Source organism: Pelagihabitans pacificus (genome assembly GCF_009371985.2).
Taxonomy (GTDB): Bacteria; Bacteroidota; Bacteroidia; order Flavobacteriales; family Flavobacteriaceae; genus Pelagihabitans; species Pelagihabitans pacificus.
On sequence record NZ_VIKU02000005.1, the window covers coordinates 115,344 to 173,014 of the forward strand.

Annotated in this window: 53 protein-coding genes and 1 tRNA gene (2 of these 54 cut by a window edge); 33 read left to right on the forward strand and 21 right to left on the reverse strand. The window is 45.2% G+C overall.

Features of this window, described 5'->3' with window-relative positions; genetic code table 11:
* Both FK220_RS15890 and FK220_RS15895 read left to right on the forward strand, forming a co-directional pair.
* Nucleotides 1–529, forward strand: partial view of a pyridoxal phosphate-dependent aminotransferase gene (locus FK220_RS15890; RefSeq protein WP_152575335.1) — the 3' portion only. The gene continues 677 nt to the left of window position 1, outside the view; 529 of the gene's 1,206 nt are visible here — the last part of the coding sequence; its start codon lies beyond the left edge, outside the window; the stop codon is at nt 527–529.
* A gap of 229 nt (nt 530–758) precedes the next feature.
* The gene (locus FK220_RS15895; RefSeq protein ID WP_152575336.1) at nt 759–998 is read left to right on the forward strand and encodes a DUF1059 domain-containing protein; all 240 of its coding nucleotides are present in this window, start codon (nt 759–761) and stop codon (nt 996–998) included.
* Between the two features lie 44 nt (nt 999–1,042).
* Here the strand turns inward: FK220_RS15895 and FK220_RS15900 are convergent, their stop codons facing one another.
* Nucleotides 1,043–2,533 carry a TrkH family potassium uptake protein gene (locus FK220_RS15900; protein WP_152575337.1) on the reverse strand — a complete coding sequence of 497 codons (1,491 nt, stop codon included), beginning with the start codon at nt 2,531–2,533 and terminating at the stop codon, nt 1,043–1,045.
* Entirely contained in the window at nt 2,534–3,883 is a 1,350-nt protein-coding gene (trkA, locus tag FK220_RS15905; protein ID WP_152575338.1) for a Trk system potassium transporter TrkA, read from the reverse strand.
* Between the two features lie 251 nt (nt 3,884–4,134).
* Between trkA and ubiE the strand changes: the two genes are divergently transcribed.
* Together ubiE and porT are read left to right on the forward strand one after the other, a co-directional pair.
* Nucleotides 4,135–4,863, forward strand: a complete 729-nt coding sequence (ubiE, locus tag FK220_RS15910; RefSeq protein WP_152575339.1) for a bifunctional demethylmenaquinone methyltransferase/2-methoxy-6-polyprenyl-1,4-benzoquinol methylase UbiE — start codon at nt 4,135–4,137, stop codon at nt 4,861–4,863.
* 4 nt (nt 4,864–4,867) lie between these two features.
* Nucleotides 4,868–5,584 (forward strand): type IX secretion/gliding motility protein PorT/SprT, encoded by a 717-nt coding sequence (gene porT, locus FK220_RS15915; RefSeq protein WP_152575340.1) that lies wholly within the window; start codon nt 4,868–4,870, stop codon nt 5,582–5,584.
* Nucleotides 5,585–5,590: 6 nt separating this feature from the next.
* Here porT and FK220_RS15920 read toward each other — a convergent pair whose 3' ends face one another.
* Nucleotides 5,591–6,316 carry a TrmH family RNA methyltransferase gene (locus FK220_RS15920; protein WP_152575341.1) on the reverse strand — a complete coding sequence of 242 codons (726 nt, stop codon included), beginning with the start codon at nt 6,314–6,316 and terminating at the stop codon, nt 5,591–5,593.
* A 185-nt stretch (nt 6,317–6,501) separates the two neighbouring features.
* On the opposite strand from FK220_RS15920, the gene tamL reads away from it, so the two are divergent.
* The 4 genes from tamL to FK220_RS20120 all read left to right on the forward strand — a co-directional run bounded on the left by tamL (nt 6,502) and on the right by FK220_RS20120 (nt 11,811).
* Complete coding sequence (gene tamL / locus FK220_RS15925) at nt 6,502–9,096, forward strand: translocation and assembly module lipoprotein TamL (RefSeq protein ID WP_152575342.1); 2,595 nt, start codon at nt 6,502–6,504, stop codon at nt 9,094–9,096.
* Between the two features lie 155 nt (nt 9,097–9,251).
* A complete protein-coding gene (fbaA, locus tag FK220_RS15930; RefSeq protein ID WP_152575343.1) occupies nt 9,252–10,319 on the forward strand; it encodes a class II fructose-bisphosphate aldolase in 1,068 nt (355 codons plus the stop codon).
* Between the two features lie 25 nt (nt 10,320–10,344).
* Nucleotides 10,345–11,229: an acetyl-CoA carboxylase, carboxyltransferase subunit beta gene (accD, locus tag FK220_RS15935; protein ID WP_152575344.1), complete on the forward strand. Its 885-nt coding sequence runs from the start codon at nt 10,345–10,347 to the stop codon at nt 11,227–11,229.
* A 75-nt stretch (nt 11,230–11,304) separates the two neighbouring features.
* Nucleotides 11,305–11,811 carry a hypothetical protein gene (locus FK220_RS20120; protein ID WP_238719066.1) on the forward strand — a complete coding sequence of 169 codons (507 nt, stop codon included), beginning with the start codon at nt 11,305–11,307 and terminating at the stop codon, nt 11,809–11,811.
* A gap of 87 nt (nt 11,812–11,898) precedes the next feature.
* Here the strand turns inward: FK220_RS20120 and FK220_RS15945 are convergent, their stop codons facing one another.
* On the reverse strand, nt 11,899–12,768 hold the full coding sequence (locus tag FK220_RS15945) for a hypothetical protein (protein ID WP_152575345.1): 870 nt from the start codon (nt 12,766–12,768) through the stop codon (nt 11,899–11,901).
* A 256-nt stretch (nt 12,769–13,024) separates the two neighbouring features.
* Between FK220_RS15945 and rpsO the strand changes: the two genes are divergently transcribed.
* From rpsO to rpe, 16 genes are all read left to right on the forward strand, one after another.
* Nucleotides 13,025–13,294 (forward strand): 30S ribosomal protein S15, encoded by a 270-nt coding sequence (rpsO, locus tag FK220_RS15950; RefSeq protein WP_152575346.1) that lies wholly within the window; start codon nt 13,025–13,027, stop codon nt 13,292–13,294.
* Nucleotides 13,295–13,491: 197 nt separating this feature from the next.
* Complete coding sequence (locus tag FK220_RS15955) at nt 13,492–15,708, forward strand: polyribonucleotide nucleotidyltransferase (RefSeq protein WP_152575347.1); 2,217 nt, start codon at nt 13,492–13,494, stop codon at nt 15,706–15,708.
* Between the two features lie 273 nt (nt 15,709–15,981).
* Nucleotides 15,982–16,845: a sigma-70 family RNA polymerase sigma factor gene (locus tag FK220_RS15960; protein ID WP_014033356.1), complete on the forward strand. Its 864-nt coding sequence runs from the start codon at nt 15,982–15,984 to the stop codon at nt 16,843–16,845.
* A 388-nt stretch (nt 16,846–17,233) separates the two neighbouring features.
* Nucleotides 17,234–19,195 carry a type I pullulanase gene (gene pulA / locus FK220_RS15965; protein ID WP_238719067.1) on the forward strand — a complete coding sequence of 654 codons (1,962 nt, stop codon included), beginning with the start codon at nt 17,234–17,236 and terminating at the stop codon, nt 19,193–19,195.
* Between the two features lie 48 nt (nt 19,196–19,243).
* Complete coding sequence (locus FK220_RS15970) at nt 19,244–19,474, forward strand: VF530 family protein (protein WP_152575349.1); 231 nt, start codon at nt 19,244–19,246, stop codon at nt 19,472–19,474.
* Nucleotides 19,475–19,496: 22 nt separating this feature from the next.
* Nucleotides 19,497–19,949 (forward strand): tRNA (cytidine(34)-2'-O)-methyltransferase, encoded by a 453-nt coding sequence (locus FK220_RS15975; RefSeq protein WP_152575350.1) that lies wholly within the window; start codon nt 19,497–19,499, stop codon nt 19,947–19,949.
* 52 nt (nt 19,950–20,001) lie between these two features.
* Entirely contained in the window at nt 20,002–22,647 is a 2,646-nt protein-coding gene (locus FK220_RS15980) for a c-type cytochrome (RefSeq protein WP_152575351.1), read from the forward strand.
* Nucleotides 22,616–23,476 carry a methyltransferase domain-containing protein gene (locus FK220_RS15985; RefSeq protein ID WP_166204957.1) on the forward strand — a complete coding sequence of 287 codons (861 nt, stop codon included), beginning with the start codon at nt 22,616–22,618 and terminating at the stop codon, nt 23,474–23,476. The genes FK220_RS15980 and FK220_RS15985 overlap by 32 nt, the downstream gene beginning before the upstream one ends.
* Nucleotides 23,477–23,738: 262 nt before the next feature.
* Nucleotides 23,739–24,197, forward strand: coding sequence for a YybH family protein (locus FK220_RS15990; RefSeq protein ID WP_152575353.1), 459 nt, complete (start codon nt 23,739–23,741; stop codon nt 24,195–24,197).
* A 24-nt stretch (nt 24,198–24,221) separates the two neighbouring features.
* Nucleotides 24,222–24,671: a VOC family protein gene (locus FK220_RS15995; RefSeq protein WP_152575354.1), complete on the forward strand. Its 450-nt coding sequence runs from the start codon at nt 24,222–24,224 to the stop codon at nt 24,669–24,671.
* Between the two features lie 10 nt (nt 24,672–24,681).
* Nucleotides 24,682–25,134, forward strand: a complete 453-nt coding sequence (locus tag FK220_RS16000; RefSeq protein WP_152575355.1) for a pyridoxamine 5'-phosphate oxidase family protein — start codon at nt 24,682–24,684, stop codon at nt 25,132–25,134.
* A 108-nt stretch (nt 25,135–25,242) separates the two neighbouring features.
* Nucleotides 25,243–25,623 carry a hypothetical protein gene (locus FK220_RS16005; RefSeq protein WP_152575356.1) on the forward strand — a complete coding sequence of 127 codons (381 nt, stop codon included), beginning with the start codon at nt 25,243–25,245 and terminating at the stop codon, nt 25,621–25,623.
* 135 nt (nt 25,624–25,758) lie between these two features.
* The gene (locus tag FK220_RS16010; RefSeq protein WP_152575357.1) at nt 25,759–26,388 is read left to right on the forward strand and encodes a GyrI-like domain-containing protein; all 630 of its coding nucleotides are present in this window, start codon (nt 25,759–25,761) and stop codon (nt 26,386–26,388) included.
* 96 nt (nt 26,389–26,484) lie between these two features.
* On the forward strand, nt 26,485–26,862 hold the full coding sequence (locus FK220_RS16015) for a VOC family protein (protein ID WP_152575358.1): 378 nt from the start codon (nt 26,485–26,487) through the stop codon (nt 26,860–26,862).
* Nucleotides 26,863–27,217: 355 nt separating this feature from the next.
* Nucleotides 27,218–28,195 (forward strand): tetratricopeptide repeat protein, encoded by a 978-nt coding sequence (locus FK220_RS16025; protein ID WP_152575359.1) that lies wholly within the window; start codon nt 27,218–27,220, stop codon nt 28,193–28,195.
* A gap of 74 nt (nt 28,196–28,269) precedes the next feature.
* Nucleotides 28,270–28,932 carry a ribulose-phosphate 3-epimerase gene (gene rpe, locus FK220_RS16030; RefSeq protein ID WP_152575360.1) on the forward strand — a complete coding sequence of 221 codons (663 nt, stop codon included), beginning with the start codon at nt 28,270–28,272 and terminating at the stop codon, nt 28,930–28,932.
* Here the strand turns inward: rpe and FK220_RS16035 are convergent.
* Entirely contained in the window at nt 28,929–29,360 is a 432-nt protein-coding gene (locus FK220_RS16035; protein ID WP_152575361.1) for a CBS domain-containing protein, read from the reverse strand. The two genes, rpe and FK220_RS16035, sit on opposite strands and share 4 nt — an antisense overlap.
* 181 nt (nt 29,361–29,541) lie before the next feature.
* On the opposite strand from FK220_RS16035, the gene FK220_RS16040 reads away from it, so the two are divergent.
* From FK220_RS16040 to FK220_RS16055, 4 genes are all read left to right on the forward strand, one after another.
* Nucleotides 29,542–30,525: a YpdA family putative bacillithiol disulfide reductase gene (locus FK220_RS16040; RefSeq protein ID WP_152575362.1), complete on the forward strand. Its 984-nt coding sequence runs from the start codon at nt 29,542–29,544 to the stop codon at nt 30,523–30,525.
* A gap of 97 nt (nt 30,526–30,622) precedes the next feature.
* The gene (locus FK220_RS16045; RefSeq protein WP_152575363.1) at nt 30,623–31,114 is read left to right on the forward strand and encodes a hypothetical protein; all 492 of its coding nucleotides are present in this window, start codon (nt 30,623–30,625) and stop codon (nt 31,112–31,114) included.
* A gap of 223 nt (nt 31,115–31,337) precedes the next feature.
* Nucleotides 31,338–33,260, forward strand: a complete 1,923-nt coding sequence (locus FK220_RS16050; RefSeq protein WP_166204959.1) for a tetratricopeptide repeat-containing sensor histidine kinase — start codon at nt 31,338–31,340, stop codon at nt 33,258–33,260.
* Nucleotides 33,257–33,901 carry a response regulator gene (locus FK220_RS16055; RefSeq protein WP_152575365.1) on the forward strand — a complete coding sequence of 215 codons (645 nt, stop codon included), beginning with the start codon at nt 33,257–33,259 and terminating at the stop codon, nt 33,899–33,901. Before FK220_RS16050 ends, FK220_RS16055 begins: the two co-directional genes overlap by 4 nt.
* 46 nt (nt 33,902–33,947) lie before the next feature.
* On the opposite strand, the gene FK220_RS16060 is transcribed toward FK220_RS16055, so the two are convergent.
* The 4 genes from FK220_RS16060 to FK220_RS16075 form a co-directional block, all read right to left on the reverse strand.
* Nucleotides 33,948–35,207, reverse strand: coding sequence for a serine hydrolase domain-containing protein (locus FK220_RS16060; RefSeq protein WP_152575366.1), 1,260 nt, complete (start codon nt 35,205–35,207; stop codon nt 33,948–33,950).
* 41 nt (nt 35,208–35,248) lie between these two features.
* Nucleotides 35,249–36,583: a DUF6624 domain-containing protein gene (locus tag FK220_RS16065; protein ID WP_152575367.1), complete on the reverse strand. Its 1,335-nt coding sequence runs from the start codon at nt 36,581–36,583 to the stop codon at nt 35,249–35,251.
* A 431-nt stretch (nt 36,584–37,014) separates the two neighbouring features.
* Nucleotides 37,015–37,956: an NHL repeat-containing protein gene (locus FK220_RS16070; protein ID WP_152575368.1), complete on the reverse strand. Its 942-nt coding sequence runs from the start codon at nt 37,954–37,956 to the stop codon at nt 37,015–37,017.
* A gap of 85 nt (nt 37,957–38,041) precedes the next feature.
* Complete coding sequence (locus FK220_RS16075; RefSeq protein WP_152575369.1) at nt 38,042–39,160, reverse strand: helix-turn-helix domain-containing protein; 1,119 nt, start codon at nt 39,158–39,160, stop codon at nt 38,042–38,044.
* Nucleotides 39,161–39,363: 203 nt separating this feature from the next.
* Here FK220_RS16075 and FK220_RS16080 point away from each other — a divergent pair, with 203 nt between their 5' ends.
* From FK220_RS16080 to FK220_RS16100, 5 genes are all read left to right on the forward strand, one after another.
* Entirely contained in the window at nt 39,364–39,561 is a 198-nt protein-coding gene (locus tag FK220_RS16080) for a hypothetical protein (protein ID WP_152575370.1), read from the forward strand.
* 152 nt (nt 39,562–39,713) lie between these two features.
* Complete coding sequence (locus tag FK220_RS16085; RefSeq protein ID WP_152575371.1) at nt 39,714–40,100, forward strand: hypothetical protein; 387 nt, start codon at nt 39,714–39,716, stop codon at nt 40,098–40,100.
* Nucleotides 40,101–40,111: 11 nt separating this feature from the next.
* Complete coding sequence (locus FK220_RS16090) at nt 40,112–40,462, forward strand: hypothetical protein (protein ID WP_152575372.1); 351 nt, start codon at nt 40,112–40,114, stop codon at nt 40,460–40,462.
* A gap of 320 nt (nt 40,463–40,782) precedes the next feature.
* A complete protein-coding gene (locus FK220_RS16095; protein ID WP_152575373.1) occupies nt 40,783–41,373 on the forward strand; it encodes a Crp/Fnr family transcriptional regulator in 591 nt (196 codons plus the stop codon).
* 74 nt (nt 41,374–41,447) lie between these two features.
* Entirely contained in the window at nt 41,448–42,749 is a 1,302-nt protein-coding gene (locus FK220_RS16100; protein ID WP_152575374.1) for a M20 metallopeptidase family protein, read from the forward strand.
* 479 nt (nt 42,750–43,228) lie between these two features.
* Here FK220_RS16100 and FK220_RS16105 read toward each other — a convergent pair.
* The 12 genes from FK220_RS16105 to FK220_RS16160 form a co-directional block, all read right to left on the reverse strand.
* Nucleotides 43,229–43,302: transfer RNA gene (locus tag FK220_RS16105), tRNA-Arg, on the reverse strand.
* 63 nt (nt 43,303–43,365) lie between these two features.
* Entirely contained in the window at nt 43,366–43,815 is a 450-nt protein-coding gene (locus FK220_RS16110; protein ID WP_152575375.1) for a GatB/YqeY domain-containing protein, read from the reverse strand.
* Between the two features lie 237 nt (nt 43,816–44,052).
* Nucleotides 44,053–45,993: a cell division protein FtsZ gene (ftsZ, locus tag FK220_RS16115; protein WP_152575376.1), complete on the reverse strand. Its 1,941-nt coding sequence runs from the start codon at nt 45,991–45,993 to the stop codon at nt 44,053–44,055.
* 66 nt (nt 45,994–46,059) lie between these two features.
* Nucleotides 46,060–47,391, reverse strand: coding sequence for a cell division protein FtsA (ftsA, locus tag FK220_RS16120; RefSeq protein ID WP_152575377.1), 1,332 nt, complete (start codon nt 47,389–47,391; stop codon nt 46,060–46,062).
* Nucleotides 47,392–47,394: 3 nt separating this feature from the next.
* Nucleotides 47,395–48,114 (reverse strand): cell division protein FtsQ/DivIB, encoded by a 720-nt coding sequence (locus FK220_RS16125; protein WP_152575378.1) that lies wholly within the window; start codon nt 48,112–48,114, stop codon nt 47,395–47,397.
* On the reverse strand, nt 48,104–49,456 hold the full coding sequence (gene murC / locus FK220_RS16130; protein WP_152575558.1) for a UDP-N-acetylmuramate--L-alanine ligase: 1,353 nt from the start codon (nt 49,454–49,456) through the stop codon (nt 48,104–48,106). Before murC ends, FK220_RS16125 begins: the two co-directional genes overlap by 11 nt.
* A gap of 55 nt (nt 49,457–49,511) precedes the next feature.
* The gene (gene murG, locus FK220_RS16135) at nt 49,512–50,606 is read right to left on the reverse strand and encodes an undecaprenyldiphospho-muramoylpentapeptide beta-N-acetylglucosaminyltransferase (protein ID WP_152575379.1); all 1,095 of its coding nucleotides are present in this window, start codon (nt 50,604–50,606) and stop codon (nt 49,512–49,514) included.
* Nucleotides 50,593–51,795: an FtsW/RodA/SpoVE family cell cycle protein gene (locus tag FK220_RS16140; RefSeq protein WP_152575380.1), complete on the reverse strand. Its 1,203-nt coding sequence runs from the start codon at nt 51,793–51,795 to the stop codon at nt 50,593–50,595. The genes murG and FK220_RS16140 overlap by 14 nt, the downstream gene beginning before the upstream one ends.
* A 3-nt stretch (nt 51,796–51,798) precedes the next feature.
* Nucleotides 51,799–53,133 carry a UDP-N-acetylmuramoyl-L-alanine--D-glutamate ligase gene (murD, locus tag FK220_RS16145; RefSeq protein ID WP_152575381.1) on the reverse strand — a complete coding sequence of 445 codons (1,335 nt, stop codon included), beginning with the start codon at nt 53,131–53,133 and terminating at the stop codon, nt 51,799–51,801.
* Nucleotide 53,134: 1 nt separating this feature from the next.
* Nucleotides 53,135–54,355 carry a phospho-N-acetylmuramoyl-pentapeptide-transferase gene (gene mraY, locus FK220_RS16150; protein WP_152575559.1) on the reverse strand — a complete coding sequence of 407 codons (1,221 nt, stop codon included), beginning with the start codon at nt 54,353–54,355 and terminating at the stop codon, nt 53,135–53,137.
* A gap of 83 nt (nt 54,356–54,438) precedes the next feature.
* A complete protein-coding gene (locus FK220_RS16155; RefSeq protein ID WP_152575382.1) occupies nt 54,439–55,902 on the reverse strand; it encodes a UDP-N-acetylmuramoyl-L-alanyl-D-glutamate--2,6-diaminopimelate ligase in 1,464 nt (487 codons plus the stop codon).
* Nucleotides 55,899–57,671 carry the 3' portion of a penicillin-binding protein gene (locus tag FK220_RS16160; protein WP_152575383.1) on the reverse strand. The gene runs 234 nt beyond the window's last position, so the window shows 1,773 of its 2,007 coding nt (coding positions 235–2,007); the start codon falls outside the window, past its right edge; the stop codon is at nt 55,899–55,901. The genes FK220_RS16155 and FK220_RS16160 overlap by 4 nt, the downstream gene beginning before the upstream one ends.

Genomic DNA, 57,671 nt, shown 5'->3' on the forward strand with positions numbered 1-57,671 from the left:
GGCGGCTTTTGAAGATATGTATGAACGCACCGTAACAGTCAACGGCGTGGCAAAAGCCTTTGCTATGACGGGTTGGCGTATCGGCTATATCGGTGCCCCGGCCTATATCGCACGTGCATGCAACAAGTTACAGGGGCAGGTTACGAGCGGTGCCAACTGCATCGCCCAACGAGCGGTAATCACTGCCCTGACCGAATCACCCGACCGGATCCAATATATGGTCGATGAGTTCAAGGGGAGACGAAAGCTCATCTTGGGCTTACTGGACGAAATTGATGGGTTCAAGTGCAATGAGCCCGAAGGTGCCTTTTACGTATACCCCGATGTAACGGCCTATTTTGGAAAAACCATGAATGGTGTCACCGTTAACAACGCATCGGATTTTGCGATGTACTTGTTGGAACACGCCAACGTAGCTACGGTAACCGGAGATGCCTTTGGCAATGGTAATTGTATCCGTATTTCCTATGCCGCTTCGGAAGCGGAAATTAAGGAAGCGGTATCCCGTATAAAAGCAGCATTGAATTGATAGTACATACAATACCTTGATTAAGCCCACTATGTAAAAATTAGGTGGGTTTTTGTGTTTTGGGCAACCCGGGTATTCCAAGAGACCTCTTAAAACATGCAAGAAATCGCCAAAATGAAGTCTAAAAAAACGGTTATCTTTATGGAGAACCGATACAGGGGAATCATTTGAATTACCACCAAACGATTGAGCCTATATTAGGTAGGCGAACATCCTAATACATACTACTATGAAAACAATGACCTGTAACCAATTGGGAGGTGCATGTGACCAAGCGTTCCATGCAGAGACTTTCGAAGAAATAGCCGAGCTCAGTAAAAAGCACGGTATGGAGATGTTTCAAAAAGGCGATGAAGCCCATCTAGCGGCCATGGGGAAAATGCAGGAACTGATGAAAACCCCCGAGGCAATGCAGACTTGGTTTGACAACAAAAGGAAGGAATTCGAGGCGTTGCCGGAAAACCAATAGGTCCAGGATACTATGAACGTCAGGAAAATAAAAACGGATCGAACTCAAGTTCGTTTCCAAAAGTAGGGTGTGAGAAGAATCAAAACGGTAAAGAGTTCCAGCCTCCCTGCCAACATCAAAAAGCAACACCACCATTTTCCCAGGTCGGGTAGTCCGTTAAAATTACTCAGAGGGTTGAGACTCCCAAAAGCAGGACCCACATTGCCCAATGAAGAAGCGGCACCCCCGATGGCCGAGACAAAGTCGAGCCCAAGGGCACCCAAAACCAATGCGCCAATAATGAACAATAGCATATACAGTACGAAAAAACCAATGATATTATAAACGATATGCTCTTTCACGGTCTTATTATTGTAACGCACTGGAATTACCGCATTGATATGTAGCGTGCGTTTAAACTCCAACAATCCGTTTTTAATGATCAACAAATGCCGCATCACCTTGATTCCTCCTGCGGTGGATCCCGCCGAACCGCCCATAAACATTAAACCAAAAAAGAAAACGGTTAAAAAAGGAGTCCATCCGGTAAAATCCGCCGTTACAAATCCCGTAGTGGTAATTACGGCAATCACCTGAAAGAGGGAATGCCTGAAGGAGCTCTCCCCTGCTCCCAGAGGCATGGGATGGTATTCGGTCACCGGCACGTTCGCCTGAAAGTAAACGACCAAGGCGGCAAGTATTGTAAACCCAACGATAAATGCCGAATAGAACTTGAACTCCTCGTCTTTGATAATTTTTTGCACTTTCCCTTTGAACGCAAAATAGCTCAACACAAAATTGCTGCCCGCCAGAAACATGAATAAGATAACAATATATTGAATCAAGGGCTGGTCGTTCCAGTAGGCTAGACTCAGGTTTTTGGTGGAAAACCCCCCGGTTGATAAAGTCGCCAACGAATGGTTAATAGCATCGAAAAAGGTCATCCCTGCCAGTTTAAGCAACAGGGTTTCGGCTGCGGTGTATCCCAAATAGATGAACCATAGTCGTTTGGCGGTATCGGTAATCCTAGGGTGTAATTTGTCCGTATTGGGGCCCGGGGCCTCCGCAGCAAACAATTGCATACCCCCGATACCCAATAATGGGAGAATGGCAATCGCTAACACGATGATTCCCATACCCCCGATCCAGTGTGTGAGGCTACGCCAGAGCAAAATACCTTCCGGAAGGCTTTCAATGTCATCGAGGATAGAGGCCCCCGTAGTGGTATAGCCAGACATGGTCTCAAAGAAGGCGTTGGTAATATCGGGAATGGCATTCGAAAAGATATAGGGCAACATTCCTGAAAGGGACATGACAATCCATCCGAAAGTAACAATAAGGTACCCCTCTTTGCGCTTTACTTCTTTTTTATGGCCCCGCGTAAAATACATGGCCGATATACCTATAAAAAGAGTGGTTATAGATGCGATGGCAATTCCGAGGGTAGCTCCGTCCGCGTAAATGCCGCTGACCAAGGCCGCTATTAACATGAACCCCCCGTTACAGAGCAACAAAAGGCCCATGATATGCAGTATGATCTTGGAATTCAGTGCCATTTACAAAAACAATCGTTCTATGGTCGGGATGACCTCCGGCAAGCAGCAGACAACCACGCGGTCACCTTCCATTATTTCAAAGCCTCCTAAGGGTATGTACCCTTTTCCATCCCTTACAACCCCCCCGATGGTAGCCGTTTTCGGAAAATCGAGCTCTCTTATAATAGTACCGGTAACCCTGGAATCGGCCTTCACTACAAACTCAAGGATTTCCGCATTTAGGTTGTTTAGACGCATCAAGGCCACGACCTCTCCCCTTCTAATGTGTCTAAAGATATTATTGGCCGCCAGCAGCTTTTTATTGATCAGCGTATCGATTCCGATAGATTGTGATAGCTGAAAATAATCCATGTTCTCAACGAGCGCAATGGCCTTTTTTATGTTTTTTGACTTTGCCACAAGACAAGACATGATGTTGGTCTCCGAATTCCCGGTGACAGCGATAAAGGCGTCCATCGACTCCAGGCTCTCCTCCTCTAACAGCTCTACGTTCCTACCATCACCGTTGATAATCAATGCATTGGGAAGATCATCGGCCAGATCAAAGGCCTTTTCTTTGTTCAGTTCGATCAATTTTACATTGAACCGATTGGCGCACAGGTCCCGTGCTGCCTTAAAACCAACTTGGCTTCCCCCTAAGATCATCACATTTTTAATATCCTGTTTCTTCTTCCCGGTCAGTTTATAAAGCTCGTCGACCCCTTCCTTCACCGTGATAAAGTAGACTTGGTCCCCTTCCTTAAAAACTGTGTCACCCCTGGGAATGACCGTAAATTGCGTACCGGTGCGCTGTAAGGCGATGGGCATAAAATGAAGTTCCGGAAATATCGTAGCGGCCTCCTTGACCATTTTTCCTACGAACGGGGCCGTTTTGGGAAGTGACACCCCGACCATTATCAATGTCCCATCCTCAAATTCGTAGGTCTCGTTAAAGGCGGACTTATTTAGTAACATCTGAATTTCCGCAGCTGCCAATTCTTCCGGGGAAATTAATTCATCAATACCCAATTCGGGAAACTTTACTACATCCTTGTTGTCGATGAACTCCGTATTGGATATACGCGCAATGGTACGGTTGCTACCCAACTGCTTGGCCAACATACATAAGGTGATGTTGGTCGTTTCGGAGGAGGTAACCCCGATAACAAGATCAGATCCTTCCACCCGGGCCTCCCGCAAAACTTCAATGGAAGTAGCGTCTCCCCTCAGTACACGAATGTCCAAATGACTATCTGCATAGGCCAGACTAGCTTTGTCAGTATCGATCAAAGTAATGTCTTGCGATTCGTAAGAGAGCAGTTTTGCCAAATGAAAACCCACTTCACCTGCCCCGGCAATTATAATCTTCATCTATTGAATAAATGGTGTATAAACAAGTGTTGTCCCCAATCGTCGATAAGAAAGAAATGCTTGGTTGGCCAGAAGGCTCTTATTGCAGTTCATCTGATGTAAGATTTGCATTGAATGCGGTACAAAATTACACAATTTATTGGGTCGACATTAAAATACATGTATTAAAAACATACTAAGGACATCTTTATTGTTCAAACAATGATATATATCCCAAATGTGAAATCGTATCTTTGCCGAAACTAGCGAAAATGCCCAAAAAAGTAACCCCATACGGCGATTCCAAACTTGGAAAAAAAGCCCAAGTAACAAAAATGTTCGATACCATCAGCACCGACTATGATGGTCTCAACCGAGTTATTTCCTTTGGTATCGATATTAAATGGCGAAAAAGGGTGGTCAATATCCTGAAACAAAGAAAACCAAAAAGTATCCTAGATATCGCCACCGGAACCGGGGATCTTGCCATCAACTTGATAGAGACCGGGGCGGACCGAATCGTCGGGCTAGACATTTCCCCTGGGATGCTCGAAGTAGGCAAAAGGAAAGTCAGACAAAAGAAAATGGACGATACCATCGAAATGGTGGTAGGGGATAGCGAGAACCTCCCCTACAAAGACAATAGTTTCGATGCGGTCACAGTTGCCTTTGGAGTACGAAACTTTGAAACCTTGGAAAAAGGGTTGGCAGAGATTTACCGCGTGCTCGATGAAAAAGGTACGTTCGTGGTCTTGGAAACGTCTGTACCGACAAAAGAACCTTACAAACAAGGGTATCGTTTCTACACAAAATACATACTTCCTGCAATAGGTCGATTATTTTCGAAAGACCGATCGGCCTATGCCTACCTGAGCGAATCGGCCTCCGTTTTTCCCCATGGTGAGGCCTTCAACAATATTTTACGCAAAATCGGGTTTATAGAGGTAGAAAACAAGCCCCAGACCTTTGGGGTCGCATCTATTTATGTTGCTACAAAGTAAACTTATGAGGAAAGCATTTTTTCTATTGCTTACAATACTCTTTTCCATATCTACAACCTTGGCACAGTTCAAGGAAAACCCCGTTTTGAACATAGAGAATAAAGATAAGAGATTTCTTAACTATGGCTACTTTCTGGGTTTCAACCAATACGATTTCAAGTTCGATTATAAAAATGACCTGGGCGAGGAAGACGAGGTATTGGTCGATAAGTCGATCGGTTTTAATGTAGGGCTTATCGGAGAAATGCGATTGAACGAATTTTTGGACCTTCGTTTTGAACCGGGACTTCACTACAATGCAAGGAATTTAGTATATACCAAATTTCCCGAACAGGAAAGCACGCCCGTTAATATCCTAAGGGAAGTTAAATCTACCTATATCAACTTTCCGCTATTGCTCAAGGTGAGTACCAAACGGTTCGGAAACTGGAAACCTTTTTTAATCGGAGGGCCGTCTGCTTCCTTGAACCTGGGCAGTAACGAAACCAATCTCGATGACAATAGCAGCGGCACCTTTCGAATGAAAAAATGGAACTACAATTACGAGCTTGGGTTTGGAATCGATTTTTATTTGGAATATTTTAAGTTTACCCCTTCGATTCGTGGGGTTTTCACGATAACGGACGAATTGGTACCGGATGTCGACCCAAACAGCCCGTGGACCGGAAACATCGATGCCATGCGCACCCGGGGACTGTTCATCAACTTCACATTTGAGTAGTCTTCATCACTCTTCCCTTCTAATTTCATTCAACAAAATGGAAGTGGCCATAGCTACATTGAGGCTTTCGGCAGCGCTGCCGCCAAACCTTGGGATACTCACTTTCTTCGAAACTATCGCCGACAGTTCCTCCGAAATGCCCTTGCCCTCATTGCCCATGAGCAGTATTCCGACTTTGGGAAATGCCTCTTGGTAAATCGATGACCCCTCCATAAAAGCTCCGTAGATGGGTACCTTGGCCTGTCCCAAAAACCGATGTAAATCGGTATATCCGATATTGACCCTGGTTATCGACCCCATGGTGGCTTGTAATACCTTTGGATTATAGCAATCGACCGTATGTTCCGAGCAGATAAGATGTTGAATGCCGAACCAATCGCACAAACGGATGATGGTACCCAAATTCCCGGGATCGCGTACGTCGTCTAACGCCAAAATCCAATCGTTGTACTCAATTTTTGAGGGTTTTGGAATGTGAAATACTCCCAGAGCAGTATTCGGATGTTGTAAACCGCTCATTTGTTTGAGTTCCCTTTCGGTAACCAGCTCAATATCCGACGGATTCCCTTCTAAAATTTCAGGGTCGGTCACATATACCTTTTCCACCATATAATCTGACCTCAACAGCTCACGGACCGATTTGATACCCTCCACTACAAACATCCCGGATTGATTTCGGTACTTTTTTTGCTGAAGACTTTTTACAAACTTTATTTGGTTCTTGACAACCATACAAATAATGAATTCATTTACATCTACTGATTACCTGCAAATATCCTATTTTACCTCGGCATTTCCTCATTTTTGAATACTGCCGTCCGACATACCACTATAATATGGCCTCACGCAAACGTAAAAGCCGATATTTTAGGTTTCAATTTAAAACTTTAAACGAATTCAATGTATTTTTGATTTCTATGAGGAGAATCTTGCGAACGAAAACAATCGGCACTAAGGTCAGCTTAGTTTTGCTAACGATCGCGATTACTTCCTGTAACAGCCTTAAACGCGTGGGTGAAAATGAATTGTTGGTCAAACGGAACACTATTTTCACCGATAGTATTAAAGTGAACGATGAGGACATCGAAAGCCTTATTCTTCAAAATCCCAACAGTACGATTTTAGGGTATCCCCTACGGCTCAATCTATACAACCTGGCAAAAAAAAATCCGGATTCCTCCTTTCAAGCTTGGTTGTATCGGAAGGAAAAGCGGGAGGAAAGGCTGATTAAATTACTTTCCAGGAAACAAGTGGTTCGGTTGGGAGAATCGTTTCTCGTCAAGGGCCTGAGTGAAACCCTTAAAAAAATTGGGGAAGCCCCGGTGATACTCGATACCACCGAAACCAAAAGAACCCTGGAACGCTTGAGCGCCTATTATCGGGGGCAGGGCTATCTGAATAACAATACTTCCTATACAATCGATAGTTTGGCCAAACGGCAACGTGCCGAGGTCATTTATCAAATTACATTGGGAAAGCCTTTTATTATCGATTCGGTAGGCCATAATATTGCTTCCCCGGCCATCGATTCCCTTTATCAGCTTAATAAGGCCGAGGCATTTATACAAAAGGGTGACCAATTCAATATTGGGGACTTCAGCAAGGAGCGGGAGCGATTGGCAGCCGTTTTTGGAAATAATGGGGTCTATAATTTCCAGGAAAGCTCAATCAAATTCGACATATTAAGTGACACCACCAAAATCGCCAATGACCAACAAATGGGGGTAATCCTTAACATTGACGATTTAAGGAAACGAGGGGAAGGTCTGGTCACCACCGAACCTTATAAGGTAAGTCGTTTCGAGAATATCAACATTTACACCGATTTCCTCTTTGACGAACGGGACAGCGAGCTTCAATTCATACGCTACGAAGGGTATACCATATTTTACAGGAATAAGCTGCGATTCAAACCTAAAACACTTGCCGATGCCATCTTTTTCGAAAAAGATAGTGTCTACAGCGATATCGATAAGGTGCGTACCTATCGACAAATTAGCAATCTGGGAGTGTTCAAATACCCGACCATCAACTTTGAGACAGATAGTACCGGTACCCGCCTTAGTTCCAATATCTATTTAGCTGCAAGGCCCAAGTATTCCTTTGGGGCGAATTTGGATGTCACCCATTCGAACATTCAGCAAATAGGTATGGCCTTGAGTCCGTCGTTACAGGCTAGAAATCTGTTCAAAGGAGCTGAAAACCTAAGCCTATCGGCAAGATTGAGCATAGGAAACTCCAGTGATCCCAATATCCAGGATAATCGTTTTTTCAACATTCAGGAATATGGTGCCGATCTAAGCCTTGATTTCCCTCGTATCTGGTTTCCCTTTTTCAAAACCAGCAGGTTGATTCCCAGTTATACACTCCCTAGAACCCGGATATCGCTCGGAACCAGCTTCCAACAAAATATTGGTCTCGATAAGCAGACGTTTAACTCCATCCTAGGGTACAGCTGGACCCCCTCCGAAAAAATCAATCATGGTGTTGAACTCCTCAATGTACAGTTTGTAAATAATGTGAGGCCCGAACAGTTTTTTCGATTTTACAGAAGTTCCTATGCCGATTTGGATGGTATCGCCGATAATTATCAGGATGACGCAACCTTGGTAGATTTGTTCGTAATACCGGAAGGCAGTGATGAACCGCAACTAAGCATACCCGATGGAACAGACGGGTTCATCGAGGCCGTTGAGACCAATGCCGTAAGCGGCATCACGAACGAAGACCGCGTCGATGTCTTGCGTATTGAGGAACGTCGGGAGCGCCTAACCGAAGACAACCTTATCTTTGCCAGTAACTACACCCTGAATTTAAACAACCGTACCGATATCACCGACAACAACTTTTTCCGATTTCGATTCAAGTTTGAAAGTGCGGGAAACCTACTTTCAGGGTTGTCGAATTTGATTCCCTTTGATGAAGAGGATGATAAATTGGAAGTATTGGATGTTCCTTTCTCCCAATACCTGAAGGGTGAGACCGAATTCGTCAAATACTGGGACCTGAGACGCTCGAACGTACTCGCTTTCCGGTCGTTCTTTGGTATTGCCGTGCCTTACGGAAATTCGAACAGCATCCCTTTTGTTCGTAGTTATTTTGCCGGAGGTGCTAATGATAACCGTGGATGGTTCCCTTACTCCCTTGGTCCAGGGAGAACCGATGCGATTAATGACTTTAACGAGGCCAATTTAAAGATTGCCCTTAACCTGGAATACCGTTTCCCCATAGCGGGTAATTTCAAGGGTGCGCTTTTTGCCGATGCCGGCAACATCTGGAATGTTTTTGATAATGTCGAAGATCCGGATGCCAAGTTTGTAGGAATCAGCTCTTTGGCCGATATCGCTTTAGGTTCCGGCTTTGGACTTCGTTATGACTTCACCTATTTCCTATTTCGGGTAGATCTTGGTTTCAAGACCTACAATCCGGCCGAAGAAATCTCCAAACGGTGGTTCAGGGACTATAATTTTGCCAATTCGGTACTGCAAATCGGTATCAACTATCCCTTTTAGACAACTTGTAAGGCAACGCTTGTGGCCCCAACCAGGCCCCTTCCTCAAAGACCCGATCGAGATGGAAGCGGCAATTGGAAAAAACCAAGAGTGCCCTACGACATATTTTATTACTTTTGTCCCATTCAACTATAAAATTAACAGACTATAAAGCTATGTCCCATACTATAAAACCAGGGGTCGCTACAGGCGATGAAGTACAGGAGATATTCAATTATGCCAAGGAGAAGGGTTTTGCCCTTCCGGCGGTCAATGTCATCGGATCGAATACGATGAACGCAGTGATGGAAACGGCCGCTGGTCTTAATGCACCGGTTATCATCCAATTTTCTAACGGTGGCGCCCAGTTCAATGCCGGAAAAGGTCTCTCGAACGAAAACCAACATGCTGCCATACAAGGTGCCATAGCAGGTGCGAAACACGTTCACCAATTGGCCGAATCGTACGGGGCCACGGTTATCTTGCATACCGATCACTGTGCCAAAAAGCTATTGCCTTGGATCGACGGGATGCTCGATGCTAGCGAACAACACTTTGCCGAAACCGGAAAATCGCTGTTCAGTTCCCATATGATCGACCTTTCGGAGGAACCGATCGAGGAAAATATCGAAATCTGCAAGGGCTACTTAGAACGCATGGCCAAGATGAATATGACCTTGGAAATTGAGTTGGGAATAACGGGAGGGGAAGAAGATGGTGTAGATAACTCGGACGTGGACGATAGTAAGCTGTATACCCAGCCCGAAGAAGTAGCTTACGCCTATGAGGAACTGTCCAAAGTAAGCCATCGATTTACGATTGCCGCCGCTTTTGGCAACGTTCATGGTGTATACAAGCCTGGCAATGTGAAGTTGACACCAAAAATCCTAAAGAATTCACAGGAATATATTAGTGAAAAATATGGAGTGGAGCACAACCACATCGATTTTGTCTTTCACGGAGGTTCAGGCTCGACCGTAGAAGAAATCCGCGAAGGCATTAGCTACGGAGTCATTAAAATGAATATCGATACCGACTTGCAATACGCCTTTCTTTCGGGAGTGCGTGATTATGTGCAGGGTAAGAAAGACTTTTTACAGTCCCAAATCGGCAACCCGAAAGGAGCGGACGAACCCAACAAGAAGTTCTATGATCCACGAGTATGGTTACGCGAAGGGGAAAAGAGTTTTGTCGAACGTTTGAAGAAGGCCTTCGAGGACCTTAACAACGTTAATACGCTTTAAATTCACCTAACTTAAAAAGGGAGATATGACGGCTTGGTTTAAGCGAAAGGAAAAAGGAATACAGACGGCAACGGAGGAAAAAAAAGACACTCCAAAAGGCCTTTGGTACAAATCGCCAACCGGTAAAATTGTTGAATCGGAAGTATTGGCCAAAAACTTCTATGTAAGCCCTGAAGACGATTACCATGTCCGAATCGGCAGCAAGGAATACTTCGAAATACTTTTCGATAATAACAAGTTTACCGAACTAGATCCAAAACTCACCTCAAAAGATCCGCTAAAGTTCGAGGACACCAAAAAGTATTCGGACCGATTGAAAGCGGCACAAAAAAAGACCGGACTAAAGGACGCGGTGCGCACGGCGGCAGGTAAATCAATGGGTAAGGATTTGGTGGTCGCCTGTATGGATTTCTCCTTTATCGGCGGTTCTATGGGAAGTGTCGTAGGGGAAAAAATTGCCCGTGCCATCGATTATTCCATCAAGAAGAAAATTCCTTTTCTCATGATTTCCAAATCGGGAGGTGCCCGAATGATGGAAGCCGCACTCTCCCTGATGCAATTGGCAAAGACCTCGGCAAAGCTAGCACAGCTCGCCGAGGCCAAAATTCCGTATATATCGCTTTGTACCGATCCTACGACAGGTGGAACCACTGCCTCTTATGCCATGTTGGGCGATATTAATATTGCGGAGCCTGGCGCCCTTATCGGTTTTGCCGGCCCCCGAGTGGTAAAGGAAGCCACTGGAAAAGATTTACCTAAAGGATTCCAAACTTCGGAATTCGTTTTGGAACACGGCTTTTTGGATTTTATCGTACATCGAAGCGAATTAAAGAAGAAAATCAATCTCTATATCGACCTAATTCAAAACAATCCCGTGAGAGTAGCGGAAACCTCCTCTAAGGTTTCTTGAACATTTAACAAAGGCCCATTTGGTTATTGAAGCAACGTCAATATATATGTTGACGAAAACCCTTAAATAGTACCGATGAGAACTTTTATCCCTTTTACATCCTTGCTTGTGGCATGTTTATTTCTCTGTTGTTCCACCGACAAATTGGCAACTGAAATGGAGGAAGCGGCTTCCGAGTTGGCCGACAAGGCTTCCCCTCAAGGATTGCCTCAGGTGACCGATGTTTCGGTTACGGGCAATGAAAATGCCTATACCTTTAGTGTTACGATTATCAGCCCGGATACAGGATGCGACCAGTATGCCGATTGGTGGGAAGTCGTTGATACGGACGGAAATCTGGTATACCGCAGAATTTTGACCCATAGCCACGTAGAAGAACAACCCTTTACCCGTTCAGGTGGCCCAGTGGATATTTCGGAAAACACCGCTGTGTACATTCGCGCCCATATGAACAACTCCGGTTACGGTACGGCCGTTTTTCAAGGGTCGGTAGCAGATGGTTTCACCGCTGGCCGATTAGGTACCGACTTTGCCGAGGAACTTGAAAGCACCGAGCCTTTGCCCGATGGATGTGCTTTCTAGCTTTCATTCGCTAAAAGATATGGGTTAAAAAAAGAGGCTGCCTGTTAAGACAACCTCTTTTAAAAACCGTTCCTTGTTCAAAACCTTTTAGTTATTGAAGAACCGTCGAAGGAATATTTCTTTCGAGGTACCATCGGGATACGTCAAGAGCCCTTTGGCATCGCAGCTTCCATCACCGAAATCAAGGCTGGCGGTAGCATCGTTTCTGGAAATATCCAAAACCCCGCTTACGATGAATCTACAAGACCATTCCCTACGTAAAGGAGTGGTAATTTCCTTGGTGAAAACATTCCCCAGTTTTCCGGTAAAAGTTCCCTTCCCGGTAATCAAAAATACATTGTCGCCCCAAAAGCCAGAGCCATATCCTTCAATCCACTCACGGGTTCTGTTCCCATTGAAACTAAAGGTATCCCCATCGGAATACGTACCATTGAACGTCCAGGCGGCATCGGACTGCGGATTTCCGCTACCATTATCCCGTACACGCTCTACCGACGCATTCCCTTCTACCGCTACCCCGTTGAACGTGAAGTTCTCCAAGGAAAGGTTGAGTGTTTTGGTAACTAGGTCCATATCCTTGGCATAGCTCAAATAGATAATTCCGCTCAAAACGTTCCCATTGGGCAGTTCACATCCTTCGCCAAAGTCGATGGTCTTTTCCTTGGAAGTATCCGTTACGACCGTAGTAATCGTCACGCAGTCCGGAAGGTAATCGGATCGGTAATTACTTTTGGAAGTGCTGGAAATTTCATCCGCAGCATATACATCCTCCACTACCCCTATGATGTCTTCCGAAATAAACTCCGCTTCATCGCTTGATTTCAGCTCGGTGGCGGTAATCACTTCCCCGTCACTAAAGTCGATCACAGCTTCCTCCTCCTTAGTACAGGAAGCCAATAGCGTTAGGACCATCATTGACAGTCCGGCAATATTCTTTTTTTTGAGGCACTTTTTCATAATTATACATTTTAATTGTTTGTCATTTGTACCATAAAAAGCATCCAACAAAATCTTGACTAGTATCGATCTTGATAAACGGACACATTTATCGTAACATTTTTTTAAGATTTGTGGAGGTATGACCCACGTAATTAAAAAAGGTTTAATCCACTATTTAAAAAAATGATGGCCGCCCATCGAAAAATTATATTTATCTTTGCGCCCTGATTGAAAACCAGTCAGATACATAAAAATCATTTAAAATAATATTGGAATGTATTTAACCAAGGAAATTAAGGCCGATATTTTTAAGAAACACGGCGGAGAAGAAAAGAATACTGGGTCTACCGAGGGTCAAATCGCCTTGTTCACCCACCGTATCAACCACTTGACCAAGCACCTTAAAAAAAACCACAAGGATTACAACACCGAGCGTTCCTTGGTGCGTTTGGTAGGTAAGCGAAGAAGTTTGCTGGATTATTTGAAAAAGAAGGATATTGTAAAATATCGTGAATTGATCAAAGAATTAGGTATTAGAAAATAAATCACGAAGGGGAAGCTTGTCTTCCCCTTTTTCATACTATTCCAAAGTCCCGGAATTACTCGAACATCTCGAGAGGGCACACACAAAAAGCTGCACACGGTTTTTCATTGGTCAACACAACACAACAACTCCGACCAGAAAGTCGGTAAGACCATTGTTTAACAGGTTCGCCATTGGGCGGATTTTAAATCAAATTTATGATTCCAAAAGTTTTTAAAGAGGTCATCGACCTTGGTGACGGTAGGGAAATCTCCATCGAAACCGGAAAGTTGGCAAAGCAGGCCCATGGGTCCGTTGTGGTACAATCAGGCAAATGTATGCTGTTATGTACCGTTGTTTCCAACTACAAACAAAGTGATGTGGATTTTCTTCCACTGACCGTAGACTATCGCGAAAAATTCGCCGCTTCGGGGCGTTACCCGGGCGGATTCTTCAAAAGGGAAGCGCGCCCCAGCGATGGAGAGGTACTGACCATGCGCTTGGTAGACCGCGTATTGCGTCCCTTGTTCCCAAAAGATTATCACTCCGAAACCCAGGTAATGATCCAGTTGATGTCGCATGATGAAGACGTGATGCCTGATGCAATGGCCGGTTTGGCCGCATCGGCAGCGATTCAGCTATCCGATTTCCCTTTCGAATGTGCCATTTCCGAATGTCGTGTAGGCCGTGTGAACGGGGAGTTTGTCATCAACCCTACCCGAGCGCAATTGGAAGAGTCCGATATCGATATGATTATCGGGGCCTCTGCTGATTCCGTTATGATGGTGGAAGGGGAAATGAAAGAGATTTCCGAAGAGGAAATGACCGAGGCCATTAAATTTGCGCACGAAGCGATCAAAGAACAGGTTGCCGCCCAGGAACGGTTGGCCACAGCCTTTGGCAAGAAGGAGGTACGTGAGTATGAAGGAGAAAACGAAGATGAGGAACTTGCCAAAAAAGTACATGACCTTACCTATGATAAAGTATATGAAGTAGCCAAAGCAGGTTCTGCCAAGCAGGAGAGAAGTGCTGCCTTCGATGCCATCAAAGAGGAGGTGAAAGCGACTTTTACCGAAGAGGAATTGGAAGAGTTTGGCGATTTGGTCTCCAAATATTTCTACAAGGCCGAAAAAGCTGCTGTTCGTGACCTTACCTTGAACGAAGGGTTGCGATTGGACGGTAGAAAAACCGACGAAATACGTCCTATCTGGTGCGAGGTCGATTATTTACCCTCAACCCACGGTTCCGCCATTTTTACCAGAGGGGAAACCCAGGCGTTGGCAACCGTTACCTTAGGAACGTCTAGGGAAGCGAATCAAATCGATATGCCTTCCTTTGAAGGTGAGGAAACATTCTACTTGCACTACAATTTCCCCCCATTCTCAACTGGTGAGGCCAGACCGATACGGGGTACTTCCCGAAGGGAAATCGGTCACGGGAACTTGGCCCAGCGCGCACTGAAAGGAATGGTCCCGGAAGACTGTCCGTATACGGTGCGGGTCGTTTCCGAAGTATTGGAATCGAACGGTTCTTCCTCCATGGCAACCGTATGTTCGGGCACTATGGCCTTGATGGATGCCGGGGTACAATTGAAAAAACCGGTATCCGGAATCGCGATGGGCTTGATCACCGATACCGAAACAGGTAAATACGCCGTCTTATCGGATATCCTGGGAGATGAAGACCATCTTGGGGATATGGACTTTAAAGTTACCGGTACCGCAGACGGAATCACAGCCTGTCAGATGGATATCAAGGTAAAGGGCCTCTCCTATGAAATTTTGGTAAAAGCCTTGAAACAAGCCAGGGATGGCCGCTTGCATATCTTGGAGAAATTGGTAGATACCATCGAGGCTCCAAGACCCGACGTGAAGCCACATGCACCAAAAATGGTTACAACCGTAATCCCGAACGAATTTATCGGCGCCTTGATCGGCCCCGGTGGAAAAGTCATCCAAGAGTTGCAGAAAGAAACAAAAACTACTATCGTAATCAACGAAGATCCAGTAACCGAAGAGGGCATCGTGGAGATTTTAGGTACCGATCAAAATGGTATCGATGCCGTTTTGGCCAAAATCGACTCATTGATGTTCAAGCCAGAAGTAGGTAGTGTGTACGAAGTGAAGGTCATTAAGATGCTCGATTTCGGCGCAGTAGTAGAGTACCAAGATGCTCCTGGTAACGAGGTATTGTTGCATGTATCGGAACTAGCCTGGGAACGCACCGAAAAAGTTTCCGATGTTGTGAACATGGACGATGTCTTCGATGTGAAGTACTTGGGTACCGACCCCAGAACCCGAAAGGATAAGGTATCTCGTAAGGCGTTGCTTCCCAAACCGGAAGGTTATAAGGAAAGACCCCCAAGGGATAACAATAGGCGAAGAGACGACCGTCGCGGACGTGACAATCGTGATCGAAAGCCCAGAAGGGACTAGATTCCGTCAACTCGAATTGAAAGCCTTCACCTCACGGTCGGAGGCTTTTTCTTTTTTGTCTGTTAACAAGTGAGTCGCCCTACCTTCCAAGCGATATATGTTGATTTATCGGTATTCGATAGCGCATGGTAAAGACCAAGAAATAGGTCTTTGCACTGCCAATTTGGTGCAGTTCAACCAAAAACCAGCATTTTTTTTACCATTTTGTAACATTTATCTTTTTTCTACGTATAAGTATATGCAGTCTATGCAATTGGAACTTAATTTACTTAGATGAGACAGCTTAAGATCACAAAACAGGTCACCAATAGGGAGACCGCATCTTTGGACAAGTACTTGCAGGAAATCGGCAAAGTGGACTTGATTACCGCTGATGAGGAAGTTGAATTGGCACAACGCATCAAGGCAGGCGACCAGATCGCTCTTGAAAAACTTACAAAGGCCAATCTCCGATTCGTGGTATCGGTTGCCAAGCAGTACCAAAACCAAGGCCTTACACTACCCGATTTGATCAACGAAGGAAACTTGGGATTGATCAAAGCGGCACAGCGTTTCGACGAAACCCGTGGATTTAAATTTATCTCCTACGCGGTTTGGTGGATTCGCCAGTCGATCCTTCAGGCGTTGGCCGAACAGTCCCGTATTGTTCGTTTGCCCTTGAACAAAATTGGATCGATCAATAAAATCAATAAGACCTTCGCCTTCTTGGAGCAGGCACATGAACGTCCGCCTTCCGCAGAGGAAATCGCGAAGGAATTGGATATGACCGTCGAAGACGTAAAACAATCCTTAAAGAACTCAGGGCGCCATGTTTCAATGGATGCGCCATTGATCGATGGGGAAGACTCCAACCTATACGATGTATTGCGCAGTGGGGAATCACCCAACCCGGATAAGGAGTTACTGCACGATTCGTTGCGTACCGAAATCGAACGCGCGTTGGAAACCTTGACCCCAAGGGAAGCCGATGTGATTCGTCTGTACTTTGGCTTGGCGGGTCAACATTCGATGACCTTGGAGGAAATCGGGGAGACCTTTGATTTAACCAGGGAACGGGTCCGCCAAATTAAGGAAAAGGCGATTCGAAGGCTAAAACATACTTCAAGAAGTAAGATTTTAAAGACCTATTTGGGTTAAACCCAATAATTTACATGTTAAAGATTCCATAAATTGGAAATTTGGCATATATATTGTAATTTTACAGATACAAGCAGTTATCATGACTGTTCGTTTTTTGATTGATGAATAAACTCCGGCTGATTACCGGAGTTTTTTCATGTATACCCACTTTCTTTTCACGGCCTGCCCATTTCATTACTGTATAAATCTTTTACACTTTGGGTGATTAGATTCCCTATTTCCGCCCAAAGCCCATGAGAAGTTGTCCCAATAAGTGCTCATGGTGACCTGAATACCGATTTGAAGGTAAGGACCATCGACTGCAACTCCCTTTTTAAAAGAATATGTATCTTTCCAAGAAATCACTGAGCATTCTATCGGGATGAAACCAACCATCGCTTTTCTTATGATTTCCCTCCTTCTACTTTCCTGCAAGACGGAAAAAAAATCCTTTACAAGTTTTGATCAATATCCCTCCCCTACCGAAGAGAATCTTTGGCTAAACTATACCAAAGAGTTCTCGGACTTCAAATTGTGGTCCCCTACGGCGGATGAAGTGCTACTTAATCTGTACGATAATGGCACGGATGGTCTGCCAATAGCCCGGTATGAATTGACCCGGTTTCGGGAAGGGGTTTGGAGTACACGTGTCCTAGGAGACCTTCATGGCACCTATTATACCTTCCAAATACTTATTGATGGGGAATGGTCGGAGGAAACTCCTGGAATTTATGCCCAAGCGGTCGGTGTCAACGGGGAACGGGCGATGGTACTGGATTTAAAGAGCACCGATCCCAACGGCTGGGAGAGCGATCAAAGTCCCATCCTTCGGCATCCCAATGAGGCAATCATCTACGAGTTACACATACGGGATATGACCATCCATTCACAATCGGGTTCCTCCCTGCCCGGAAAATATTTAGGTTTGGTAGAGGAAGGAACCAAAGGTCCCGAAGGACTCACCACCGGAATAGACCATCTGAAGGAACTAGGCATTACCCATGTGCATCTCTTACCCACCTTTGACCATTATTCCATCGATGAGACAAAACTGGATAGCGCCCAGTTCAATTGGGGCTACGACCCACAAAATTATAATGTACCCGAAGGCTCGTTCGCCAGCGATCCCTACCGGGCCGAGGTACGCATCAAGGAGTTTAAACAAATGGTGAAAAGCCTGCACGACCAAGGCATCGGTGTCATCTTGGATGTGGTGTACAACCATACAGGACGTACCGCGGAATCAAATTTCAACCAAGAAGTCCCTGGGTATTACTACCGCCAGTGGGAAGATGGCTCGCTCGCGGATGCGGCCGCTTGTGGTAACGAAACGGCTTCCGAACGCCCTATGATGCGAAAATTCATTTTGGAATCGGTTGCCTATTGGACCCGTGAATACCATCTCGACGGTTTTCGTTTCGACCTTATGGGCATCCATGATATCGATTTAATGAACGAGGTATCCAAAAAGGTGAAGGAGGTGAATCCGAATGCGTTCGTGTATGGTGAAGGCTGGACCGCTAAAGACTCCCCCTATCCCGCCGACAAACGGGCCTTAAAGAAAAATACAGTTCAAATGCCCCAGATCACTGCCTTTAGCGATGACCTTCGGGACGGTCTCAAAGGCTCGGTTTTTGAGGATAGCAGCACGGGCTTCGTCAGCGGGGGGGAAGACATGGAGGAATCGATCAAGTTCGGTATCGTAGGAGCCATAGCACACCCGCAGGTCGCATACCAGGAAGTCAACTATTCCGACGCGCCATGGACCAACAATCCTTGGCAGACCATCTCCTATGTTTCCTGTCATGACAACCACACCCTGTATGACAAGCTCAAAGTATCTAGAAAAGATGCCGGCGAACGGGAAATCATCGCCATGGCCAAACTGGCGAATGCCATTGTGCTGACCTCGCAAGGAACACCCTTTTTACATGCCGGGGTAGAGATGTTACGGACCAAAAATGGGGAACACAACTCGTATAACCTCCCGGATAGCATCAATCAAATTGATTGGTACCGGAAAAAGCAGTATTCGGAGGTATTCGATTATCATAAAAATTTGATTGCCTTAAGAAAGGCCCATCCCGCCTTTCGCATGTCGACCGGTGAATTGGTGCGTTCCAATTTGGAATTCCAAAAAACGGAGGACAGTTTCATTTCCTACCTCATGGAAACCAATGGCACGCAAGACCCTTGGAAAAAAATACTGGTGGCCTATAATGCGAGGACCACTCCTGTCAACTATCGTTTAGACGGAAGATGGCAAGTAGCGGTGATTGGAGATACCTTTGATTTTGATGGTAGTGCTATCGCAACGGGCAGCATAAGTGTACCGGCCATTTCGATGCTGGTTTGTTTTCAAAAGTGATGGGATTTGGTCTACTTCCATTACTTTTGAATGAAAAATATCCGGAAAATGAATAATAGTCCCGAGTTACAGCCCAATAATCCGTTACACGGTGTAAAACTAGTCGATATCCTAGAAAATCTGACCGAGAATTACAGTTGGGAAGAGCTGGCTGCCCGTATCAACATCAATTGCTTTAAAAGCAATCCTTCCATCAAGTCATCCTTAAAATTTTTACGCAGAACGCCCTGGGCCCGGGAAAAGGTGGAACGCTTATATCTCGAATCAATTAGGAAATAAATAAATATTCCGAGTCGGACCTATGCCCTTCAACATCGCCCTTATCGAGCCAGAGATACCCAATAACACGGGAAATATAGGTCGATTGGCACTGGCAACGGGCTCGCAGCTGCATTTGGTCAAACCGTTTGGCTTCGAATTGAGCGACAAACGCCTTAAAAGGGCAGGGCTCGATTATTGGCCCCATCTCTCCCTCTTTATCTATGAAGATATCCACGAATTCTTCGGGCGACAAAGCGACAAAAAAATGGTGTACCTCTCCAGCCATGGAAAACAAAACCATTGGGACATCGATTTTGAAGACGGGATGTTCCTAGTCTTCGGTAAGGAATCGGTGGGCCTTCCTACCGACATCACTTCCCAAAATAGCGACTCCTTGTTCAAGATTCCGATGTACAGCGAACACATTCGAAGTTTGAACCTTGCCAATGCTGTCAGCATCGTGGTGTACGAGGGGTTGAAACACCTGTGGTGAACATATCGAATTGTTCCCTATCTTTAGGTAGACACCAAACACTTTTTCCGATATGTACAGAATTAGTTCACTGATACTCCTTTGTTCCCTTTTCATCTCATGCCAAAACGAATCAAAAAACGATTTGGCGGAAAACGAAACGCCCATCGTTTTTAACATACGGGAAGGCTTCGAACTGGAAGAACTCTATCACCCAAGCGCCCAGGGACAGGGTTCGTGGGTAGCGCTGGCCCAAGGTCCTGACAACACCTTGTTTGCCTGCGACCAACGAGGGAAAATTTATACCATGAAAACGCCTGCTATTGGGTCGACCATCGCCCCTTCACAGGTAGACAGTCTCGACCTACGGATAGGGGAAGCCCACGGCCTCCTCTGGGCCCATAACAGTCTGTATGTAGCCGTCAATAAGAAATGGGATGATGACATTCCCGATTCCGAAGAAAATGGCAGTGGGGTCTACCGAATACAGGATAGCGATAACGACGGGGAGCTCGATCAGGTAACGATGCTTCTCAAACTCGAAGGACAAGGGGAACATGGCCCACACAGTTTTGCCTTGGCTCCGAATGGAGAGGATATCTATTTTATTGCCGGAAACCACACCATCATTCCCGACCCCCTGCTAGAAAACAGCAGGCTACCGACCAATTGGGGCGAAGATAATCTCATAAAGCCGTATCTCGACGCCCGGGGCCATGCCAACGATATCAAGGCACCCGGAGGATGGGTCTCCAAATTCAATCCGGAGGGGACCGAATGGGAATTGATTTCCGCCGGATATCGGAATCCGTTTGACCTGGCGTTCAACCAAGACGGGGAACTCTTCACTTATGATTCCGATATGGAGTGGGATATCGGTATGCCCTGGTACCGCCCCACCCGTATTTGTCATGTGACCAGTGGCAGCGAATATGGTTGGCGTACCGGATCCGGCAAATGGCCCGCCTATTATCCGGACAACCTTCCGGCCGTGCAGAATATGGAACAGGGATCCCCCACCGCGGTACTCTCCGGGGCAGCATTGAGCTTCCCCCCGAAATACCGGAACGGACTTTTGGTCATGGACTGGAGTTTTGGTACCGTATACTTTGTAAACCTGATTCCCGAAGGAAGCAGCTACCGTGGTCAAAAGGAAGAGTTTCTTTCAGGTACGCCCCTCCCCTTGACCGATATGATCAACGGGGCCGATGGGCATCTTTATTTTGCAACCGGCGGTCGTGGACTCGATTCGCACCTCTACCGACTCCATTATACCGGCACCGATAACGAAATGACGGAAGCGACCGCGGATACGAATTCCGAAGCGCTGCGGGAACTGCGCCATCGACTGGAACAATTCCATACCCGGAAAGATGCCGAAGCCATTCCCTTGGCGATGGAACACCTCAACCATCCCGATCGCTTTATCCGATATGCCGCTAGGGTCGCCTTGGAACAGCAACCCATCGACACTTGGAAAGACCTATTCCCACAAGAGACCGACTTTCAAAAAATCATCGAAATGGCCATTGCCATGGCCCATCAAGGGAATGATGGCCAACAATCGACCCTTTTGCGAAAATTGAATGGGATTCCGTTGGAACAGCTTTCCGATTATAACAAGACAGCCTTGCTGCGGGCCTATAGTCTCTCTTTTATCCGAATGGGAGCCCCTAGCGAGCAGGATAGAATGCGAACCGCAAGCAGATTGAAGTCGTACTTTCCCCACGCCAGCAATGCGGTTACCAGGGAGTTGGGGCAACTCTTATTGTACCTCAAAGCAGAAGGTATTACCGAAGGCTTGGTACAACAACTCGAAAAACACACCGAAAAAAAGACAGTGACAGAAGGAGTGGAACTACTCTCTGAGGAAACTACCCTGCGTAGTGAACAGTACGGCCCCGTCATCCGGGAGGTCCTGGCTAAAATGCCCCCGAGTGAATCGATTTACTACGGGATGCTGCTGAGCCGTGCGACCGAGGGCTGGACCAAGCCGCTCCGTGAAAAGTACTTTCTCTGGTTCTACGATGTGTTGGGAGCCAAAGGAGGAATGAGTTTTAAGGCCTATATGGAAAACGTACGGCAACAGGCCATAGTCCAGGTACCGGAAAACGAACGGGAGTATTTTGAGGAAATTTCGGGGGTCTACTCCCCTTCTACCGCCGTGGCCGACCTGCCCGAACCGATTGGTCCAGGAAAAGCGTATTCGGGCAACGATATGAGCCACATCCTTTGGGGCGGCGGAATGGAAAATTATGAAGGAACCGTAGAAGCCGGCGAACGGGCCTACCAGGCCGGGATGTGTATACTTTGCCATCGCATGCGGGGCGAAGGGGGAGGGGCCGGTCCAGACCTCACCCAAGCGCATACCAAATTCGGTAATTACGACCTGCTCTTTGCCATATACAGCCCTAATGACGAGATTTCAGATCAGTATGCGAATACGCTCTTTCATTTAAAGGATGGTAAAAAGCTGGCCGGACGCATCAAGTCGGAAGAGGGTGATAGTATTGTCCTCATGCCCAATTCGTTTAATGAAAGCTATACGGTACAACTGGCAAAAAGCGATATCGAGAAACGGGAGCTCTCCCCTATCTCACCCATGCCAGCCGGCCTCTTGAACAGACTGAACGAACAAGAAGTGCTCGACCTCTTCGCCTACCTACAATCAGGTGGGGATGCGAACCATGAGGTGTATTCGGGAGCAAAAAGTCGGTAACAATGCCGAGCCTATAACCATGGAAGACCGACCCTACATATTAGGAACCGATCAAGAAGAGCTGTATCGCCTGGGTTTGCAACACCAGGTATGGGCCGAAGAGGCACAACGGGGCTGGCGGGCCGCCGGTTTTAGGGCTGGGCAAATCCTGCTGGACCTTGGTTGCGGTCCCGGATACTGTACCAAGGAACTCGCTTTTATCGCCGGTAAGGAAGGAAAGGTCATCGGGGTGGACAAGTCAAAGGCGTATATCGACTATGTGCAACGGCTGGCACAACTGTACGATTTGAACATCGAGGCCATCGCCTCCGATTTTGACGCCATGCAACTCCCACCTGAGAGCCTGGATGGCCTGTACTGTCGCTGGGCCCTGGCGTGGATTCCGAATCCCGAGGAAATACTTCAAAAGGTGTACAGAGCGCTGAAACCCGGGGGCAAGATGGTGATCCAAGAGTATTATGACTGGTCGTTGCTACAAACCGAACCCAAGAAGGAAGCCTTGACCAAGGCGATTGCCAGAGCGCTCAAAAGTTTTAAGGATACCGAATACGAAATTGACATCGGCCGTTATCTCCCTGGAATGCTTGAGGCACTTGGAATGCGGGTGCGTAGTGTACGCCCTATGGTCAAATTACCTACACCTAACAGCAGCGAATGGCTATGGCCGAAGACCTTCTTTCAAAGCTATTTTCCAAGGCTCATACCACAGGGATATCTGAACGAGGAAGAGGTCGCCCATGCCCTGGCCGATTTAGAGGCATTGGAACAAACTAGCGGTGCTTCGATGGCAACCTGCTTGATGGTCGAGGTGATTGCGGAGAAAGTATAAATAAGCCCTATTGATAAAATTTGAAATGTATGGGGGGCAGAGGATATAGGCATATATTACCTTGATATGAACTAATCCGGCTCACTGTGAGAAGACTCTTATTTTTGTGTTATTTGAATTTGTTTTCAATTTCATTTCTTGCCGAAGGCAAAGTGACTCATTAAAAACGCTTGCGAAATATGATGCTTTGGGTTTTTCAAAAATCCATAACTTCAAAAGGTAACCGAACCAGTACATAACCGTTCAACAAAAAACCAACCTTATGAAAATCATCCAAAACAGCGTCGCCGTCCTTTTTCTAGTACTAGGCACCATCAACCGGACTTCGGCCCAAACCGAAGATATGGAAGCCGTAAAGACCGAAATTCAGGCCACAGCGTTGCGAGAACAACAAGCATTCAAAAGTGGCGATTGTACTACAGTGCTAAATCTGATGGAATCGGACATTACTTTTTTGGCGAATGGCAGGAGAGTCCCCTCCAAAGGCGTGGTTGGCAAATTCTGTAATTCGATTCCCCGGCCGTTCAAAAAACCCACGATGGATACGCTGCAAATTTACCCTTTATCGTCCGATACAGGTTACGCAATTCGTACATTGGAATATCCCAAAGACGAAAAAACCAAGATGAAGGAGTTCGTGACCAAAATTTGGCGAAAAACAAATGGGGAATGGAAAATAAGTCATCTCCACTCCACCGTACGGGAGCTTCCCATCGAATAGTAAGGGATTATTCAATACATTAGTATGAGGTTTGCCCATATCAACATCGTAAGCAAGAATTGGAAGGCCTTGGCGGATTTTTATGTCAATACCTTCAATTGCGTCATCGTGCCACCCATCAGAAAACAATCCGGCAAATGGCTCGAAAAAGGAACGGGGCTTAAAAACGCCCAATTGGAGGGCGCCCATCTACTGCTTCCAGGCTATGGAGCAAACGGACCTACCCTTGAAATTTACCAATACCGAGATATCGTAGCGCAAGATTTTGCGCCACCCAATAAAAGAGGATTTGGTCATATCGCCTTCGAAGTGCATAACATAAAGGAAGTACTCGAGACTTTGGAAAAAAATGGCGGTACGACCGCTGGGGAAATCACTAAAAAAGAAGTCAAAGGAGTGGGTGAAATTACCTTTATATACGTCCGGGATCCCGAAGGAAACTTGATTGAATTGCAACACTGGAATAAAATATAGGCACTCGCACATGGAATTAACCACGGAAATAAAAAAATGTATGGAAAGGAGTGTGCTCTGCTGGCTGGCAACGGTATCGTCTGGCAACGTACCCAATGTTTCGCCGAAGGAAATCTTTACCTACCACGACAATGACCACATCATTATCGCCAATATCGCATCGCCCCAAACGGTACGGAATATCAAACAGCACCCACAGGTTTGCGTGAGTTTTATAGACATTCTAGTCCAAAAAGGGTTCCAGATAAAGGGAAAAGGGGAAATTATTGGAACCAGGCATCCGGAATTCGTCGATATGGAAAAGGTGCTGGCAAAAATGACCGAAGGAAAATTTCCCTTTCGAAGCATTACTAGAATAAGTGTGGAACAAGTGAAACCCATAATAGCTCCCAAATACGTCCTCTACCCACATACTACGGAACAGGAACAAATCGAAAGCGCTAAAAAAGCGTACGGGTTTTAAAAAAAGGGAAAGCCTGTATGCTAACTTGGTTACCGTGAAAACGCAAATTCATACAAAAGACCTTGCCCTTATGACCAAAACCGATCATAACAAATAACTACCCATTTGATGCGCCTTTCATTATTACTGATCTCGCTGTTTTTTTTAAATGTCGCCTGCAAAACGGACGGGAAAGCCCCATCAAACCCATCCGAAAGTGCCAGAGCCTCCGAAACCGTTTTTGACCATGAAAAATGGCGCGTAAAGGAGGGGAGATCCTATCCCTATCGTGAACAAATGCTGAATGAGGTCGTTTACAGCGACACGATCCGATCCTTAAGCAAAGTCGAACTCCTGAAGTTGTTAGGGGAGCCAGACCGGAGCCAAGAGGGCCATCTGTATTATACCATTACAAAAACACGCCTTGGTTTTTGGACCCTGCATCGCAAAACCATGGTCGTTAAACTCTCCGACAACGACACCATCGACTGGATCAAAAGCCATGAATAGCAACATCAAGTAGGCAAATGCCATCACTACTGACAAAAGGCTTTCATCCACATATCGTATCTTTATACTAGTAAATTACCTCTGGCAAGCCTAGGTGTACTTAACTCTCGATTATCGAGCAAAGGAAATTCAGCGATGAAACACGAATGGCGTAAAAAGGAAAAGGAACTATACCTCCCCAAAAACTCCCCGGAAATCGTCGAGGTACCTACGTTTCAATTCTTGACAATTGCAGGTGCGGGCAACCCGAACAGCGATTCCTTTCCCGAATGTATCAGCGTACTCTACGCACTGTCCTATGCCATCAAAATGACCCTGAAAAAAGAGTCCAAAATCAACGACTACCAGGATTATACGGTGTACCCTTTGGAAGGCGTTTGGGATATCAATGAGGAAGCCCAAAAAACCTTTGATGGTACACTCAACAAAGATGATCTCGTCTTTACGTTAATGATTCGTCAGCCCGATTTTGTCGACGCTGCCTTTGTGGAACGAATGCGGGAGCAGACCCAAGTGAAGAAACCGCATCCGCTTTTGGAAGGGGTCAAATTTGAAACCATCGAAGAGGGGCTGTGCGTTCAAATGATGCACTTGGGAAGTTATGACAGTGAGCCTGAGAGTTTTGAGCGAATGGAAGACTTTGCGGTGAAAAATCAATTGCAACGAATCTCTAAAACCCACCGAGAGATTTACATTTCCGATTTTCGAAAAGTCGTCCCGGAAAAATTAAAAACCGTCCTTCGTTTTCAGGCCAAGGCGATATGAGAGGAAAAAAATAGAAACTTTTTTTACGAATAACCCCAATAAATTTGTGCCCGGTATTTACAGGGTACCAGTATTGATCACGAACAACATAGTATTATGAAAGCACCCATACTAGGATTACGCACTACGATTTACAAAGTAGGTGATTTGGAAAAGGCGACCGCTTGGTACGCACAAGCCTTTGAAACGGAACCGTATTTTAACGAGCCTTACTATGTGGGCTTTAGCATTGGCGGATACGAACTGGGCTTGCAGCCCGAGCAAAACACGAACAAGCAACATGTAGAGAATGTCGTTTCCTATTGGGGCGTCGAAGACATTCAGGAAGCCTATGACCATTTTATACGGCTGGGCGCGACCGAAAACGAGCAACCCTTCAATGTCGGCGGCGAGCTGATGACCGCTACCGTCTTCGACCCCTTCGGGAATGCTATCGGGTTGATATACAATCCTTATTTCAAACTAAAAGACTAAATCCTATGGCATCCGATCAACGCTTTGTCGACAACGTGGTAGACCAGATTAAAAGTGTGGGGAAGATATCCGCCCGGAAAATGTTCGGGGAATACATAATCTATGCCGATGGTAAATTGTAGGGCCTGATCTTTGACAACCAACTGTTCCTAAAACCTACCGAATCGGGAAGGGCTTATATCAAAGAAGTTGTAGAGGCATCTCCCTATCCCGGTGCCAAACCGAGTTTCCTGATCGCCGACCAAATCGAGGACGGCGAATGGTTGAGCCAATTGGTACACATTTCGGCAAAGGAACTACCCGTACCCAAACCTAAAAAGAGGAAAAAATAGTACCTTGGAGACAGTTAGAAGGTATGAAACGAATCGCTGTCAACAGATATTGGTTACTCAAGAAGGTACGACCAGTACTACTGGCTATCATCTTGCTACCGTTGAGCAGTTGTAGGGACCGCAAACAGGAGAATCCAGCAGCTACCGCGGGGCCCAGGACCTTCACTACACCACTGGGAAAGGAATTTCAGCTACCTGAACCCTCCGAAAAGATGCTTGATCTGTACCAGACGGCAAAGGTAACCTACGGGTCAAATCCGGAGGATATAGACGCGCTTATCTGGTACGGAAGAAGAACGGCCTACCTCGGTGAGTATGAAAGGGCCATAGCCATTTATTCGGAGGGGATCAAAAAATTTCCGAAGAACGCCCGTTTGTACCGACATCGTGGGCACCGCTACATTTCACTGAGACACTTCGATAAGGCCATTGCAGATTTGGAAAAAGCAAGTCGGTTAATACGGGGGACGGAAAATGAAATCGAGCCCGATGGTTTGCCAAATGCCCTCAACATTCCCGTAAGTACATTGCACGGGAATATTTGGTATCATCTGGGGCTGGCCTATTACCTGAAACACGATTACCAAAAAGCCCTTGCTGCCTATCAAAAGTGTCGTGAGGTGGGTGATAATGACGATAACCTGGTCTCCAGCACCCATTGGCTCTATATGATCCAACGCCGTTTGGGCAACCCTGAACGGGCCGATACGCAGCTCGATTCGATCACGGCCAATCTAAAAATCATCGAAAATCATAGCTATTATACCCTTTGTAAGTTTTATAAGGACATGCTACCGATAGATTCCCTGCAGACAGTTAAAATTGGCAGTCCGTCTGCAGACGCCATCGTCTACGGATTGGCCAATTGGTATTTTTATAATGATGATAAGGAACGATCAGAAGCACTTATGGAACGTTTGGTGGAAAGCACCTCTTGGAGTTCCTTTGGCTATATTGCCGCCGAGACCGATCTCCTCCACTATTTTGAGAAAACCCACTAGTGGGAAGTATTTCCATTCTTTTCTTTACCACCCAATTCATTACTTTTGCACCATTATCAAGCGAAACCTTAAAAATGAGCCGACCTAAAATAGCCCCCTCCCTGCTAGCAGCCGATTTTGGCAACCTACAACGCGATGTCGAAATGGTCAATGAAAGCCTGGCCGACTGGCACCATATCGATGTCATGGATGGGATCTTTGTACCCAACATTTCTTACGGGATGCCCGTTATCAAGGCCATTCAAAAACATGCTACCAAACCGTTGGACATGCATTTGATGATCGTGGAACCCGATCGGTATATCAAAGCCTTTGCCAATTTGGGAGCGCACGTGCTCACGGTACACTATGAAGCCTGCAACCACTTACACAGAACCTTACAGGCGATTAAATCGGAAGGGATGTTGGCGGGTGTTGCCTTAAACCCACATACCAGTGTGAGCCTACTGGAGGATACGATCAACGATATCGATTTGGTGTGCCTGATGAGTGTGAATCCGGGATTCGGCGGACAGTCATTTATCGAGAATACGTATGACAAGTTAACTGCCTTAAAAGAACTGATTCAAAAGAAAGGTACCCACACCTTGATTGAAATCGACGGGGGGGTCACCGATGCCAATGCCAAGAAATTGGTCGACTACGGGGCAGATGTTTTGGTCGCCGGGAGCTTTGTCTTCAAGGCCCAAGACCCCACGGCTACCATTGCCCACCTGGCAAGCATCACCAATTCTTAGTATTGATCAAGTAAGTACTTGATCAAATCGGTAGTGGTGACGATACCCACCAACTTCTCGTCTTCCACGACGGGCAGTGCATGGTATTCTTTGGAAGCCAGGATTTCCGCCACTTCCTTGATCGTCGTATGGGGAGATACACGTTCCAAACTTCTGGCCATCAACTGTGGTATGGTAAACATATTGTAAACAATGGTATCCCCGTCATCGTCATCCTCATTCCGATAGGCACCGTCCGCAAAACTAATGCGGAGCAAATCGGTGAGACTCAACATGCCGATGATTTTCTCCCCCTTTACCACCGGAATATGTCGAATACGATGCTTTTTAAACAAATGTTCCGCTTTTTCCAATCCATCGGTCGCGTTTAAACTTATAATGTTCTTCGTCATTATGGTCGATACTGGTATGCTGTCTCGTACACTCATGGCTTTGCGCTTTTAATTAGAACTCTAAGTTTCGACTATTTTCCCGGGAAAAGTATGATAAATGTCATAATCCCTAGGCTCAAAATACCACTCCCTGATAAAAGTCCCCTCGTATTCCGTTTCCTATAAAATCCCTAGCTTTGTAACTCGTCAAAAATGATTTTGTAGATAAGGTGTTGCCATGGAAAAATTGGATGTTTTAATCGTAGGAGGCGGCCCCATCGGTATTGCCTGTGGACTGGAAGCCAAAAAGAAAGGGCTCGGTTACCTGATTGTGGAGAAAGGACCCATCGTGAATTCCCTTTTCAACTATCCGGTGAATATGCAGTTTTTTTCCTCTTCGGAGCGATTGGAGATCGATGACATTCCCTTTATCAGTAAGGAAGCCAAACCCAAACGCAATGAGGCATTGGAATACTACCGTAGGATTGTTAGCAGCAACTCACTGAACATCCATCTTTTTGAAAAAGTGGAAACTGTGGAGAAAACGGGGGATGGATTTGAGATCATCTCGGACAAGAATCGTTATATGGCCGAGCATGTCATCATTGCCACCGGTTTCTATGACCTCCCGAACAACTTGAACGTTCCGGGCGAAGATCTTCCCAAAGTATCGCATTACTATAAAGATCCCCATTATTACGCCCGACAAAAATTGGCCGTTGTAGGTGCCAGTAATTCCGCCATCGATGCCGCTTTGGAATGTTGGCGAAAAGGTTCGGAGGTGACCCTGATCATTCGTGGACCCGAAGTAGGGCAACGGGTCAAATATTGGGTACGGCCCGATATCATTAATCGCATCGAGGAAGGGAGCATCAAGGCCTATTTCAACTCCACCGTCAAGGAAATCAAGGAAACCGAACTGATCATAGATACACCCGAAGGAGAGGTCATTTTAGAAAACGACTTTGTACTGGCCCTCACCGGCTATATGCCGAACTTTGAATTTCTCGAAAAATTGGGCATCGAACTGTCCCGAGACGAAAAAAGGCTTCCCGCCTACAACCCTGAGACTATGGAGACCAATGTAGAGGGGCTCTACCTCGCGGGGGTGATCTGCGGCGGAATGGAAACCCATAAATGGTTCATCGAGAACTCTCGGATTCATGCACCAATAATTATTTCGCACATCCTTTCCAAACAGCTGGTCGACAGCAGGGCATAACACTTATGTCACTGTTTTCCGGGGGGTACGATTCGCTGGTTCCGGTATGGTCAATACCCATCACGTAGGTCACCTTTGTAGTATTAAATCATATCCTATGCGATTTGTAGTACCAAAAGTAGTAGCCCTATGTTCATCCTTCCTAATTTATTGTGGATACAATACCGAAAAAAGGACAACCTCCGTTGAGGAAGCTGTTGCGACCTACAAGATAACCATGAAGCGCGGGGGCCTACATCAAGATGCTTTTCAGGTAGTGGGAAACAACCTGCGTTACATTCCCGATTCAACCAGCTCCAAAATTTTCGAACGGTACAACATCCCCTCGCTTAAAAAAATGGATAATCAGGTGGTACTTGAATTTTTCAAGAATATTGAACAACTGGGGTTTTGGAAACTCAATGACGAATACCGCACCGATGCTTCCTGTACGAGCTCCCTTATTGTAACTGTTGAACAAAACGGCCGTATAAAAACCGTTCGTTGTGACGATTTTGAACGTAATTGTCCGCCTGTTATAAAATATATCGATCAAAAAGTGGTTGAATTGGAAGGAAATTATCTGATATGGACGTTCCTGCCCGGATAAAACAGTAGGATACTACCCGGTTCTTTTGAACATCGTTGGTTAAATGGTATCTTAATTCCATCAATATATAATTATCAACTATAGGCCATCACTGTAAAATCGAAATCGAGATGAAATTTTATGGTACTGAAGCCCCGGTCTCGGAATAGGTATGATATTGAAACCTTTTTATGATTTTTTTGTTTTCCGGAGGAAAATTCCAACCATCCCAACTTTGGCATGGATGGCTATTCTATGGGTATTGGCACCCTCCTATTCACAAAACGGTTCACCGGGTACCGAGGAAGGGGTAGATCAAAAAATATGGTTCTCGACGATTCCCGTCGAACGGCAGGAATCGCTGCAACCCTATTACGAGGCATTGAAAAATGCCGAATATGGGGTTCCCCGCTTTTCAATCCTTGAACAGTTGGCCGAACGGCACATAGAGACCGCCAACACCGACTCCATTTTGTTTTATAGCAATCAGTACATTAAGGAACTCACCAATTGGGACGAGCCCGAATCAGCAAGAAAAAACTACTATGCCAAAGCCTATTATTACAAAGCTATTGGAAATAAGTTCAACGGTTTGCTCGACAATGCCGTGGAATGGCATATAAGAGGAATCACCGAAGCAGAGGCCTCTAATAATAAAGAGTATCAGTTTCGAAATAAAATCGGTCTGGGCAAGGTATATGAGTTAAAGCAAGAATTTGACAAGGCCATCCCCATCTTGGAGGAAGCCTATGCCGATTTCGGATCGTCGTTTCCCAGACAGGCCAACGAAGCCCTGCGTTATTTGGGCGATGCTCATTACAGTTCCAACGACCTTGAAAAGGCCAAGACCTTTTACGAACAATCCAAAAAGGGAAGTACGGCCTTGGGTGACACGGGGAAGGAATTATCGGTCAACCTGAAACTAGGCCGTATCGCGGAACGGGAAAATCGTTTTGATGAGGCCTTCGCCCTTTACAACACGGCTCGGGAAAGCGGATTGAAAGAGGGACTTTTTGCACTTTATTTTGAAGGCTGCATCCGAATCGGGGACTTGTTCTTTAGGGAAAAAAATTATGAGGCTGCCACCACCGCGCTTTCCATCGCCTACGTGAACGCCATTGATAGGGAAAATTTGAATTATCAGGCAGAAATACTGGATATACAACGAAGGGCCTTTTCGGCTCAAGGAGACTACAAAAACGCCTATGCGGTCATGACGCAGTTGGCTTCCGTACGCAGTCAAATCGCCCAACAACAACAACGCAAAATCAGTAGGGAATTGGAAGTGCAATACGAGACCTTGCAAAAAGAGAAGGAGATTTTGTCCCTGGAGGAGGACCAACTTAAAAAGACAGCTGAACTCAACCGGCAAAAAACCATAAAGAATGCATTTCTGATTGGATTTTTGGTCATTTTGATTCCCGTAATCGCCCTGCTATATACCTACTACCAAAAGTTACAGGCTCAGAGCGAATTGGCAATGAAACAGGAGGAAATCAATCGGCAAAAAGTGGAATCGCTCAAACAGGAACAGGAACTTGACCTCATCAAGGCCGCTATCGAGGGCCAGGACGAGGAGCGCAAACGCATTGCCCAGGAACTCCACGACAGCATTGGCGGTAACTTGGCAGGAATCAAATTACAGCTCGCCAGTATCGACCAAGACACGGAGCAACTAGGTCTCATCGGTAAGCACTTGGACGAGACCTATCAACTCGTTAGGGATATTTCGCATACCCTGATTCCCAAAAAATTCCGAAACAACGTCTTTACCCAGCTTATACGCGAATATGTGAAGTCCATTGCCAATACCGGAAGCATGACCATTGGTTTTCACCCACACCCGGAGGACAAGGTAAACGGCATTGACGAAAAAATACAGCTGGAATTGTTTAAAATTATACAAGAGCTACTGACCAATACCTTGAAACACGCCGAGGCAAAAAAGATAGATATTCATTTGAGTCATTTGGATACCAGCATTTCCTTATTGTTCGAGGACAACGGCAAGGGATTCGAGCTATCCAAAAAGCAGGATGGCATCGGTTTTAAAAACATTAAGAGCCGCATTTCCGAAATGAAGGGGCAATTGCATATCGATTCCGCCCCGAAAAGGGGAACCGTCGTAGCTATAGAAATGCCTATTTCTAAAAAACTAGAAGAATGAAATACAACCTGATTATCGCCGACGACCATAAAATGTTTATTGACGGATTGATAAGCATCTTAAGGGATGCCCCTGAATTCAATATCGCCCTTACCGCAAAAAATGGCGCCCAAGTAATAAAATATCTGGACATCAACGGTACGGACAACCTGCACTTGCTAATTACCGACCTCACCATGCCCGAAATGGACGGTATTGAACTCAATCGCATCGTAAAGGAAAAGTTCGCCGCACTAAAAACATTGGTGGTAAGTATGCATATCGATGGCGGTATGATCGATAAACTGATTCGGAACAATTTGGACGGATACGTACCCAAGAATGCGGAGAAGGAAGAATTGCTCACTGCCATCCGCACTATCGTCAAAGGTGAAAAATATTTCGCTAACGAAATCAAGCAAGCCTACACCGAGGCTATGTTCGAAAACAGGAAGCGGGAAGAGATTTCCCTTACCGAACGGGAAATAGAGGTCTTAACGCTCATCGCCGAAGAGTATACCACGCAGGAAATCGCGGACAAACTTTTTTTAAGCAAGCACACCATCGAAAGTTACCGTAAAAATTTGATTTCCAAACTACAGGTAAAAAACCTGGCCGGGCTCACCAAACACGCCATTAAGATGGGGCTGTTGGATTCTTGATATCCTTTGGAGATTGTTTCAAGGCTATTGGTTTGTTTGAATGGGGTCAACGCCTTATCGCCGCTTCGAGCTGTGTTTCGTATTGTTCCAATTGCTTCCAAATGGAAAAAAATTGTTTCGCACCCTCTGGATCAAGGTCGGTATTGATAAATAGCAATTTTCCGATTTTTGTATCCGGATCAAAAAACATAAAAGTCGATACCCCGGGATCCCCACCCGTATGGCCTATGTAACCCTCTGGTGTATGCCCAAGGAAAACCCCTGAATTGTATTCATCATCATAGGGATTGTCAACATCCCTTTCCTCAAAATGGTTTTCATCAAGTAATTCGGAAAAAAGAAGGCGATAACTTTCCGCAGACAAAAGGCTTCCCTTTCCCGTAAACCCTAGAATGAGTTCTCGGAGGTATTTGCTGAAATCGTTCACCGAGGTGATCAACCCGCCATCCGGATACGTAACCAAATGATAGAAGGGAATTTCCTCCCCCGATAGACTGTATAGCTTGGTGTGTTCGGAGGGGTCGATATCCGAAAAAGTCCATCCGGTAGCCGCCATTCCCAGTGGTTTCAGTATGTATTGTGAGCTGAAATCGGAGTACTTTTGACCCGTTGCCAGCTCCAATACGTACGCGGCCAAGGTAGCTCCCACATTGGAATACTCGTAGCGTTCCCCAGGTTTGTTTTCCAGATAGTTCGTCTTCAGATACCAACTCCCATCCTTGGAGAGGAAGTTCCTTAAAAAATCTCCCATCTCCATATCGGCTTCCGGCGAATTAAACTCCTCCGAAATCTGTAACGCCTTTGCCTTTTCATACAGGCCTTCGCTTTCGATGATATACGACTTTTCACTATATAAGTCACCATCGTAAATAGTGCCGGTATGGGTGGCAAGTTGCTTGATGGTGATGGGCTCTTCGGGATAGGCCGGGTTGACTACTTTAAAGGGCAAGTAATCATTAATGGGATCGTTGATATCCAATTTTCCCATTTCCTGGGCCTTCAGTAAGGCCACCCCGATCAAAGTCTTGGAAACGGATGCTATATTTTGGAGTGTGTTGGCGGTATATGGAACGTCCTCCGAGGTATTGGCATAGCCAAAACCCTTTGAATACAACGTAGTATCCTGATTGACGATGGCAACCCCAAACCCTTTGATATATCCTGGTGCTAGAAGGTCGTTGAGCTTGGTGGTCAATGAAGCCTTTAGAACTTCGGCCTCGGTTTTAGACTCTTTTGAACTTTTGGTTTTTTGATTACATGCTGCAAATGAGAGCACACTCAATAACAGTAGTATCGGCTTTCTCATGGATATGCTTTTATATGTTTTTAGTATTTTGTTACGGATTTTCACTTCCCGCTTTCATTTAAAAGTTGAGAGATGTCATTCCAATCTTTTTCTTCGAGGCTTAAAAATTTATCCCGGACGATCGCCTCAAATCGCTTGTCCCATTTACGCCAAATAAGTACTTTAAGAATTCTTATGCTTAGTTTCTTGGCAGACTCTTCGGAATAAACACCAAGTTTCAAGGCTGCTTGAAACAATTGCTGGTTGCTCAGGTCACCGTGGGATTTGATTGCCATTTTTATATAGGTCAATGCGGAATCGATGGCTTTTGCCTTTAAGAAATTTTCAAAGTGTGTATAGTTACGTTGGGCTTTATTATAATGCTCTTCGGATTGCTGCTTGGCTTCATCTTTAGTGGGAAGCCTGTATTCGATTCCGTGATAATAGGCATATACCTCTATAGGTTCTAAAAGTCCCAGTTCAAATCTCCTTTCATTTACCGTCGCAACATCCTTAATAGGATGTGGGGCATTTTCGGCCATGCTTGAGCCGTAGACCTGTTTTTGCCATGTATCCCTCGCTATCCGGTCTGTCAGTTCTGCGTAGTGATTGGGGTCCGAATCCCCTTTTTCCACGGCCTCTTTTATAAGTTCCTGGCACTTCTGTTTAAAAAAAATATTTGGGTGGTGTTGTGGGATGGCCCAAGCGATTTTTGATCCATCCTCTCCAACCAAACGATTTCCAGGCCAACCGTGAGTTGCGATAATACTGTCCAATTTCTTTCTATTGATTTCCCATCGAGTTTCAACCCGTTCGAACAAGCGTGCGTAGTCTTCATTCGTTGCCAGGCTATCCAATAAATTCACATGCTCTTCGTATTGCGCCAAGGCTATTTGGTCTTTCGCCCACATATTTTCCAATACCTTGAGAAGCTTGGGATTCTCAACGGTTTCTAGGTATTCGTTCTTTTTTTGTTGAATTTTGGCTATCAGCCCTTCCCATCTCGAGTCACTTTTTATCGGTGATAGTTCGGGAATCGAATTTAAAAGATCTACCTCACGCATTCCTGTATCTATGGCTTCTTCCATGGCCATGAATGCCTTGTCGTACTCTCCTTCCGGAACATAAATTATAGCACATACAAGGTAATTTTCCCAGTTTTTTCTTGGCATGCCATTCGTAGCGTCGAACAGAAGATCGGCGGTTGCCATGTTTCGTTCTTTACTGAGTGCCGCATAGGCCTCGATTAACTTAACCGCCCATAGGGGATTTTGATCTACATTTATGTCCTCGGCGACATGCCCGTCCTTGGTGCCAATTTTACAACCCGTGATAAAACTTGGAAACAAAAAAATGAGCATTATAAAAGGCAGGTCGATTTTGATTTTTTTAAACACGATTTTTTGATTCAAAGATTTGTCCTGACTATTCAAAGTTTTTGAAAGTTATAACATAGGCAATTTCACTTTGGAAAGGGATAATCGGATTGGATGATAAAATCACGTTATTACCCCTGTAAACGTTGTTCTGTTTCCGCATTTTCATTTGGACACAAATCGGGCGTAAGGTTTTAGTATTACACCATACATCTTCATATGGTTGCCGATCGTTCCGGATTGCACGTACCACAGCATCAATATATTGTTTGGGTTCTGGGTAGGGCCATGGAAACAAATTTGACAAATGGAAGGCCAAGGTTTTTGGATTGATTAACGATTGATTTATACTAAATAGATATTGTTCGCAACGATTTGTTACAATAAGCCTTATTTGATTTTTATAAGTACTGTCACTTTTTTAAAACCCAATAAGGCTTATCAAAATAAAATCAGAACTTAATAGCCCTCAGTCCCGGTTCCCCATACTGGGAGATGTACAATATACGTCTTCTTTCATCGGCTGCGATCCCATTTGGCGCTGAAAAACTGGCTTCGTTTAGTTTTCCGTCAACACTTCCATTTTCACCTGTTCCGGCAAAAACCTCCGTTGTACCGTCAAAACCAACTTTATAGATAACATTTTCACTGATACCGGTGGCATAGATGTCATCTTCAAACAAAGTCATATATCCGATAGCGAAACCCTGGGTAGTATTCGGGATGTTGGCAATCAGTGAAACCTCGCCTTCTTGAGTAACTTTAAGAATATCTGCCGTAAAGAAATTAGCGGTGATGATATTTCCCTCATCATCCACGTCGATACCCACACAACCGAACAATCGATCATCGGTGGCCAAAATCGATATAGTGCCGTCGGGTAGTACCTTGTGAATTGTAGGGGCAAAAAAGTTGGCTATATAGAGAACATCCTGCTCGTCGATCGTAACGCCCGAGGGCCAGCCTGGAATCTCGGTTATCTTGGAAGACGAACCGTCGGGGGCCACCTTTACCAGAACACCGGAAACGGCATCGTTGTTGTTTTCGGTATTGAAATACAGGTTTCCATTGCTGTCCTCCGCACTACCCATCGGAGCTTCTAAACCTTCCGCCTTAACCTTGACACCCCGTTTGTCGATTTCAAAAACTTGAGTACCATTGTACTTGCCCAATGCAGGGTCGAAAACACCAAAATTTGAAGCGTATAGCGTACCATCCGGTGCAACATGTAATCCGTCGTTGGCAGGAAAATCAGTGCCGATGATCGTTTTGACCTTTAAGGTCTTTTTCCCGCCCCCATGTCCTATAAAATCTTTAACGCAGCCGGTGAAGAAAACCGTGATAAAAGCAATAAATAAAACCGTCGATTTTGTAAAGAAATTATGATTTTTCATTTTATAGTTTTTTTTGAATTATTAGATCACCAAAACTATATTGCCCAAGCCCCGAAATCGACGTAATGGGTACGGTGGCACTCCTTTAAGCCACTTTTTTATTTTTCAGGTATTCTTTTGGAGTGGTTCCTACCGTGGTTTTGAAAACACGGTTAAAGGTAGATTTTGAGTTGAAACCTACATCCAAGGCCAATGCCAACAAGGTATGTTTGTTATGTTCGTCTCTATCCAGTTTTTTAATGAACTCCTTAACCCTATGTGCATTTATATATTCGAAGAATGATTTCTGATATATTTTATTCAACAACCATGAAAGGTTGTTGGGAGTGGTATCCAGTTTCTCGGCCAGTATACTCAAGGTGAGGTTAGGTTTTGTAAAGATTTTTTCGTCCTCCATAAAATATCGTAGCCGCTTTTGTAATTTCTGAATTTCGTCGGGTTTTAATCGGTCAAGTTCAGATCGCGATTTTCGGGCAAACGGGATTCTAAAAATACCGGGTTGCCGAAGGCTAAAATAGCCAATGGCGTATATAAAAAGTGGAGTCGAAATCCACATGGTCACATAATTGATGTACCCAAGAGGCTTTTTCAGAAAATTGACACTTAAAAAACTCATTATCCAAAGTATTATGAATAAACCAAGAGTACACAACAAGAATTTGAGGTAGTTTCCAACGGTTTGATGGAACGATAGTTCCCCCGCTTCGATATTCGAATATTTTCTATAAAGAAGGAAGGTTTTGGTCCAGTAGAAGATGAATGAAATAAGGCCGGCCAATTCAACTAGGAAAAACGTCAGATTGAGCTTGCCCGAAAAATAGAGCGAATTGAATTCCGTAACCGAAAAACTTAGCGTCCATAGGTAATAGATCAAGTGTAAGGCCCCCGGTATGAAGTGAAACCATGACAACATAAATGAGGGGATTTCGTTGAAGAGAAGTCTTCTTACATACGTATAAATCAACGGTCCAAAAAGAAAAATAGTGGTATCGATCAATACACCGAAGCGCCATACCCATTCCTCGGGAGCGCGATACGTCGCAATCCTTCCAAATAACATTAGAGCGGCCATCAGCAACAATGTGGAAAGTATCTTGTTGGATGCCTTATTCCGATCTCGTATCAGTTGCAATGAAAGAGATAGGAAGAGGCCCTGGCTGATACCAAGAAATAGAACAACATCAACAATATTAAAAGATGGCATATGAAAAAATCACAAACGAAAATACAGCTTAAAGAGATAAAAAGAGTATCAAAGGGAACATTGGCACCTATGATTGGAAACATTATATAACGGATGGCACTTGCTCACTCATAACTGTGTCAGCGCAATAGAAAACCGTTTACGGATCCGTTGCGATTAGGGTACGAAGGTATTTTCTAAGTTATCGACAGAACCCCCCTAGCATGCTTCCAACCCAGAACTTGAAAGGATTCACAAAACACACCATTCAAATGGGGCGGACGGCATCTTGGGATTTCAACATCCATGATACTTGCAACATCGCAATGCCCGCATTGAAAAGCACCCTCTCTTCCGGTAGCAGGGTTTGGGACGGAAACCCCCGAAAACAGGGAGCTCAATTTTCACTATATCGGGCCTGAAAATACATAGGCCGCCAGGTCATTTTTGTATAGTAAATCACTTTCTGGGCAAGCCCACGAGGCATTCATAGGAAATTCAATTTTAATATCGACGCAAGCGTTGGAGCATTTTAAATCTCGATTATCGAGTAAAACATCAAAACAATACCACCATGAGATTAGGACTTCTTATTCCCTTAGTCGTATTCCTTAGCTCTTGTAGCAACGACCAAAAACCGACAGAATTTCAAAAGCATACCGTACCGATTAAATCAGACGTTCTGTTGGAAAGCACCGCCAAAAGACCTTCCGGGGGGTCAAACATAGAAAAACAGGAAGAACTTCGCTTGACCATTTCTGGAAAAACGATTTTGGAAGGGACGGCTACTTTGAAAGTTATAGACCACTATGGAGCGGAACTACGCTGTAAAACCTTTCCTGCGTACCAATTGATCCAAAAAGACTACCGGACAGCGAATTCGGCACTACGGGAAGTACACATTCGGGAAGTGGTCCAGAACTACTTTGAGAAAGAAGATGATTTGGCCATTTTAAAATAGTCAAAAAAACAATGGACGACAAATACCGATATAAATTACGACCCGGTTATGGTTCCGAAAAACTGCTTCTGGAATTCGATGCCGTGGAAACGCCGGAGTATTTTCTGTTGGAACTGGTAAATATGCTTTCGCTTTGCGGGTTTGAACAGATGGGTACCATAGACCTCTGGATGAACGATGAAATCTTGATCGGGATGCGCTCTACCAATGGAACCATTACCCTTAGTCTGAATATTTGGGGGATGATTTTTATTGTGGGCAATCACAATCAGCAAGATATCCTCCGTATCGATGAACTACTGGCCCTTTCCCAAGCTTTTGAAAAACAAGAGGTAGACTTTTCAGCGTATCGAATATCATGATGATTCTTGGTGGATACCATTTCTACAAATTCCCTTCCGAACCGTAAAATTATGGAGGTCTTGACTATACACGTACTGCTTGTGCTTATCGGGAAGGACGGTAAATCCCATCCAATCTTCAATTAAAAACGATAAAAAGATAGCGGTTTGGCATTTAATTAATACTACTTATTGTTCGTAGCGTTGCACGGAACAGTTGGTTTCGTTTTCAAGAGGAGTTTTAAGATTTAAGCATGATCGACAATTCGAAGGAAAGGGAAGAACCGGTTGCCCCCTGCGAAGGAATAACGTATTTTAATCCTCCTAAAATTGGTTAAACAATGAAAGAAGAGTTTCAGCGCTATTTTGACATGTACCTCGGACTATTTCCCGATGCAAATGCGGAAGGAATCGAATTTCTCCGCTCCGCTTTGACGATCCAGGAATATGCTAAAAAAGACCTTCTTTTTAAAAGCGGGGACATTCAACGAGAGGTAGGTTTTGTTTGCAAAGGGCTTTTGAGACGCTATTATGTCAATGATCGGGGAAACAAAATCACGACGGGTTTTGTAAAAGAAAATAACTATGCATCCGACTACCCGGCGTTTATCCGTCAAATACCGTCCAAGTATTTCATTGAGTGTTTGGAGCCTTCCGTTATCATTAAATTATCCTATGATAAAATTCAGGAGGCTTATAAAAGATATAAGAAGGCCGGCACCTACGGCAGGTTGGTCGCAGAGTATGTCTTAACACATCAAACAGATCGTGTGGAAAGTTTTTTATTCAATACGGCCGAGGAACGCTATCTAAAATTTATCAAGGAAAACAGTGATATAATGAATAGAATAAGCCTCTCCCAACTAGCATCTTATTTGGGCATCGAACGACAATCACTGAGCAGAATACGAAGTAGACTCTCCAAAAAATAATTTTGTCACAAATGTGACAGGTACATCTAAAATACGTATGCCATTTTTGTAGTGTAATCATTAAAACTACAAGGATGAATTTCAGTAAGCGATTTAAGACTGTCGTATGTACGCTACAAATTACATTTCTCTGTTCATACACTTTCTCCCAAGAAAACTTACCGGGTTCCTCGATACACCAAAAGGTAGCGCAGCATACTAACAAGATATTCGACGATTTGGTGACCATTCGCAGAGATTTTCATAGGTATCCCGAAATCTCGGGCCAAGAAAAGAGAACGTCGAAAAAAATTACGTCCTATTTAAAAAGTTTGGGCCTCGAAGTAAAAACCAATGTTGGCGGTTATGGTGTCGTGGGTATTTTAAAAGGTAGTGGAAATGGAAAGAGTATTGCCTGGAGGGCAGATATCGATGCAATGCCTTCCGATATACCCGACGTGGTAGCGTTTCAATCGAAAAACCAGGGAGTACGCCACATTTGCGGACATGATGTAAACACGGCCATCGGCCTAGGCATTGCCAATGTAATGGCGAGTCAAAAAGAGAATTTGAAGGGAACCTTATATTTTATCTTTCAACCGGCGGAAGAGACCTACACCGGGGCAAAAGCCATGATTGATGATGGCTTGTTCGATTACATTGATCCCGATGAAATCTACGCGGCGCACGTGGCGCCCTTACCTAAAGGCATGATTGCTACAAGGCCGGAATGGCTTTTTGCAGATTATCGATCTGTAGAGGTATCCTACCGGAATTCAGGAAATAATGAAGCCTTGATCGCCTATACCAAGCAACTATTATCCGACTTACAAAGCGTAAAGGACGATAGTCCTTTCTTTGATCCAAGAAGTCAATTAGACCCTACCATCGGTTTGGCAAATCCCAATACCATTTTTAAGGACTTCATCACCGTTCAAAAAGATTTCCATATTGAGGAAAACGATGGGGCGATCCATATCATTATTCGCATTAGCGCCAGCGATACGGAAGGGATGAATTCAATTATTCCCCAGTTGAAGGAAAAAATAAACACGTCGGAGTACGTAGAACGATTTATCGACGTAAAGCTTAAACAGGAGAGGGCAAATCTTACCAATGATAAGGCATTAACACTTAATGCCATGAAGACAATCGGCACGATTTACGGCCAGGAAAATGTAGTTCGTTTATATGGGGCCATTTCGGATAATCGTGGTGACGATTTTGCCTACTTTCAAAAGCAGGTAGCTGGTGTATATTTCTTGTTAGGCGGCTCCAACTACCAAACCGGTGTGATTTCCACTCCGCATGCACCAAACTTCCAAGTAGACGAAGAATGTATTAAAACGGGTGTCAACTACTTTTCATCGCTCATCCTGGAACGATTAAATGACTGATGCCCCGGAAAACGGTCGTAGACCAAAGGTGCCGCAGCATTTCTTGTTGCCCAATCCGTCATCTCCAAAAATAATTTCACGAAAGCATCGTCAAGGGAATAGTCCGCCCCCAACGGTCCTTCCATCTTAAATACAAAGCCTACCGCGCCACAACGTCGGTTTTTGGTTGCCTCCGGATAACCGAAATAAATTGCGCTATTCTCCTGGAAACAAAAAGCCCCGACTGAATCGTCAAGGCTTTGTGCTTAATGTGACAACGGTAGGATTACCTTCGGTTTTCCTGACAAAGCTCCGCTTTGAAAATAGTTCCAACAAAAAAACGCTCAAGCAAGCTTGGCGTTTTTCCTTGTCGAACTATCTATTCGTGACCACGGTAGGATTACCTTCGGTTTTCCTGACAAAGCTCCGCTTTGAAAATAGTTCCAACAAAAAAACGCTCAAGCAAGCTTGGCGTTTTTCCTTGTCGAACTATCTATTCGTGACCACGGTAGGATTCAAACCTACGACCGCTGGAGCCGAAATCCAGTGCTCTATTCAGCTGAGCTACGTGGCCATTGTTTAAGTAATCGGTATTTAGTTGGCGGTAAGCAACTATCCTGCCTTCATACTTGCTACTCTATGCCAGTTTGTTTTTAACAATGGTTGAAATGGTTTTTCCATCGGCTTGGCCAGCCAATTGTTTGGAAACCATTCCCATGACCTTACCCATATCTTTCATGCCTTCGGCGCCCGTTTTTGCAATCGTCTCCACCACTACTTTTTCAATTTCCCCTTCGCTCAACTGCTCGGGCAAAAATTGTTCGATTACGGCTACCTGGGCCAATTCAGGGTCTGCCAGATCATGCCTCCCCTGCTTCTGAAAAATTGCGGCACTGTCCTTTCGCTGTTTGACCAGCTTTTGAACCAGTTTAACCTCATCGGCTTCCGACAGACCGTTCCCCGCACCGGCTTCGGTCTGGGCCAACAACAAAGCGGATTTGATAGCTCGCAATGATTCCAGGGTGACTTTGTCCTTGCCCTTCATAGCGACCTTCATGTGCTCCATTACCTTATCCTGTAAAGCCATTCTATCTCAATTGGACTGCGAAGATATAAAGAACTCCTTTAAACTTTTTTATCATTTTGTGAAAAATTGAATCTCAGGTGTAATTTTTTGCAACATAACGGTTTCATCAGCTTCCGAAGTTAACATAGGTTTACGATGTTTACGACAATCAAGGATTGCTACATACTTATAAAAAAGTGACGAGAAAAAAACCCCGACGCTTACGGTCGGGGTTCAAAATTATGGGGAAACTTCTAGCTAATCCACATTATCATGTAAGAAAGAATTGTTGGAACGCAACTGGATATCATCGTTGCTATCCTCGCTCAAAGTGGTTCTGGACACCTTGTTCTCTTTCGGTTGTTCGCTTAAATCGATTCCTTGTCGCTTATAGGCAGGTTCTTTCTCGATTTCTTCGATACTATTAATATTATTTTGGAACTTATAGTTGAAGTCCTTGAGTTTCTTTCTACGTTCATCGGCCCTTTCCTTCAACAGGGCTTCAATCGGACTGTCCATAGGATCGATTTCTTCCGCCGTGTTCTCCTCGGTCACCTCGGTGGGAATCGTCTTCTTTTCAAAGACCAATTCATCCTCTACAATCTTGGGTTCAAACTCCTCTGCCTTTGACTTGGCACCGGTCAGTTTGTTTTCCAGCTCCATATAGTCATCCAAACTGTATCGGGTCTCTCCATTCTTGTTGTATTCCAATACTGGAATGACCTCTACGTGATCTTTTACATTGATATCGTTTACCTCATCATCCAAACTGAAGGTGATGACATTTTCCTCATTTTGCTCCTCGTCCTCGGATGTTTTGGACAACGGCATATCGAAACTGATAGCGAACTGATCGTCTTCCTTGGACGCGACCACTTCCTGCGGGTCGATTACCTCAATATCATTGATCACATCATTGGTGTCAATGATGATAAAATCATCGTCCCTCACGTCTGTTTTGGCTACCTCCTCGATTACCTCTTCATAGAATACATTGAAATTTCGAATGTAGTTCGTAGTCGGTATCAAATCCATTCCGATTTCATCAATATCGTCCTCCAACACATATTTAATGGTAGGTTCCTCGACTACTTCATCCTCGACCAACTGATGAACGACAGGTTGGTCATCGCTTAAATTCTGTACCGCCCGTTGCTCATCTTCAAGGGTATGGATGATTTTCTTGGATTCGGAATTGACGATATCGTCTTGCTGATCAATGTTAAATCCCGTAGCGATCACCGTTACCGAAATTGCTTCCCCTAAATCTTCGTCTTCCCCGACACCCATGATGATGTTGGCCCCGTGACCGGCCTCTATCTGAATATGATCGTTGATTTCACCGATTTCATCAATGGTGATTTCCTGTGAACCGGAAACAATCAACAACAAAACGTTCTTGGCACCGGTAATCTTATTATCGTTTAACAAAGGTGAATCCAATGCCTTCATAATTGCCTCATTGGCCCTGGCCGATCCAGTAGCAACCGCTGACCCCATAATGGCAGTGCCACTATTGGAGAGCACGGTCTTCGCATCCCTAAGGTCGATATTTTGTGTGTAGTGATGGGTAATCACCTCGGCGATACCTCTCGCCGCGGTCGATAACACCTCGTCCGCTTTGGAGAAACCAGCTTTGAAACCCAAATTCCCGTATACTTCACGTAACTTGTTGTTATTAATGACAATCAAGGAGTCTACATTTGAGCGCAACTTCTCGATACCCAATTGTGCCTGTTGGCAACGCATTTTTCCCTCAAACTGAAAGGGCATCGTCACAATCCCCACGGTAAGGATGTCCATCTCTTTTGCCTGCTTGGCAATGACAGGGGCAGCACCAGTACCTGTACCCCCACCCATGCCAGCGGTGATGAACACCATTTTTGTAGTGGTGTCCAACATGGCTTTAATATCCTCCATACTTTCAAGTGCGGCCTGCTCCCCAACTTCCGGGTTCGCGCCTGCCCCCAAACCTTCGGTCAGCGATACGCCCAGCTGTATCTTGTTAGGCACTGCACTGTTCTGCAGCGCCTGTGAATCGGTATTAAGGATTACAAAATCGACCCCATTGATCCCCGATTGGAACATATGGTTGATGGCGTTGCTTCCGCCCCCGCCAACGCCGATTACTTTTATCACATTGCTTTGATGCTTGGGAAGATCAAAGGCTATTCCGTCAAATTCCGTGTTGTTACTCATATTCTTTTTTTACTGGTTTTTATTTCTAATCGATGATGGGCGGTTCTTCGGAACCGCGACGATGCGCTATTCCGCGTTGTCTAAAAAATCTTTCAGTTTTTCCGACCACTTGTCGAAAACAGACTTACGTTCTTTCTTCGGTTTCGGTGTATTCATTCTTTCACGCTCTTCTCCGGCCACCACCAGTTCACCTTCTTCGCGAGTACGTTCCTCAACAGGCTCCTGTCTTCCCTTGGCCTCATTGGAAACGGCGTTCATTAATAGCCCTACTGCGGTGGCATATAGCGGACTGGCAATCTCGGAATCGGAATCCCCGGCCAAGTGTTCGTTGGGATAACCGATTCTGGTATCCATTCCGGTGATATACTCTACCAATTGCTTTAGGTGCTTCAATTGGCTACCACCTCCTGTTAGTACGATACCGGCGATAAGTTTCTTTTTCTGTTCCTCATGACCGTAATTTTTAATCTCTACGTAAACCTGCTCGATGATCTCTACCACTCGGGCATGAATGATCTTCGAGAGATTCTTCAAGGTAATCTCCTTTGGTTCCCGACCCCTTAGTCCGGGAATGGAAACGATTTCATTATCCTTGTTCTCACCGGGCCATGCAGAACCAAATTTGATTTTGAGCAGTTCTGCCTGTTTTTCGATAATGGAGCATCCTTCCTTGATATCCTCGGTAATGACCCCTCCACCGAAAGGAATCACCGCCGTATGGCGAATAATCCCGTCCTTGAAAATGGCCAGGTCGGTAGTACCACCTCCTATATCGATAAGGGCGACCCCTGCTTCCTTTTCCTCTTTGCTCAATACCGCCTCGGACGATGCCAAGGGTTCCAAGGTAATGTTCCCCAATTCCAAGCCGGCGCTCTTGATGCACCTACCGACATTTTTGATGGAGGATACTTGGCCAACCACCACATGAAAATTGGCTTCCAAACGACCACCGTACATCCCAATCGGTTCCTTGATCTCGGCCTGCCCGTCTACCTTGTATTCCTGTGGCAACACGTGTATGATTTCCTCCCCTGGAAGCATCACCAACTTGTACACCTGATTGCACAACTTATCCAAATCGTCTTCATTGATTACCTCCTCGGAATCGGCTCGGGTAATGTAATCGCTATGCTGCAGGCTTCTGATATGCTGTCCTGCGATTCCTACCACCACCGATCCAATTTTGAGTCCGGAATTCAACTCTGCCTCTTCTACGGCCTGCTGAATCGATTTGATAGTCTGGGTAATATTGTTGACCACACCGCGATGAACGCCCAGACTTTTTGATTTTCCAATACCCAACACCTCGATTTTTCCATACTCGTTCTTTTTTCCGATGATGGCCACAATTTTGGTGGTACCGATGTCTAAACCGATTGAATAATTACCTACTTGCATAACTTATATTTTGGTGCACACTACTTGATTGTTAAACTCTAAATTCACTACCGCGAACTTTTCCAAGGTCTGATCCCTTTGGGCCTTCGCATAAAAGGCTTTGAAATTGCTGAACTTCTCTTCCATATGTTCGATACTTCCCAAATGCACTACGAAATTCTCCATCCGAAATTTCAATTGATAGCTTTCGACCTCCTCTATATGTATTCCAATCACGTTTTTTCGAAGAAAATCATCCGCATTGATATACTTCAGAATTTCATAAACATCCTCTAGGCTTTCTCCTGTAATTTCCCCTGTAATAATGGGTACTCTAGCCGAGTAAACACGAGATAATGGCATGCGCTTTCCCTCGTCATCCATATAGAATTTGGAATTCCCTTCTACTCGTCCGATTGGTTTACGCTGAACAATTTTAGATGCAAGTTCTCCGTCTACAGTAAGATAAACTTGGGCACTTTTTACCATTTTGTTGGCCGCAACGGCCTTCTCCATCGCATTCAAAACTAATTTTTCTTTGGGCAGGTTTTCGAGGCTTCCGAATTTTTGTATTAACAATTTATTAACCATGTCTTGCGTGATGTATAAATTCTGGTCGCCCACGAATTCCACTTTCACACCATGCACTTTTCTAAGCCCGCTCCTATGGGAGGAAAATGCATAAAGTCCGCCAATGACGAGGAGCAAACCCACTAACTTGATATAATTCCAATTAACCCGCATGTTCAAATTCCCTTTTTATTTTTGTTATTTCGAGCCCAATATCCCCTGCGCCAAGCGTCACTAGGATTTCAGGGTTCCGTGCCTTAATTTCTTGTATCAAATTTGATTTTTCGACCACTTTTTTATTCGGATTGGCAATTTTTTCCAGCAACCAATTTGAGGTGACGCCTTCCAATGGTTTCTCCCGGGCGGGATAGATGTCCAATAGCAGAATGTAATCGAATTTTGATAGGCTTTCGGCAAATTGATCGGCAAAATCCCTGGTTCTTGAATACAAGTGCGGCTGAAAAACCACCATCGTCTTCTTTGCCGGATGCATTTCGGTAATGGCTTGATACACCGCATCGATTTCAGTAGGATGATGTGCATAGTCATCGATAAAAACAAAATCCTCGGATTTGATCCTATAGGAAAACCTGCGTTGTACTCCTTTGAAAGTCTCCAGTGCCTTTGCCAGGCGGTCCGCTGGGGAACCGGTTTGAACCGCCATAGCGAAAGCCACTAGACCGTTGAGCAAATTGTGCCTTCCCGGTTTGTTGAATTTAACCCCCGTTAGGGTCGTTTCGGGGGTTCCCAAATCGAATAGGTAGGTGCCATGTTCTATTTTTAGGTTTCGGATGCAGTAATCCGAATCATCCTCAATGCCATAGGTGATGCCTTTCATAGGAAGCCCATTCCGCACAAAAAGGCTACCCCCCGGCTTCAGCCTTTCGGCAAACTCCTGAAACGATTTTCGGAGCGTCTCGACATCCCCATAGATATCCAGATGATCGGCATCCATGGAGGTAATGCAGGCCACATCGGGAGAAAGCTGTAAAAAGGAACGATCGAATTCGTCGGCTTCCACCACCGAATACGCATTGCCCTCAAAAATAAAATTACTATTGAAATCCTCTGAAATACCCCCAAGAAAAGCAGTCAAAGGCGTTCCCGTCTCCTTTAGCAAGTGGGCCAGAATACAGGAGGTGGTAGTTTTCCCGTGGGTACCTGCTACCGCCAGGCAAAAAGTGTTCTTGGTAATGAGACCTAATACCTCCGAACGTTTTTTGACTTCAAAACCGTGATTTAAAAAGTACTGATACTCGGAATGCCCGGCCGGTACTGCCGGCGTATAGATTACCAAGGTGGTTGTAGTATCGAGAAATTGCGGGTCGACCTGCTCAAGACTATCCTCATAATGTATATCGATTCCAAGACCTGCCAATTCCAAGGTCAAGGGGGTTTCGGTCTTATCGTACCCGGCGACATTCTTTTTCATGAACTTGAAATAACGTGCCAAGGCAGACATGCCGATGCCTCCGATACCAATGAAATAGACGTTATGTACGGTATTCAAGTTCAAAATCAAGTGTCAAGTTCAAAGACTAGGGTCGCTATACCACTAGCTTGTTAGTTGTTTATACAGTATTCAACAATTTTTCTATTTCGTCCACAATATGTTTCGTGGCGTCGGGGAGCGCCAGCTTTCTTATATTGGCACTTAGTTCGTTTTGTTTTGCCTTGGATTCAAAGAGTGTCGAAAAAACGGTTTCGAACTCCGTTTCCAATTGTGATTCTTTTAGCATCAAAGCCGCATTTTTAGCCACCAGGGCTTCCGCATTTTTGGTCTGATGGTCCTCTGCCACATTGGGCGACGGTATAAACACGACAGGCTTCCCTACGATACAAAGTTCCGATACCGATCCGGCCCCGGCCCTTGAAATAATGATGTTGGCTGCGGTATAGGCATCATCCATCCTATTTAGGAAATCGAATACTTTCACTTGGTCCGACGCATATTTGCTGTACTGTTCATAATAAAGCTTACCGCACTGCCAAATCAACTGCACATCGAGCCCTTTGAAATAGTCAAGCTCCTGCGCAATCAATTGGTTGATGCGACGGGCACCCAAACTCCCCCCTAAAATCAACAAGGTCGATTTGTTCGGGTCCAATCCGAAAAAATTCAGGGCTTCTTCCCGTTCGTTCCGGATTTCTACCAAGTCGCTCCGCACCGGATTACCGGTTTTTACAATCTTATCCTTTGGAAAAAAACATTCCATTCCATCATAGGCCACACATATTTTGGCCACCCTATCTTTCAATAACTTGTTCGTTATACCGGCATAGGAGTTCTGCTCCTGCAAGACACAGGGAATACCCCTGCCGGAAGCAACACGCAACAAAGGTCCGCTTGCAAAGCCTCCCGTGCCTACTACGACGTGGGGTTTGAAACGGGATACTATGTTGCCTGCTTTGATCAAACTACTTATCAATTTTAAGGGAAACATCAAATTTTTAAGGGTGAGTTTCCGTTGCAACCCTGTAATCCATAATCCCTCTATTCGGTATCCAGCTTGGGGTACTTTCTCCATTTCCATCCGATCTTTCGCCCCAACAAAAAGGAACTCCGCATCGGGATACCGTCTTTTCAATTCGTTCGCTATGGCGATGGCGGGATAAATGTGACCGCCGGTGCCACCCCCAGAAAGTATGAACCTATAGTTGCCCACTTAACACTTCTAAAGGATTATCGCCACCTATTCTAGATGTACCACGCTTCGTCTTTTTGGTCTCCTTTACACTCGCACTTAAAATAATTCCGATGGCCAAACAGGTCATCCAACTCGAAGTGCCACCGCTACTGATCAAGGGCAAGGTCTGTCCGGTTACCGGAAAAAGCTCTACCGCCACGGCCATGTTGATCAATGCTTGAAATACAATTGGTAAGCCCACTCCCAAGACCAATAATTTTCCAAAAATGGTCGGGTTGGCATTCGCAACCACCACAATCCGGAAGAGCAGGAAGAGATAAAAGAACATCAAGGCAAAACCGCCCAAAAGTCCATACTCCTCAATAATGATGGCATAAATAAAATCGGACGAACTCTGGGGCAAAAAGTTCTTTTGCACACTCTTACCGGCCCCTTTGCCAACAATTCCACCAGTGGCAATGGCAATCTTTGCCTTTTCGATCTGATAGTCGGCTTCGGTATCTTCAGGATTCCAAAAGCTTTCAATACGACTTACCCAGGTATCGACCCGGTTGGGGAACAGGTCTGGAAATGCCTTTGCCATAAGAATGAACAAGGTGAGGCAAACCAAACCGGTTCCTAGTATACCCAAAAGGTACTTAATAGGGTATCCCCCCAAGAAACACAACAATAAAACCATGGAAAAAATGATGGCCGCTGTTGAAAAATTGGCGGGGAGAATGAGTATGAGGACCAGAAAAACCGGTACCCATAAAGGCACGATACTTTCCTTGAAGGTAATGTTCTGATCTTTGATTTTTGTCAAATACCTGGCGACATAAATCATCAAAACCACCGAAGCCAGATTGGAGGTTTGAAAACTTATGCCAACCAAGGGAACACTGATCCATCGACTGGCATTGGCACCGCCAATCGTTGTACCCTGGGCCAGGGTAAATACTAAAAGCACGATTACGATCGGTAAGGCGATAAGCGATAGCCCCTTAAAATAACGGGTCGGAATACGATGAATACCGTAGATGATCCCAAAACCCAAGACCAGTAGAATAGCGTGCTTCATTAAATGACCCATTGTGGTACCCTTGCCAACGACATAGACCAGATTACTGCTGGCACTATACACGGGCAAGAACGAGAAAAGTGCCAAAAGCGCCACAACGGCCCAAATGGCTTTATCCCCCTTTATATTCCTTACCAGGTCAAGCATATTCTACAAATTTTTAATGGCTTCCTTAAATTGGTTTCCGCGGTCTTCGTAATTTTTAAAGAGGTCAAAACTGGCACAGGCAGGTGACAGTAAAACCGTATCCCCTCTTTCGGCGATCTTATAAGCCACCTTTACGGCCTCCTCCATGGCAAAGGTTTCTACCAGTAAATCGACCACATTCCCGAAGGTTTCCTTGATTTTGGTGTTATCAAGGCCCAAACAGATGATGGCTTTAACTTTTTCACGAACCAAAGGCATCAACTCCCTATAATCGTTTCCTTTATCGACGCCGCCCACAATCCATACCGTTGGGGCCGACATGCTATCCAAGGCATAGTAGGTCGCATTAACATTGGTTGCCTTGGAATCGTTGATATATTGCACATGATGTATCTTCAGTACTTTTTCCAATCGATGGGCAGCACCCTGAAAGTTCATCACACTTTCTCGAATGGTCTCTTTGCGAATACCTACCAACTTGGCCGCTGTGGTCGCTGCCATTGTATTCTTCAAATTGTGTTTTCCTTCTAATGCCAGGGTATCGGTCATGATCGTTAGGGTGTTGTTAACTGTTGTTATTTGTATTTCTTTGTTCTTAAGATATGCTCCTTCCGCTACGCTACGCTCTATGGAAAAAGGCAATAATTTCGATTTGACGGGATGTTCTTGCAACCACTGCATGATGACTTCGTTATCGGCATCGAAAATCAGATGGTCATCGGCTGTCTGATTTTTGGCTATCCGAAATTTGGAAGCGATATAGTTTTCAAACTGATTTTCATATCGATCCAAGTGATCCGGGGTGATATTAGTGATTACGGCAATATGCGGTCTAAAATCGACGATACCATCCAACTGGAAACTGCTGATTTCCAACACGTAATAGTCAAAATCGTTTTCAGCGACCATTTTGGCAAAGCTATCCCCGATGTTTCCCGCCATGCCTACCTTATATCCCCCTGACTTCAGGAGGTGGTAGGTCAACATGGTAGTGGTTGTCTTGCCATTGCTGCCGGTAATGCCAATAATCGTGGCATCGGTGTATCGAGAGGCGAACTCGATCTCGGAAATAACCGGAACACCCATTTTCACCAATTGTACCACCAAGGGTACCGAGTCGGGGATGCCAGGACTTTTCATCACGAGGTCCGCAGTAAAGATCCGGTCTTGGCTGTGTTGCCCCTCTTCCCAATCAATCTCAAAATGTTCAAGAACGTCTTTATATTTTTTTTTAATGGCTCCTTTGTCGGACACGAATATTTGATATCCCTTTTGCTTTCCAAGAATAGCGGTACCTACACCACTTTCTCCTCCACCCAAAATCACCAACAATGCCATCTTATCGTACCTTTAAGGTCACTATCGTCAGAATCGCCAAGATGATTCCCACAATCCAGAAGCGGGTTACGATCTTGCTTTCGTGATATCCTCTTTTTTGATAGTGGTGGTGCACCGGGGCCATCAAAAAGATGCGTTTGCCTTCCCCGAGTTTCTTCTTGGTATATTTGAAATAGCCCACTTGCAACATGACCGATATCGATTCGGCAAAGAAGATTCCACACAACAGGGGAATCAATAATTCTTTTCTGATGATAATGGCGATCACGGCAATAACCCCCCCAATGGTCAAACTACCCGTATCACCCATGAATACTTGTGCCGGATAGGCGTTGTACCATAAAAATCCGACCAGGGCTCCAAGAAACGCCGCGATAAAGACGACCAATTCGGCCACGCTTGGGATAAACATAATGTCGAGGTAATCGGAAAAAATGTAGTTACCGGATACCCAAGTGAAAATTCCCAGGGCAAATACGATCGTTGCCGATGTACCTGCCGCCAGGCCATCGATACCATCGGTCAAATTGGCACCGTTCGAGACAGCGGTCACGATCAAAATGACGATGGGAATAAAAATCAACCAAGCATATTTTTCGGCACCTTCTCCCGCCCAAGAAATAAAATCACCGTAATCCAACTCGTTATTTTTAAAGAAGGGTACCGTGGTGCGGGTCGACTTGATCGACTTGCCTTGCACCACCTCGACCTTAAAATCCTCCGTAATCCTTGTGGTATTTCGTTCCCTCATGGTAACATCGGAATTGAAATATAGGGTCGCCCCTACGCCAAGACCAAGCACGATCTGTCCTAGCACTTTGAAGCGACCTTTAAGGCCAGCCTTATCTTTTTTGAATATTTTGATATAGTCGTCGGTAAAACCGATCAAACCCATCCATAGGGTTGTGGTCACAAGCAATATCACATAAACATTGTCCAACTTCGCAAATAACAGCACCGGGATAAGGGTCGCCATAATAATGATCAACCCGCCCATGGTAGGCGTTCCCGCCTTCTGTTGTTGTCCTTCCAGGCCTAAGTCACGAATGGTTTCCCCAATCTGCTTTTTTTGAAGGAAAAGGATGATTCTTTTACCATAAACCGTGGCGATCAATAAGGAAAACAAAATGGCCATGGCCGCACGAAACGTGTAGAAGCTGAACAAGCTCGCCCCCGGCAACTGGTATTCTTTTTCCAAATAATCGAATAAGTAGTACAGCATTTTATCGGTTTCAGATTTCAGGTCGCCTATACCTGAAATGGTCATTAGTTCTTTCTTCTCTTCCTTCTATTCCAGTTTTGACACTATTTTTCAAGGGCTTCCAACAACTCTTTTACAATCTTGAAATCATCAAAATCTATCCGGGTACCCTTGGTTTCCTGATAGGTTTCGTGCCCTTTGCCCGCAACAAGTATAATATCGTGGGCTACCGCCATTTGACAGGCGGCCTTGATCGCTTGTCTGCGGTTTTCTATGGACAACACTTTTTTTTTATTCTGGGGTTCTACACCTGCCTCCATCTCTTCGATAATCGCACTGGGGGACTCGGTTCTCGGATTGTCCGAAGTGAAGATGGCCCTGTTGCTCATTTCGGACGCGATATGACCCATAACCGGACGCTTAGACCTGTCTCTATCGCCACCACACCCCACAACGGTGATGACGTTTTCATTTCCAGTTCTCAATGTGCCAATAGTTTCAAGCACATTTTTTAGCGCATCCGGTGTATGGGCATAATCGACTATCGCTGTAATTCTTTCTTTTGATACAAAATATTGAAACCTACCGTCTACATTATCAAGCTCGCTCAATAAACGGAGGGTCTCGAATTTCTCTTGCCCCAAGAGTTCAGCGGTTGCATAAATGGCAAGAATGTTATAAGCGTTAAAGTGGCCTATCAATTTAGTCCACAACTCGTGTTCATTGATTTTCAACAACTGACCATCGAATTGGCTTTCCAGAATCTGACATCGATAATCGGCGTAGTTCTTCAAAGCATAGGTATACTTTCTGGCATGGGTATTCTGCAACATCACCAAGCCGTTTTTATCATCGATATTGGTCAGTGCAAACGCCTTCTTCGGTAGTTCGTCGAACAGTATTTTCTTCGTGTCACGATATTCGGCGAAGGTCTTGTGGTAATCAAGATGGTCATGGGAGAGGTTGGTAAAAATCGCCCCTTCGAACACCAGGCCCTTGGTCCTTTTTTGGTGGATGCCATGGGAACTTACCTCCATAAAACAATACTCGACCCCTACTGCGTTCATGAGATGCAAATGCTCGTTGATGGTTAATGCATCAGGGGTGGTGTGTGTTGTCGGATACTCCTTGTTGTCGACCATGATCTTGATGGTCGAAATCAACCCCACCTTATACCCTGCTTTTTTGAACAGTTGGTACAACAAGCTGGAAATCGTGGTCTTACCGTTGGTACCCGTTACCCCCACCAATTTTAAATTTTTCGAAGGGGTATCGTAAAAGTTCGATGCCATCACCGCTAGGGCCGTGTTGCCATCCTTCACCTCCACGTAGGTTACCTCGTTGACCAATCTTTCGGGTATCACTTCACAGATGATGGCTTTTGCACCGCTTGCAATAGCTTGGTCGATATAGCGATGCCCATCGGTCTGGATACCTTTGATGGCAACAAAAACATCGTCCATTCCCACTTTCCTGGAATCGAAGCATATCGAATTTACCATCGTATTTGTGGTTCCCGTGACGGCGGTGAGCCCGACCCCATATAATATGTCTTTCAACGACTTCATGATAGCTCTAGGACTATTTTTTCGACCTTGTTGATATCGGTTCCTTGTGAAATGGATTGCTTTTTTACCTTTCCATTACCCCTCACCTCGACTTGCAACCCCAAATTTTCCAAGATGGAGACAGCGTCCATACCGCTCATCCCCTTCACATTGGGTACCTTATTATACTTTTTCTGTGCCTCGGCATAGTATTTTTGAAAGTTGCCATCGAGCTTGGTATCTACCTGCTCCGGTATTTCCACCTCATCGATCAATGGGGAATTGGCATATATCTTCTGTGCTACCGATTTGAAAACCGGTCCGGAAACATCGGCCCCATAGTACCCCACACTCTTATCGGGCTCATGAATGACCACGATGCAGGAATACTTTGGATTTTCGGCGGGAAAGTAACCGGCGAAGGTAGAAATGTATTTGAGCTTGTCCGGATCCTTCGATACGTAATCCTTCTGGGCCGTACCCGTTTTTCCCGCCATGGAAAAGTTAGGGGAGTATAGCCGATGACCTGTTCCATGTTTTTTCTCGACGACATTTTTCATCAGGCCCTTAACCTGGGCAGCGGTTTCCTTGGAACAGATAGAAGCTTCGATTACTTCTTTCTCGAACCCTAAAATGGTGCGGTCCCATTCCCGTACCTCTTTGATCAGCCTAGGCTTGACCATTTCACCATCGTTGGCAATGGCATTATAGAAGGTCAATACCTGGAGCGGGGTCATCGCCACCTCATAACCATAGGCCATTTGTGCCAACGACAGTCCCGACCAGCCTTTGTCACCAGGATATCGAAGTATGGGTTTCCCTTCCCCTTTAATGGGCAATCCTAACTCATTGTGAATGTTCATTGACATCAAGCGGTTTACATATTTTTCGGGGGCATGCTTGTAACCATTGTGGATCATTTTAGCAAAAGCGGTATTCGAAGAAACTTCGAAGGCTTTTGCAATCGAAATTTTTCCATATCCCCCGTGCTTGGAATCCCTGACCCTGTGATTATAAATTCGCCAGGATCCTTTTTCGGTATCAACGACACTACTCGTATCGATAACCTTATCTTCCAGAGCAGCCACCAAGTTCATCAGCTTAAAGGTTGATCCCGGTTCGTGCGACTCGCCGATAGCGTAATTAAGCCGTTCGTAATACTTGCCTTCGGCAGTTCTTCCCAAATTTGAAATGGCCTTCACCTCCCCCGTTTTCGTTTCCATGACAATTACGGTCCCATGATCGGCCTGATAATGTTCCAATTGTTTTAAGAGCGCATGGTGCGCGATATCCTGAATGTTGATGTCGATGGTTGAAATGACATCGTAACCATCTTTTGGCTCCACTATGTTGTCCTGGCCGATGGGTTTCCATTGTCCCTTGGCGATTTTTTGCTTTAACCTTTTGCCCTCGGTTCCCCTTAGGAATTCCCCAAAGGCCCCTTCAAGACCTACACGGGTGTAGTAGCCGTTTTCATCGACCCGCTCATACCCCACACTTCGTTCCGCAATCTTGCCCAAGGGATGTTCACGAACCGTTTTTTGTTCGACGATCAATCCGCCTTTGTACGGACCCATTCGGAATAATGGAAATTCCTTTGCCGCCATATACTCGGAATAATCAAGATTACGGGCAATCAGCGCATATCGATTCTTGTTCTCCCTGGCTTTTCTTAATAGTTGTTGGTAATGGGAAGACGATTTGCCCAATAGCTTGGCAAGCGCATCGGAAAGGGGTACCACGTTTTCCTTAAAATCTTCCGCATCAACCGTCAACGCATCAAAACGGAC

Bases quoted from the DNA above. Each gene is read 5' to 3' on its own strand.
- ftsA (WP_152575377.1), bottom strand. From the start codon at position 47,391: ATGCAAGTAGGTAATTATTCAATCGGTTTAGACATCGGTACCACCAAA.
- FK220_RS16025 (WP_152575359.1), top strand. From the start codon at position 27,218: ATGAAACGAATCGCTGTCAACAGATATTGGTTACTCAAGAAGGTACGA.
- FK220_RS16050 (WP_166204959.1), top strand. From the start codon at position 31,338: ATGGCTATTCTATGGGTATTGGCACCCTCCTATTCACAAAACGGTTCA.
- FK220_RS15900 (WP_152575337.1), bottom strand. From the start codon at position 2,533: ATGGCACTGAATTCCAAGATCATACTGCATATCATGGGCCTTTTGTTG.
- FK220_RS15945 (WP_152575345.1), bottom strand. From the start codon at position 12,768: ATGAAAAAGTGCCTCAAAAAAAAGAATATTGCCGGACTGTCAATGATG.
- ftsZ (WP_152575376.1), bottom strand. From the start codon at position 45,993: ATGAGTAACAACACGGAATTTGACGGAATAGCCTTTGATCTTCCCAAG.
- rpe (WP_152575360.1), top strand. From the start codon at position 28,270: ATGAGCCGACCTAAAATAGCCCCCTCCCTGCTAGCAGCCGATTTTGGC.
- FK220_RS20120 (WP_238719066.1), top strand. From the start codon at position 11,305: ATGAGAACTTTTATCCCTTTTACATCCTTGCTTGTGGCATGTTTATTT.
- FK220_RS16060 (WP_152575366.1), bottom strand. From the start codon at position 35,207: ATGAGAAAGCCGATACTACTGTTATTGAGTGTGCTCTCATTTGCAGCA.
- FK220_RS16005 (WP_152575356.1), top strand. From the start codon at position 25,243: ATGCGCCTTTCATTATTACTGATCTCGCTGTTTTTTTTAAATGTCGCC.
- ubiE (WP_152575339.1), top strand. From the start codon at position 4,135: ATGCCCAAAAAAGTAACCCCATACGGCGATTCCAAACTTGGAAAAAAA.
- FK220_RS16045 (WP_152575363.1), top strand. From the start codon at position 30,623: ATGCGATTTGTAGTACCAAAAGTAGTAGCCCTATGTTCATCCTTCCTA.
- FK220_RS15970 (WP_152575349.1), top strand. From the start codon at position 19,244: ATGAATAATAGTCCCGAGTTACAGCCCAATAATCCGTTACACGGTGTA.
- FK220_RS15895 (WP_152575336.1), top strand. From the start codon at position 759: ATGAAAACAATGACCTGTAACCAATTGGGAGGTGCATGTGACCAAGCG.
- pulA (WP_238719067.1), top strand. From the start codon at position 17,234: ATGATTTCCCTCCTTCTACTTTCCTGCAAGACGGAAAAAAAATCCTTT.
- trkA (WP_152575338.1), bottom strand. From the start codon at position 3,883: ATGAAGATTATAATTGCCGGGGCAGGTGAAGTGGGTTTTCATTTGGCA.
- FK220_RS16070 (WP_152575368.1), bottom strand. From the start codon at position 37,956: ATGAAAAATCATAATTTCTTTACAAAATCGACGGTTTTATTTATTGCT.
- FK220_RS15985 (WP_166204957.1), top strand. From the start codon at position 22,616: ATGAGGTGTATTCGGGAGCAAAAAGTCGGTAACAATGCCGAGCCTATA.
- rpsO (WP_152575346.1), top strand. From the start codon at position 13,025: ATGTATTTAACCAAGGAAATTAAGGCCGATATTTTTAAGAAACACGGC.
- FK220_RS15995 (WP_152575354.1), top strand. From the start codon at position 24,222: ATGAGGTTTGCCCATATCAACATCGTAAGCAAGAATTGGAAGGCCTTG.
- FK220_RS16100 (WP_152575374.1), top strand. From the start codon at position 41,448: ATGAATTTCAGTAAGCGATTTAAGACTGTCGTATGTACGCTACAAATT.
- FK220_RS16155 (WP_152575382.1), bottom strand. From the start codon at position 55,902: ATGAAGTCGTTGAAAGACATATTATATGGGGTCGGGCTCACCGCCGTC.
- fbaA (WP_152575343.1), top strand. From the start codon at position 9,252: ATGTCCCATACTATAAAACCAGGGGTCGCTACAGGCGATGAAGTACAG.
- FK220_RS15975 (WP_152575350.1), top strand. From the start codon at position 19,497: ATGCCCTTCAACATCGCCCTTATCGAGCCAGAGATACCCAATAACACG.
- FK220_RS15920 (WP_152575341.1), bottom strand. From the start codon at position 6,316: ATGGTTGTCAAGAACCAAATAAAGTTTGTAAAAAGTCTTCAGCAAAAA.
- FK220_RS15955 (WP_152575347.1), top strand. From the start codon at position 13,492: ATGATTCCAAAAGTTTTTAAAGAGGTCATCGACCTTGGTGACGGTAGG.
- mraY (WP_152575559.1), bottom strand. From the start codon at position 54,355: ATGCTGTACTACTTATTCGATTATTTGGAAAAAGAATACCAGTTGCCG.
- FK220_RS16015 (WP_152575358.1), top strand. From the start codon at position 26,485: ATGAAAGCACCCATACTAGGATTACGCACTACGATTTACAAAGTAGGT.
- FK220_RS16055 (WP_152575365.1), top strand. From the start codon at position 33,257: ATGAAATACAACCTGATTATCGCCGACGACCATAAAATGTTTATTGAC.
- FK220_RS16035 (WP_152575361.1), bottom strand. From the start codon at position 29,360: ATGAGTGTACGAGACAGCATACCAGTATCGACCATAATGACGAAGAAC.
- FK220_RS16125 (WP_152575378.1), bottom strand. From the start codon at position 48,114: ATGCGGGTTAATTGGAATTATATCAAGTTAGTGGGTTTGCTCCTCGTC.
- accD (WP_152575344.1), top strand. From the start codon at position 10,345: ATGACGGCTTGGTTTAAGCGAAAGGAAAAAGGAATACAGACGGCAACG.
- FK220_RS16085 (WP_152575371.1), top strand. From the start codon at position 39,714: ATGAGATTAGGACTTCTTATTCCCTTAGTCGTATTCCTTAGCTCTTGT.
- FK220_RS16010 (WP_152575357.1), top strand. From the start codon at position 25,759: ATGAAACACGAATGGCGTAAAAAGGAAAAGGAACTATACCTCCCCAAA.
- tamL (WP_152575342.1), top strand. From the start codon at position 6,502: ATGAGGAGAATCTTGCGAACGAAAACAATCGGCACTAAGGTCAGCTTA.
- FK220_RS15980 (WP_152575351.1), top strand. From the start codon at position 20,002: ATGTACAGAATTAGTTCACTGATACTCCTTTGTTCCCTTTTCATCTCA.
- FK220_RS16095 (WP_152575373.1), top strand. From the start codon at position 40,783: ATGAAAGAAGAGTTTCAGCGCTATTTTGACATGTACCTCGGACTATTT.
- FK220_RS16110 (WP_152575375.1), bottom strand. From the start codon at position 43,815: ATGGCTTTACAGGATAAGGTAATGGAGCACATGAAGGTCGCTATGAAG.
- FK220_RS16075 (WP_152575369.1), bottom strand. From the start codon at position 39,160: ATGCCATCTTTTAATATTGTTGATGTTGTTCTATTTCTTGGTATCAGC.
- FK220_RS16000 (WP_152575355.1), top strand. From the start codon at position 24,682: ATGGAATTAACCACGGAAATAAAAAAATGTATGGAAAGGAGTGTGCTC.
- FK220_RS15960 (WP_014033356.1), top strand. From the start codon at position 15,982: ATGAGACAGCTTAAGATCACAAAACAGGTCACCAATAGGGAGACCGCA.
- murD (WP_152575381.1), bottom strand. From the start codon at position 53,133: ATGGCATTGTTGGTGATTTTGGGTGGAGGAGAAAGTGGTGTAGGTACC.
- FK220_RS16140 (WP_152575380.1), bottom strand. From the start codon at position 51,795: ATGCTTGACCTGGTAAGGAATATAAAGGGGGATAAAGCCATTTGGGCC.
- porT (WP_152575340.1), top strand. From the start codon at position 4,868: ATGAGGAAAGCATTTTTTCTATTGCTTACAATACTCTTTTCCATATCT.
- FK220_RS15990 (WP_152575353.1), top strand. From the start codon at position 23,739: ATGAAAATCATCCAAAACAGCGTCGCCGTCCTTTTTCTAGTACTAGGC.
- FK220_RS16040 (WP_152575362.1), top strand. From the start codon at position 29,542: ATGGAAAAATTGGATGTTTTAATCGTAGGAGGCGGCCCCATCGGTATT.
- FK220_RS16090 (WP_152575372.1), top strand. From the start codon at position 40,112: ATGGACGACAAATACCGATATAAATTACGACCCGGTTATGGTTCCGAA.
- FK220_RS16080 (WP_152575370.1), top strand. From the start codon at position 39,364: ATGCTTCCAACCCAGAACTTGAAAGGATTCACAAAACACACCATTCAA.